Origin of the sequence: Thermatribacter velox (assembly GCF_038396615.1) — a bacterium.
Taxonomy (GTDB): Bacteria; Atribacterota; Atribacteria; order Atribacterales; family Thermatribacteraceae; genus Thermatribacter; species Thermatribacter velox.
In genome coordinates this window covers 1899934-1957604 of sequence record NZ_CP121689.1, presented here as the reverse complement: position 1 = coordinate 1957604, position 57671 = coordinate 1899934, and the positions used below count along the sequence as shown (strand labels likewise).

Sequence of the window (57671 nt, the reverse complement as noted above, 5' to 3'; positions counted from 1 at the left end):
CCGTTGCAAGCAGAGTGTTTCTTTTTCACGGTTTGGGGTATTTTTTTGCCATTCTGTTGGCTGGTTTCCTGGGAGACCTTTTGTCCAGGTTTCTGATTTTGCGGATCGGGCTTGCGATCATTATTTGGGGTCTTCTGGGGATATCTCTCCTTAGCTGGTTCGGGCTGGTGATTGCTTTTTTTGCAATCATGGGAGTGGGTCTGGGATTTCTGGACTGTATGCTTAATCCAGTGGCAGCGTCCATTTTTGTCCATAATCCGGGTACAGTCTTGAATTTCATGCACGCTTTTTTCGGTTTGGGCTCCCTTTCAGCTCCCCGCTTATACGCTTTTTTGGTTGAGCAAGGCGGCACCTGGCAGAGTTTTTATCTCGTGGTTTGTGGTTTTGCAGTGCTGGTTCTTGTGCTCTTTCTTTTGCCTCTTTTCCCCAGTAAGAAGGAATTGCCTGTCTCCTTTGGCAGAATTTTCTCACTTTTCCGGGAGCCAGTTTTCTGGTTGATGGGTTTCACCATGATTTTCTATGCAGGAGGGGTAAGCACCTTAAATGGTTGGCTGGTAGCTTATCTTAAAGAAAAGGGAATAGCGCTTTCCCAGGCTGCCTCTTTCCTTTCTTTTTTCTGGACTGGTCTTTTCACGGGGAGGCTTTTACTTTCTTTTTTATCGGAGCGCTGGGGTTACTTGAACATGGTACGCCTCAACTCCATAGCTGGTGCTCTAGCACTTTTGGTGGTGCTTACCATTACTCCTTCTTTTCCACTCACTCCGGTTTTGCTCTGCGGTGCAGGTTTTGCCCTGTCCACGATCATACCCACCACCTTAGCTTATGCGGTGTCCACGTACCCGGAAACGTCTTCCATGGCTTCAGGGTGGCTGCTTTTTAACAATGGTATTGGCAACTTCCTTTTTCCCTGGCTGGGAGGTGTGGTGGCTTCCTGGCTGGGTTTGCGATTTACCATGCTTTTTGTGCCGGTTTCGGTTTTGCTCATGCTGCTTTTTCAACAGCTTCTCTTTGTAAAAAGTAAGACAGTTTTTGAGGAGGGGGTAAGCAGTGGATGAAGCATTTCCTTACCTTGAGAGAACTCTTGAGAAGGTGAGGGTGGTTGGACCACGCCTGAGTGCTTCTCCTGTGGAGGCTGATTTTGCCCGCTGGCTTGGGGAAGAGCTGCGTAGGATGCAGCTTACCGTTGAGGAAGACGAGTTTCGAGCGCTTTCCACCTACAGCTTTTTTTACTGTGGAATCTGGAGTTTGTTTCTGGCTGCCTTTTGCCTTCTCTGGTTTTCAGGCTGGCTTGCTGTGCCGTTGGCGCTTTTTGCTCTGCTTTTGACCTATTGCAATCTCAACACGGTACCTCTTTTAGCCACTTTGTTTACTCGCAAAAAATCCCTGAATGTTCTGGCCAGAAACACCGATTCTCCCCGGGTCATCCTGTGTGCCCACCTGGATTCAGCAAGGACTTCTCTTTTTTTTGACCCTCGATTTGCCGTTTCTCCTCGTCTCAGCTTGTTGTTCACTATTCTTGCTTCAGCCTGGATGACGGTAGTGGTCTTGCTTTATACAGTGCTGGGATATCCCTGGTTGCGCTGGTTGGGAGTACCAGCTTTTCTGTATCTTGGATTTCTTTTTATTCTCCATGTGCACCGGGAATACTTTATGCCTCCTTCGCCTGGAGTTAACGATAATGGAAGTGGAGTGGCGGTGGCGTTAGAGCTTGCCTTTCGCTTGAAAAAGATGAACTTACCTTTCTGGGTGCTTTTTACCGGGGCGGAGGAGTCAGGTACTTTTGGAGCCCTCCGCTTCTGGAGACAACACAAAAACTTGCTTCAAAGCGGGATACCAGTGATTAACCTGGATAACCTGGGAGCAGGTAGACTGACTCTGGCCACTTTAGAGGGGATGTGGGAGGTAGTTGTTTCTCCGGAAGATTTGCGTCGAGAAATAAAGGCAGCAGCACTTGAGAAAGGAATAACCCTTCTGGAACGGCCTTATCTTGGTCTTTCCACTGATGCCACAGTTTTTCTCAAAAGAGGCGGCAGGGCGGTTACTATGATTGGTCTTGATGAGCGAGGCCTTCCACCCAACTGGCACTGGATAACTGATAGACTGGAAAATTTGCATCGGCCCAATCTGGAGCAGGCAGTGATTGTACTTGAGGAGTGGGCAAAAAGATATGTTTGATGTTACACCCCTTCTTTTTCTGCAGGGTTTGCGCAGCCCTTTCTGGAACAGTTTTTTTCGAGGTGTTTCGGTAGTGGGTTCTGACCTTTTTTACCTGGTCGTTCTGGTTATCTGGTACCTGGCATTTAGCAAAAGAGAAGGTATTTATTTGAGTCTGGTGCTTTTTACTTCTCTTTTTCTGAACTTTGCAGTAAAGAGTCTTGTGGCTGTGCCTCGCCCTTATTTGCATCCTATGCTTCAAGCCATCTCTGAAGCAGAGGGTTTTTCTTTTCCGAGTGGCCATGCTCAGTCTACGGCCACTTTCTTTTTTTCACTGGCCTTACTTTACAAAAAACGGCCAGTTTGGGTTCTGGCCTTTTTGATGGTTGGTCTGGTGAGCTTTTCGAGGCTTTACTTAGGTGTGCATTATGTGGAAGATGTGCTGGCTGGGGCTTTACTGGGTGCCGGATTTGCTTTTGCAGCATTTTATCTGAAGGGTAAGCTGGAAGGAAACGAGGTCAACATTGTTTTTTGGTGGAAGGTTGCCGTTGCTGCGGGAGTGGCGCTTTCCCTTTTTTTGTTTTGCTGGGATGACCTTTCGGCTCGAGTGGGAGGGGCTATCAGCGGAGCGCTGCTGGGCTGGTTTCTGGAAGGTAACGCTGAAAACCTGGCATGGAAAAGCCTATTTGACAGGATAGTGTTTCTGGGGCTCGCCCTGCTTAGTGTACTGGCCTGTTTTCTGGTCTTACGCGGGGTTTTTCCGGAGGGAAGGGAGTTTCTCTTCCTTCGTTATGCTATAGTAGTCTTCTGGGTGGTTTTTGGCATTCCGGTGCTCACGAGGCATTTAAGGAGGAAATTGGCTGGGGGGAGTTGAAATGCCTTATTTTCCAGAGGATTTCATTTTTGGTGTGGCTACTGCTTCCTATCAGATTGAGGGTGCGTGGAACGAGGATGGCAAGGGTGAGAGTATCTGGGATCGCTTTGCGCACACTCCAGGTAACATCCAGGATGGCACCACGGGGGATGTGGCTTGTGACCACTACCACCGCTTTGAAGAAGATGTAGCTCTTCTGAAGGAACTGGGTGTTGATGCCTATCGCTTTTCCATATCCTGGCCCCGGATATTCCCGGAGGGAAGGGGTCGAGTTAACGAGAAGGGGTTGGATTTTTATCGCTCGCTTACTGGGAAATTGCAAGAAGCGGGTATTAAACCTGTGGTAACCCTTTATCACTGGGACCTTCCCCAAAAGCTTCAGGATAAAGGAGGTTGGGAAAGCCAGGAGACGGTAGAAGCCTTTGCGGAATACGCGCGTTTCCTTTTCCAGAGCTTTGCCAAAGAAGTTTTCTTATGGATTACCCATAACGAACCTTGGGTGGTGTCTTTCGTAGGGCATTATGAGGGAAGACATGCACCGGGTAAGCGGGATTTCAAATCTGCGCTTCAGGTAAGCCGTAATCTGCTCCTTTCTCACGGTCTCGCTGTGCAGGCTTTTCGAGAGGAGAAAACCCTGGGTTCCATTGGCATTACCCTTAATCTCACTCCTGTGCATCCTTTTTCTGATAGCGAAGAGGATATTCTGGCAGCCAAACGCTGTGACGGTTATTTTAACCGCTGGTTTCTGGATCCTCTTTTCAAGGGTGAGTTTCCAGAAGATATGCTTCTCTGGTACGAGAAAAAGGGCTTTGCCCTTCCTCAGTTGAGCGAAGAGGAAAAGTCTCTGATCGCTCAGCCCATTGATTTTCTGGGGATTAACTATTACTTTCGGCGCGTAGTTGGCAAGGGAGAGGGAGCAATTTTTGAGGTAGAGTTTTTTAATCCACCCCAAAGCGAGTACACCGATATGGGCTGGGAAATATACCCTGAGGGTCTTTATGAGATTGTGAAGAGAGTCAGTGAAGAGTATCAACCGGAGGATATCTATATCACCGAAAACGGCATTGCGCTTCCTGACCAGCCCGATTCCAAAGGACGGATTAATGACCAGAAGCGTATCGATTATCTGCGTTCTCATCTTCTGGCCCTGCATCGTGCTGTGGATGAAGGGTGCCCGGTTTCGGGATATTTTGTGTGGAGTCTCATGGACAACTTTGAGTGGGGTTTCGGTCTTTCCAAGCGCTTTGGGCTGGTTTACGTGGATTATACCACCTTGCAAAGGATTAAAAAGGCCAGTTTTTACTGGTATCAGAAGGTGGTTAAGTCCAAAAGAGTGGATTGATAGCGTCCAGTATTTTTGAGGTTGGAGATGCGCTTTGTTCTGGAGGGATGAAATTTGCAGGCCAGAGAAATAACCAAGATGGGAGTATTGATAGCCATAGGGGTGGCTTTGCCCTACTTTTTCCACTTTACTGGTATTCCCGGGCAAGTGTTTCTACCCATGCATATACCAGTGCTTCTGGGAGGATTTTTGCTGCGTAGTGGAGGAGAGGTCTTTCTGGTTGGGCTGATTTTGCCTATCCTGAATTTTTTGATTTCTGGAAGGCCAGTTTTCCCATCGCTTGTGGCCATGATGTTTGAGCTCGGTGTGTATGGTCTGTCGGCTTTCTTGTTTTATCAGCGCTTGCGCTGGGGCATTCTTTCTTCGCTGGTTGTGGCCTTATTTTTGGGAAGGGGTGCTTTCATTTTAAGTAGCTGGATTCTCTTTTCGCTTTTGGGACGTTCGTTTGGCTTGCTTCCGCTCCTCCAGACCCTGTTTATTGTGGCATTGCCGGGTATTCTGATTCAGCTGGTTTTGATACCTCTTTTGGTTGCTGCTTTACTAAAAAGCCGGAAAGAAAGCCCGCGCTTTTTCTGAAGGGGATTCGACCTTCTTTACGGGGGCGCTCCTGCGCCCCCACAGGTTTTTATTTCCAGAACAGGCCGCAGTGACAACGACCGTTTTTTTCTACGCTTCCCTGGCGGGTTTCCAGGCAGGGACAAACGTTTTCCGGTATATTATCAATTTTGCAGGGGCAGTAAAAATCCCCAAAGCGTTCGTATTTTTTCAATAGGCCTTCGATTAGTGGTTTTTTCATTTCGTTGAAGTGATATCCTCTGAGGCGGGCAAAATTTTCTATACGCTGGGTGATTTCCTCTTCTGGGGAGAGGTCAGAAGGCCGCTGGGCTTTTATAGTGCCGTTTTCTTCCACAAGTTCCAGTACTGCACCGCAAACCGGACAGACTATTTTTTTTCCAGGTTGCTTTTCTTCTTTGTATAGGAAAGAAACCTGACATACTGGACAAAAAAGTTTTTCATTTGAGCTCATCTTTGAGTGCCTCCCTGATTTTTAGTTCATCATATCCCACGATTACCTCATCTTCGATCACGATCACTGGAAAGGCCCTTCTTCCTGATATAGCCTGGACTTTCTGGACGGTTTGCTCTTTTTCTGCTTCTGGCAAGAGATCAACATCCACAAAGTCAAAAGGGATGTTGTGTTTTTTGAAGAACTGCTTGGTCATCTGGCAAAAAGGACAGGTGCTCAGTGCATAAAGCATAACTTTTTTCATGATTTTTTCCTCCTGGTTTTGCTAATCTTTGTGAATATTAAACCAGATAGTTTCACTTTTATTCGGTTAGATAGCAGTTTTTCAGGGCTTACTCAAGAACATCCATCCACCGATCTATCTTCTGGGTTGACTTTCTTAATCACCTAACAAAAAACTGTTCCTTACCAAAAATCTGTACGGGTTCTAATAATTTTGCGGGTTCTGGAAGGGGGTTTAAATTCCGTTTAGTTCTATGTTAACGTCTTCCTTATTTCTACTGTTTTGGAATTGTATTTGTGAAAGAAATCTCCAGCTTTCTCAGTTGTTAGTTTTATTACTTTCATTTTAGTTTTTCAAAATTGAATTTTATCCGAAGAACAAAGAAGCAGAAGATTGATTTTAAAAAGCACGATAATTTTCATAAAATTTTTCTCCCTTCTTGAAATACCCCCTGCACTCTAAAATTTTCATCAAAGACCACGATATCAGCAATTTTATTCTTTTCAAGGCTTCCCAACCTATCATCGATTTTTAAGAGTTTTGCTGGTAACAAGCTGGCCATTCGTGCTAATTCTGGCAGAGGAAGATCAAACAGCTGTTTCAGATTATATAATGCCTGATCTAAAGTAAGAGTACTTCCTGCTAAGCTCCCGGTTGAAACCATTCTGGCAATGCCGTCTTTCATCTCCATCATTTCTCCACCCATTTCATACATTCCGTCCTGCAAACCAGTTGCTCTAATGGCGTCGCTAATCAAAATAAGTCGATTGCGCTTACACAAGAGAGCAATTTTCATTATTTCAGGTGATACATGTATCAGGTCAGCAATCATTTCCACACATATCCCCTCAAAACCCAAAGCAAAAGCAAGAAGATTGGGAGAACGGTGATGGAGAGGATCCATACCGTTGAAAAGATGGGTTACCAGGCGAGCTCCTTTCAGGAAGGCCTGGAAGCTTATTCGGTAATCGGCCGTACTATGACCAAGGGAGACCAGGATATCCTGAGAAGTCAGGTATTCAACTATATCAAGAGCATTATCAAGTTCTGGGGCGATGGTGACCCTCTTTATAAGGCCTTCGCCGAGTGCAATAAATTCCTTTATTTCATTCAAATCTGGTTTGCGCAAGAAGGAGGCATTCTGGGCACCCCTTCTTTCAGGGGATAGATAAGGGCCCTCAAGGTGGATGCCCAAAATAGAAGGGAAAAGTTTTTTGCAAGATACCATGGCTTCGATAGCCCTCTCAGTCCTCTCCTTGCTTTCTGTTAAAGTAGTTGCTAAAAAGCGAGTTACTCCATGCTGAAGGAGAAAGGTAGTTATCCTCTCAATTCCCTCGGGAGAACCATCCATAAAGTCTTCTCCCACTGCGCCATGAATATGAAGATCTATGAGCCCCGGGAAGAGGTAGAAATTATCAAAGTCGAAAACAGGTCCGTTTTCATTTAGTAAGTGAAGAGATATGCTTGTAGCTGGTGCAACCTCTTTGATAAAACCTTCCTCAACCAAAAGAAAACCTTTTTGGAGAACTTGGTAGGGTGTTACGACATTGCCTCGAATTATGAATAACCGGTTTTTCATTTTTCTAATGATTTTTCTTTCTTTTAGTTCACCTTCTAATTTAATTTTACCACCTTGGTTAGATTTTTAGGTTTATCTGGATTGAGTCCTTTGTTGCAGGCTCTGAAGTAGCCTAAAAGTTGAAGAAAAACTACGTCGAGAATGGGAGTAAAGAAATCGTTAAGGGAAGGATTTTCGAAAACTATCTCCACAATTTTTGATTTATCCAGGTTAAGGGGCTTCTTTCCAAGGTTTAATATAGTAGCCCCCAGACTTATCATTTCTGATAACACGACTTTTTCGAGATCAAAGGCCTTTTCCGAAGTGAGGGCGATTATCAAGGTTTTTTCGTCAACTATGGATTTTGGTCCATGACGAAACTCTAAGAAGTGAAAGGTTTCGGTAGGCGTAAGGCTCATTTCTTTAAGCTTTAGCGAGCCTTCCCAAGCAATGCCGTAAAAAGGTCCACTTCCGAGAAATATGAATTTTTCGAAAGAAAAATCGTTGGCCAAACTTTGGACTATCCTTTCTCCAGTGGGAAGCAATTCATTGAGCAAACTAGGCAGTTCGAACAGGGCTCTTGGCAGGTTTTCTTTCTTTTTTAAGGCGAGAAAGAGTAAGGACAAAAGCATGGTGGAGAAGGACTGGGTCATAACCACACTTTCTTCGTGGGCTTCAGATGTTATTACTTGGTATTTCGAATAATGGATAAGGGTAGAATTGTCTTCGCAAGTTATACCTACTGTATCTATAGTGGTATTTTCTTTTTCAGAAGTCTGCAAAGCCTTGATGGTTTCTGAAGTTTCTCCTGAACGAGAAATGCCAAAAAGTAGGTATTGTTGGTTCGGCAGAAATACTCCTTCAGGGAATAAGAATATCTCAGATGCGGGAACACCTCTTGTTCGTTCTTGGTTTATTGCTTGCCAAAGGTAAGAGGCTGTTAGAGAAAGGTTGTAGGAGCTTCCGCAACCTGTGAAAATTATCTCGTCGTATTTTTTGTTCAGAAACTGGTTTGTTTTTGCTTTTTGTTGAAGATGAGATAAAGTTTTCTCCCAGGTAATTGGCTGCTTATGAATTTCAAGATAGGTGTGGTTCACCTTTATTCCTCCTTTTTTCATGAAAATGAAACTTTTTGTCGAATTATTGACAACAATCATAACCAATGATATCTTATTTTCAGAATTAAGGCAAGTTTAAAGCTCAGAGGGGAGAAAAAAATGATCAAATTTGCAATAGTGGGAATGGGCATCAGGGGTAATTTGTTTGCTCGTTTGCTTACTCAGAATCCTTATGCTGAGTTGGTGGCTTTTTCTGAGATCAATTCTCAAGTTTCTGAAAAAGCCTCGAGAACCTGGAAGGTAAAAGCATACTCTAGATTTGAAGATATGTTAGAAAAAGAGGATCTGGATGCCGTAATTATCACTACACCTGATTTTGCTCATTACAAGCCGGTTATGAGATCCCTTGAGAGGGGTCTTCATATTATGGTTGAAAAACCTTTTACTCAAAGCTTGGAAGAAGCAGAAACGATGTTCAAAAAGTCCATAGAAGTAGGTAGTAAGTGTTTAGTTGCTTTCGAAAATAGGTGGAATCCAGCAGTAGTCCAGGCCAAAAATCAGATTGAACGAGGGGAGATTGGTAATATTTTAACCTTTAATGGTTTGTTGAGTAACCAAGTTTTTGTACCTACTCAGATGCTTTCCTGGGCCTCCAGAAGTACATGTGGTTGGTTTCTTTTAAGTCACCTTTTGGATTTAGTTTACTTTCTCTCCGGTAAGTTTCCGGAAAGTGTGTATGCCACAGGATCGAAGCGCTTCTTAAAAAGCTTGGGTGTGGATACCTACGATTACATACACGTGGTGGTTAAATATAAAGATGGTAGCGATGGTATTTTCGAAAGCGTTTGGTGCCTTCCTAATTCCTTTCCAAATGTTTTCGATTTTAAGCTGTCAATCTATGGAGACAAGGGCTTTTTGCATATTAATTCTGCTCATCAAATGTTAGATTTAGCGGCTGGAAGTTACCGCTATCCGTCTAGCTTAGTAGTTGACTATGGGCACAAGCTGATAGGTTTTCCTGGTTTTATGCTCGACGATTTTATAGATTCGATAAGACTCGATAGAGAGCCCTTGGCAAGCTTTAAGGACGGCTTGTTAAATACTAGGCTTTTAGCTGCTGTTCATCGTTCCTTAGAAAGTGGTAAAGAAGAAGTAATAATGGGAGGTGATAGCTAATCAGAGAATAGAGCCGTAGTTGCAACATAGCAGATGGGGTTGTTTATCTTATTTTTATGTTATGTAAGGAAAGGGGGGTTTGTGTCATGCGTAAGTGTGTTAGTTTTTTAGTGTTAATTTTAGGTGTTTTGTTTTTGATATCTTGTGTTGGAAGCTTGGGTGCTCAGGAATATTTTTATGGTAAATTTTTCGCAAGCGAAGAAGAAATTCTTAATTCCTTCAGGCAAGCTGCAATAGATTGGAGACAATTCCAAGGAACCGAGATTACTTTTATCGGTAATTCTGAACCTAACCAGGAGAGCATTGCTAAGTTGATTCCAGTGTTTGAAAAGCTTACTGGAATAAAAGTAACACATGAGCTGGTAAATGAGGAACAGTTGCGCCAAAAGATAACAGTAGACTTAGCGGCCAAGAGTGCTACTTACGATGTTATGCTTTTGGACCCCGGTTATATGGCACTTTACGTAAAAAGTGACGGTTTGTGCAATTTAGAAGATTTTCTCAACAATTCATCTCTTACTGACTTGGAATGGTATGCTTGGCCGGATGACTTTCCAGAAGGCTTTCGGCAAATGGGGCAGGTTAATGGCGTGCAATATGGAATACCATTACACCTTTCTGGTACCCTCTTTATGTACCGCAAAGATCTTTTTCAAGATAAGGGTCTTCCTGGAGCTCCTAAAACAATGGACGAACTCTGGAACTATGCTTCTAAGTTAAATAATCCTGGTGAAGTTTATGGCATTGCTATGAGGGGCATGGCCGGTTCGGGTTTGAATGTGTTTATTTGGTCTTGCTTCCTGAAATCTTTTGGGGGGGACTGGTTTGACGATAAGTGGAATCCTTTGCTTGATTCGCCGGAAGCCATAAAATCAGTAGAATTCTACGCGAATATTCTGCGTAATTTTGGCCCTCCAGGTGTTTCTAGTTGGGAATGGAGCAAGATTCTTTCTGCTATGCAAACCGGGAAAATTGCCATGACCATTGATACTCCTGCTTTTGGGATTTCAATCGAAAATCCTGAGAAATCCAGGACTGCTGGGAAATGGGGTTATGCTCCTCAACCTGCGGGGCCGGCGGGTATTACAATGGATCCCTACTCCTGGTATGTAGGCATTAATAAGAATACCTCAAAAAAAGAGGCTGCTTGGCTGTTTATTAGCTGGATGACCAGTAAAGAAGTTCAAAAGGCTATTGGTGGTCCTACAATTTATGTTAGCAGGATTTCGGTGAATAGTGATCCTCGGTGGAGAGAAGATTTCCCGTGGCTTGGAGAGTGGCAAGAGGCTTTGATGGAGAACGTGAAGTATGCAGATCCTGATTGTAGGCCACGTATACCTGAATATCCCGAGATTGGCAACTTAGTGGGAGTTGCAATAGAAGAAGTTATTTCCGGACAAAAAGAAGCTGAAAACGCAATGAAGGAAGTAAATCAGGAAATACGTAAGATCATGGAAAAAGCAGGTTACTATAAATAATTTAGGTTTCTGGTGATTTGCGAGTAGGAGAGCAACTCAAGTTGCTCTCCTACTCAAGGGGAGCAGAAGCTTAGTGATGATAAGGCGAAAAGAATTGTTGTTTTTTCTCATGCCAGCCCTTTCATATTTAGTTATCTTTAGTATTTATCCCACTGTTTATACCTGGTTCATAAGTTTTAGAAGTTATCGTATTTTTGAGAACAAATTTGTTGGATTTGAGAATTACATAGTCCTTTTTAGAGATAGTGTTTTTTATATATCTTTAGCTAATACACTTTTCTATGTAGTGGTAGCAGTAGGGATTGAATTTTTACTAGGCTTAGCAATAGCATTGCTTTTTAATCAAAATTTTAAAGGAAAATCAGTAGCAATTATATTTTTAATGTTGCCAATGATTATACCTCCAGTGGTTAGCGCTCTAACTTTTTTAATGTTATATGATCCAACTTTAGGTCTTGTTAATTACGTAATCAAGCTCCTTTTTGGCTTTTCTACTGTTTCTTGGCTAACTGAACCCTCGACAGCAAAATGGGCGGTTGTTTCTATCGATGTATGGCAATGGACACCTTTTGTGGCACTAGTTCTTTTAGCCGGACTTCAGTATTTGCCAAAGGAAACACTTGAAGCAGCACGTATTGATGGGGCCAATTCTTTTCAATTGTTTTATCGCATTACTTTGCCTCTTATAAAGAGAGTGGTCATTATAGCTTTGCTCTTCAGGTTAGTGGAGGCTTTTAAGGCTTTCGAGAGTATCTACATTACTACTAAAGGTGGTCCTGGATATGCGACTCGGACGCTGAACATATATTCTTACTTGAAAGCCTTTGAATTTTTAAAATTTGGCGAATCATCAGCAATGGCCATCATTATGCTTTTTGTGGCCAGTTTTTTGGTAATGATCCTTATTAAGGTTTTTAGAAGTGCTTGAACCCATGAGAAAAGAAGCCAGAATCGCTTTTAGACAACTTTTAATTTATGTTTTAGTGGTTTTCGTGATTCTAGTGTTTTTCTTGCCCGTTTATTGGGTTGTAATTACGGCTTTTAAACACGGATCGGAAGTTTTTGAGTATCGGTTTATTTTTAAGCCAACGGTAGACAATTTCAAAAGTGTACTGACAGAAGCAAGTTTCCGTCGTTATTACTATAATAGTTTAGTAGTGAGTAGTGTTTCTACTTTACTAGCGCTCCTCATTGGATTTCCCCTTTCCTATGCGTTGATACGCTTTGGTTTCAGGGGTAGAGAAAATCTTTCTTTTTGGATTCTTTCTTTGCGCATGATTCCACCTATTGTAGTGGCCATTCCTTTTTTTCTGATGTTCAAAAAAATAGGATTTTTTGATACTTTGACTGGTTTAATTTTGATTTATACAAACTTTAATCTCCCTTTTGTGGTTTGGATCCTAAGGGGTTTTATCGAAAATGTTCCAGTGGAACTTGAAGAAGCAGCAATGATCGATGGTTGTTCGAGATGGAGTGCTTTACGCTTTGTTACCGTGCCTATCTCTTTAGTCGGTATTGTGACAGTAGCTATCCTCTGTTTCATTTTCGTGTGGAATGAGTTTCTTTTTGCGCTGGTTTTAACGGGAGTGAAAAGCAGGACAGTCACTGTTGCAGTTTTTAGTTTTATGGGTTTTGCAGAGATTTCATGGGGACTTATGTGTGCTGCTTCGGTTTTGGCTAGTGCTCCTATAGTAGTTTTTGGGATTGTGGTGAGAAAACAATTGATTAGTGGGCTTACTTTTGGGGCTTTAAAGGAGTGAGAGAAATGTTAACTCCCCGTGAGCGTGTTTTAAAGGCTTTAAACTTTGAACTTCCTGATAGAGTTCCGGTTTTTAATTCGTTTACCCCTGAAGTAGAGCAAGCACTAGCTGAGTATTTAGGCTGTAGTAAAGACGAGGTCGGGGTTAAGATAGGTAACGATGTAGTCAGGGTGGCTTTTGACCCACCTGTTGGCTTTGAAACTTTGGTACTCGAGGATGGTAGCTTTTATGATGAATGGGGTATTCGCTACCAAAAGATAGGTTATTATTACGAAATTGTGGAACACCCCTTGGCCTCTCTAACAGAAGAGGCGGTTTTAAAATATTCTTTTCCTGATCCTTTGGCTTCAGGGAGGCTTGAGCGCGCTAAAGAGTTAATAAGGCGCTATAAGGAGACTCACGCTATCATGGGGTTTTTGGGTAGCACCAACTTCGAGCCTACTTGGTACTTGGTGGGCTTTGAGAAAACTTTGGTGGAGTTACAAAGAGATAACCCTCTAATTGATTACTTGTTGGATGGTATTCTGCAATTTTTTATGGCGATAGGCAAACAAATGGTTGCTCTCGGTGTTGATCTTATAATGTGCGGAGATGATGTGGGTACTCAGAGAGGAATGTTAATTTCGCCTTCTTTGTGGAGAAGGAAACTCAAACCTCGGTTGGAGAAGCTGGTAAGGTCTTTTAAAGAAGTAAATCCTCGAGTGAAAGTAGTTTATCATAGTGATGGTAATATTTTACCTATTATTCCGGATTTGATAGAAATAGAGATAGATGTTTTGAACCCTGTGCAGCCAAAGTGCATGGATCCAGCAGAAGTCAAGAAGCTTTATGGAGATAGGCTATCCTTTTTTGGTACTATAGATGAGCAAGAAACTTTACCTTTCGGTTCGGTTAATGAAGTCAGGAAGGAAGTAAGGGAAAGAATTGCTACCGTAGGCTATAATGGAGGGCTGATCTTGGGTGCTACTCATAATATTCAGCCAGATACTCCTTTGAGAAACATATTTGCACTCTATGATGAAGTCAGAAATAACACATTTTCAGGTCGAAGTGTGGATAGTTTTTCGAGAAGGTGAGCTGTGTTGAGTTTCTTTGTTGGTATTGACGTAGGTGGCACCAAGATTGCTGGGATTCTAATTGACAGAAATCTGAGAACATATTCTTTTTTGAAAGTTAGCATTGATGGCGAGAAAGATCCGAAAAAAGTAGTTGAAAAAATTGCTCTTTTAAAAGATTCGTTGGTTAGAGCGTTACCTAAAGCAAAAGAAGTTTCAGCAATAGGTATAGTGATACCAGGTGTTTTGGATATAAATGAAGGTGTGGTGGTAGAGTCTGCCAATTTAGGGTGGAAAAATGTTCGTATAAAAGAAATGATTGAGGAAAGATTGGGACTAAAGTCCTACTTAGAACATGATGTACGTGCTGGAGCAATAGCGGAATTGCATTTTGGCATGGGAGAGAAGTTTACAAGCTTTTTATATGTGAGTGTTGGTACTGGTATTGCTGCTACTTTTGTGCATGATAGGAAGGTCGTTAGAGGAGCAAATGGGATTTCTGGAGAAATTGGACACACTACTGTTCATCCTTGTGGTCCGGAGTGTCGCTGTGGACGGAAAGGTTGTCTTGAAGCTCTTTCTTCAGGGATAGCCATGGAACGGGATGTTTTTTATCTGGTAGGAAAGCGCATTAAGGGTGAAATAATAATGGAAGAAGCAAAAAAGGGTATGTATCCGTTTCTAAATGTAGTAAAGAGTGCAGCTTTCTATCTTGGAGTAGCGCTTGCTAATTTGACAAAAATTTTTGATCCGGAAGCAATAATACTTGGAGGAGGTGTTTCTGAGAGTGGGGAGTTTTGGTTAAAATTAGTGGAGGAAAGTTATTTAAGCAACTTGTTCGAGAGGAATAAGGCAACAAGGCTTTTTCTCGGTAAGTTTAAAAGTAGGGCTAGTGTAGTTGGTGCTGCTTTGTTGCCTTTGGTTGTTGGGAGCAAGGATGAGTAAAACGCAGGAAAAAGATTGGAAAATACTTAATCTGGTTTTTAAGAAAAGAGCGTTAAAGGTAAAAGATATTGCTGATCTTCTTGGTATTTCGGAATCTACTGTTCGTCGTGCGGTGGGTAGACTCGAACAATCGGAAAGGGTAGTTTTAAACCGTGGTTTTGTAAGTTTGCATCCTAATTTTGTTTCGAGAGAACTGACCTTTTATGAAAAATTATCCCAGAACATAGAGGCTAAAAGGAGAATTGGTAAAAAAGCAGCTGAATTAATAAATGATGGAGAAAGCGTTCTTTTGGAGACTGGTACCACGGTGCTTCAGATTGTGCCTCATTTGAAGACCAAAAGAGATGTAACAGTAATTACTAATTGCCTTAAAGTAGCTACAGAAGTGGCTAGTTTACCCAATTTGCGCTTGGTATTGATCGGCGGTGAAATGAGGAAGGAATCCACTGCTTTTGTCGGGCACTTGGCGGAAGAGACTTTGCGCAAGGTGTTTTCTGAAACTTTTATAAGCAAAGTTTTTTTGGGTGCTGATGGTATATCTCCCGAAGAGGGGGTTACTACGCACAATATCCAGGAAGCAATTATTGATCGAATGATGATAGAGCTGGCACGAGAAACAGTTTTGGTTGCTGACCATAGCAAGTTTGGAAAAGTTGGGCTTTATCGTATTGTGCCGCTTGAGAAGGTAGACGTCATAGTTACTGACCGAATAGATGGAAAGCAGGAAAGTTACCTGCGTGAAGCAGGAGTTGAAATAATTTTGGCTTGAAATTTTATAAGCTTATTATTACTGATGGTTATTTTTCAACTCTTTAGCGCTCCCAAGGTGAGGCCGCGAACTAGGTATTTTTGCACCAATAAGGCAAATAATAATACTGGTGCAGTAGCTACTACTCCAACCGCAGCCATTTCACCCCAAATTACGCCTAAAACTGAAAGGAAAAAGGTGACAGTTGTTGGTACCGTTCTTGCGTTGAAGCTTGTCAGGAAAAATGCCAGTGCGAACTCATTCCAGGACTGAATCACACAGAAGATTGCAGTAGCAGCTATACCTGGTAAGATTAGGGGAAAAACCACCCTAAACAGCCCCTGAATCCTTGAACATCCATCAATCCAGGCCGCTTCTTCAACTTCTTGAGGTATTTCTTCAATAAAGCCTCTCATCATCCATACTGTAAAGGGGATGTTGAAGCTAAGATAAACTATTATCAGTAGAATGTGCGTATCTAAAAGACCGATAAATCTTCCTAACAAGAAAAAAGGGATTACTACTGCCATTGGTGGTAACATGCGTAGGGAAAGAATCCAAAAAGCGATGTCCTCTCGGCGAGGGAATCGGAAGCGAGCTAAACCGTATGCAGCAAAGGTACCTAAAATCAGCGATATTAAAGTTGTGAGGGAAACCACGATAGTACTGTTTTTTATGTACATGAATAGATTCCTTTTTTGGAAAATAGACTGATAGTTTTCAAGCGTAGGATGAAATATCCATACCGAAGGGTCAATGGTTTGAACTCTGGTTTTTAAAGAGGTCATGACCATCCACGCGAAGGGGAAGATACAAGCAATAACCACTATTGCGATTAGGATGTCTAATATAATATTTTTGAAAATTCTTTTTCTTTTAATTTTATGCAAAGTCGCTTCCCCCCTTTTGGCTTTTTCTTAAACTTCTGAGTAATACCATAGTTAAAAAAGTGCTGATTAAGAGAAGGATTACCGCGTTAGCGGAGGAGCGGCCTATCCAGTTGGTATGCCTGAAACCTAAGCGGTAAATATGGAGGCTCATCAGCTCGGTGGCATTACCGGGTCCACCTTGAGTCAAGCCGTATACAACGTCAAAGATTTTTAGTGCATCGATTGAACGCAAGAGTAAAGCTACTATAATCATGGGTTTTAAGAGAGGAAGAGTTAGGAAGTAGAAAATTTGGGTGGAAGTGGCTCCATCTACAATCGCTGCTTCATAGGGTTCTTGGGGCAGCGATTGTAAACCAGCATATAATATTAGAGCCATGAAAGGGGTCCATTCCCATATGTCTACTATTATTAAGGACCAAAAGGCCTCTTTGTAACCAAGCCAGTTGACCTTACCGATGGAAAACAAGGATAACATGTAGTTTAAAACTCCGTATTCTGTATTTAGCATAAGTTTCCAAATTAGGGATATTATGGTTGGTGTTATCACCATGGGTATGATTAAAAAAGACATCCAAAGCCTTTTGCCCCATAACCTTCTATGAAATAGTAAAGCAATGCCTAACCCAAGCACGAATTCGCAAGCTACTGTTAACCCCATGAACAAAATGCTTATCTTTAAAGAATGCCAAAAGTCTTTGTCTTCGGTGAATAAGTAGACATAATTTTCTAGCCCTATGAAAGACTTTTTTTCCCATCCCATGGAAAGATCATAATTGGTGAAACTTACGTACCACAGAAAGATTGTTGGAAAAATGACGATAATAACCAGAGCTATCAAGGCTGGAAGTATAAAAGCGTAGTGTTCCTTTCTTTTGCCCATTTGCTTTGATCGTTCTCCTTTCTGAATGAAAGGTGGAGGCACCCACCTCCACCTTTCATAAAGGTTACTCTTCTGACATAATTTTTTCTACTTCAATTTGAGCTTTGTCTAGAGCTTCTTTTGCTGTCATTTGGCCGGCGAGCACCGCAGAACCGTAATCGCCAACTACTTCTAAGACTTTCATAAACTTGGGATGAGGGGGAATCCAGCTTATTCCAGCTTTTACTAAGTTATTAGCCCTTTCGAGAGATTCTAGCTGAATGGGGAATGTCCAGTTTTCTGCTACGAGTTCTGGATCTTCGTATACTGACTTGCGTACAGGAGTACCACCATTTTTGACATATTCTTTGGCTTTATAACGACTGGTCATCCAGACGATAAATGCCCAGGCGGCTCGTTTTTGCTTATCACTTATATCGCTTGATATACCAACATTCCAACCCGCAAGAGCTCCATATGCGCCGGCGGGTCCTTTGGGAGGAGGTACAAAATTTACTTTATCAGCGATTAGAGATTTTGTAGGATCGATAATCCAGGGAGTAAGGGCGGTGGAGTCAAACCACATGGCAGTTCTTCCAGAAGTAAACGCGGATACTGCTTCTTCATGAGTGTATACACCTATGTCAGGGGGACCTTGTTTTAGGAGATCAACGTAATATTCAAGAGAGGCAACTGTTTCTGGACTATTAACCAGAACTTTCCACGTTTTCTGATCTAAAAATTGACCACCGAGCTGGTACATGACCGTCATCCACCCGGAACCGAAATGTATACCCTTTTGCCCTCGCATGGCTATTCCATACAGATCTTCTTCTTTGCCTTTGAAGAATTTAGCAAGGTTCAACAAATCATCCATGGTTTCAGGTGGGCGTTGACCGTATTTTTCGAAAAGATCCTTGCGGTAACCAACGTATCGAGTTTCACCGGCTACCGGTATTCCGTATATTGTTCCTTTGTATTTACCAATACCATCGCGATAAGCGGGTAGTATGTCTTCATAGTCAAACCACTCAGGAGTAAGGTCTTGATTTTCTAAGAGAGGTTTTAAATCGATGGCTACGCCGCTTGGTGCATATTCAGCAAGATTGAAAGCATCAATTAAAAGCACATCGTATACTCCCGTCTTTCCTTGGTGTTCTATCAATAACTTTTGTCTTAGATAGCCTTCTTCGATAATATCCCATCTTACTTTAATACCAGTCAATTCGGTAAATTCTTTGACCATCTGCTGCATCGCATCGGTGGTGGGGTGAGGGCAAAAGGCACAAGTTATAGTTGTTCCTCCAAGGTCTTCTCTAACTGCATTTACCCATTTTTCGACTTCTGGTGGCAATTGGGCAAAGCAAAGAATGCTAATGGAAAATACTGCAACCAATATCATTAAAATGCCTACCAAAATATTCCGCACGAAAAACACCTCCTTAGGGATTTTCTTAAATTTTCTTAAAATTATGGGATGTTTCCCCGCTCTTTTTTTGTCTCCCTCCACCTCCTTTCTTAATCATACTTTACTTCTTTGGGTAATCTTTCTTCAGCTGAATCCATTAAGGCCAGTATTACTTTGCTGACGCGATAACCATCTTCAAAAGTGGCCAAAAATTCTCTTCCGTCGGCTAATCGTTCTATAAAATCGCGTATACTTTCGTGGGCGAAACCCATAGGTTTTCCATGAATCGTAGGCATTACTAAAATATCTGGGTGATCACTTTTACTTTCGAGATAACGTTCAAAAGCTTGGTTATTGGTAAGGTCCATGTTGATCATTCCCTTGCTGCCTAGTATGTTTAATTTGATATCGTTCCAATGAGGATTGGTGTTGGGGACAATCCAATTGTTCTCAATTGTAGCAATGGTACCATTTTCAAATTCTAGGATACTTTGATATATATCTGCTACAGGAATATTCTTTTTTATCAACACTTCCGACCTTGAGACGGAATAAACCCTTTGTACTTCACTATCAATTAGAAAACGGAGGGTGTCGATGGTATGACTTCCAAGAAACCAGAGTACGGAGGATTTACTCGTCCAGGAGAGCATTTGGGTCGGGACATAAATGATATCGTTTAATCGATAATACATGGAAATAACTTTTCCTAATTCACCTTTTTGAATGCTTTCTTTGGCTATGGCGAAAGGTGGACTGAAGCGAGCATGAAAATCAACCATGACACGGCAGTCTGAGTTATCATAAGCTTCTTTCATAGCTTGTAAGTCTTCGTTGGTGGTTGCCAGGGGTTTTTCTACTATAACATGTTTTCCAGCTTTTAAAGCGGCTATAAAGGGTTCGCGGTGTGCGAAATCAGGAGTAGTTATGGCTACTGCCTGTATTTCTGAATTTTCTAACATTTTTTCAAAATCGGTGTAGTAATTTTTAGCTCCGTACTTGAGGGCCAAACTGCGAGCTTTTTCTTCCACTGTATCACAGACTGCAATTAATTCCGATAGATGATGAGACGCATAAATCTTAGCATGTGTTTCTCCCCAAATCCCCGCTCCTATGATTCCAAAGCCTATTTTTCTCATTTGGTGTCCTCCTTTGTAAATTCATAGAGATTGAAAAGATGCTCCATCACTAAGGCAGCACCCCATAACACTTCTTTATCTCTTTGCAGAGGACTTATTGTTAATTTAACTTTTTTGGCCAAAGGTTCAAGAGCTCTTTCGTTTAATCTCTCTTTAACTTTTTCAAGTAATAATAGAGGGTCAACTTGGGTTAAGGCGCCAGTAAAAACCACTTTCTCGGGAGCCAATATGTTTACAACGACCGCCGCGAGATCGCCAAGACGCAGAAAAGCATCTTCTAACGATTTTTTAACCTTGGATTCCTTTCTTTTCTCAGTTAATATTTGAACAGCGGTTTCTGTGTCATAGTAATTTTTACCGTTTAGTTTTTCCATAATTTTGGGTAATGCTATAGAGGTTTCTAAGCAACCCTTTTTGCCGCAGAAACATGATTCTTGACTATTATCTAAAACGATGTGTCCAACTTCTCCTGCTCCGTCTTCTGCTCCTCTGTATACCCGCTCTTCGATAACGATGCCCATGCCTAGGGCCTCTCCACAGTTGATACAAACAAAATTTTTGTTCTCTTGGGCTAGACCGAACCACATTTCTCCCAAAGTGGCAGCAATGGTTCTATTATCTATGACAACGGGAACATTCTTTAGTAAATATTCCTTTACCATTTCTAGGAATGGAAGATTTTTCCAGCTAAAATGAGCAGAATACTCTATCGTGCCTTGTTTGTGATGTACTATACCCGGCACCCCTATTCCTATACCCAAAATGTTTTCTTGGGGAAAGTTTTGCAGTACTTTTTGGATTAAATGTACTACTTCACGAGCTACTTGATTGGGTGAAGCATCTCGAGCTGTACAGCTTTCTTTGTGAAGTATCGAACCATTCAAGCTTATAAGAGCTGCAGCAATTTCTCCTGAGTCTTTCACCAAGGAACCTATCAAGCGTGGTCCATCCGGGTTTATAGAAAGAAGGACAGGTTTTTTGCCAACAGAAGATTTTGCACGACCTGATTCTATCAATAGATTCTCTGCTATTAATTCTTTTACTATTTGTGAAACAGTAGATTTGCTAAATCCAAAAAAGGAGCCTATTTGGGTTCGGGATAAGCTCTTGTTTTTCCATACCAGACGGAAAACAAGTTTTTTATGCACTTCATTTATTCGAGAGGCGGTAAAGGTATACATTTTGTTTGTTCTAGAAACGAACTATCTCAGCTATAAACAAATGATAATTCTTTTTTTCTTCTTTGTCAACGGCATTGTGATTGTGGATAGCGTCAACTTATTATAGGTACATTTTCTGAAATCCTCTTCTTTTCCGATTGCACTTGGAACATGGTTTCTTCTTTCCTCTTAAACCTCGCATCCATCCAGAAGGTATGGCGTTGAGATGACTATCTCCTTTCCTCTATATCACAGAAACCCAGGAGATTTCTTGAGACAAAGCCTTAAGGGTTAAACGTAGAGAACTCATAGATCTACGATAAATTTACACTAACCGTTTTGTGTCCATTAAGTTGGGAAACTCGAGCTTGAATTTCCAAAAATGTCATCCTTTGTACTTGTTTCATGGTTTTCCAAATAAATTATTAGGTTATAATTGATGAAAAATAAATTATTATTAGGTTATAATTGATGAAAAAAGGAGGTGGGAGCACAAGTGTTCTCCTTTCTCGCGGTTTCAACCAATACTTATCACGGTTTTTCTCTTTCGGAGGCCCTTTCTGGTATTGCTCGTGCCGGCTTTAAATTTGTGGAATTGGCCTGTGTAAAAGGATGGACCAACCATTTTGATTTGGAATCGTACTCTAAGGAAGATCTGGAGGGCCTTAAAAAAGAACTCAACTCTTTTGGATTGCAGGTAATAAGCTTGAGTGCTCATTCTGACCTCGCCTCAAGTGATGGAGTTGCATATCTCCAGAAAACCCTTCACTTTGCACATTTGATGGGGGCAAAAGTAGTAAATACTGGAACGATAGAAAACGAGAAAGATACGGAAGCTTTTCTAAACAACATTCAGGTTTTAGCTAAGGATGCTGAGGCGGTGGGAGTTCAGATTGGGCTCGAGATTCACGGAGATTTTTTTAAAAGTGGCGAGGTAGCCCGGGAGATTGTTCGTGAGATAGGTTCTCCTTTTGTGGGGATCAACTACGATACTGGTAACGCAATTTTTTACGGCAATGTTCGTCCTGAGGAAGATATCGCTTTATGTTTTCCCTGGTTAGTTCATATTCATCTTAAGGACAAAAGAGGAGGTTATAAAGTGTGGGATTTCCCCGCTTTGGGGAGGGGAGAAGTAAATTTTGGCAAAATCCTTGGTTCACTTCCGCCTGAAAAGCACTCCATTCCTCTTAGTGTAGAAATTGAGTTTGATGGAAAATTTGACCACCCGAAGGAATTCGTTGACCAAGCAGTTCAGGAATCATTTACTTATCTAATGCGACTCCAGGAATTGTTTGGAAGTTCTTAACACCAAGAGAACAAATGGTAAAATACAATAATCATACATAACAAAGGAGGTGATAGAACTCTATAAGTCTGGCGTATTCTAAATGTTGCAGAAAAAACGATTGCACAAGGGAGGTTTTAAGATGGCAAAAAAAGGGGTAATTTTGATAGGGTTATTTTTGGTGATATCAATCCTTTTGGGGATAGGATTAGGAGTTGTGTCTGCCCAGGAAGGAAAAAAGCTGGTATTTGGTTACATTGCTTATAGCCGAAAAGATGTTTGGAATAACTATTCCATTCTCGCTTTTGAGTATGCTGCTAAGAAAAAGGGTATTGACACAATTGTCCTTGATCCAGAAGGCAATTTAGAAAAAGCTGTGGCGGCAATGGAAGATCTTATTGCCAGAAAAGTGGATGGCATTTCTGTTTTTACCATGACCCCGGAACTGGACGTAACTCTTTACGAAATGGCAAAAGGCGCTGGTATTCCTATAACCTTCGAAAATTCCCTTCCTGCTGACACCTCGTTGGATTATATTTCTTGTGTAGCCTGTCAGTATGATGATATTGGCTATGCAGCAGGGAAATTTATCAGTGAAAATTATCCGGGCAGTAAACTCTTTTATGTCATGGGTGCGCCGGGAATGGGCATTACTGAACTCTACGAGCAGGGTCTCCACAGGGCTCTCGAGGAGTATGGGACGGTAGAGTTGGTTGGTACGCAGCCCACCGACTGGGGTGCTGAACAAGCCATGAATGTTACTCAAAACGCTATTCAGTCTGGTTTAGAATTCGATGTAATTTTTGTCAATAACGAACAAATGGCCACAGGGGTTATTAATGCTCTAAAGGATGCAGGATTGTTTGGAAAAGTAAAAATTGTGGCTACTGGAGGTGGGCCACATGGTTTGGAAATGATTGCCAAAGGGGAAATTGACGCGACTATGAGTGCTCCTGTCTCTCTGCAGGGACTTCTGACTTTCAAAAATCTTTATCAGTACGTGGTTAAAGGCGTGAAACCACCGAAGTTTATTCCTTTACCTATCATTCCTATTACAAAGGAGAATCTGGCAGAAGCTATTCCTTGGGAAGTAACAGACGAAACCTATGAAAGAGCGGTAGCCTATATTGGTGGTTTAGATTAGCAAGATTGCCCCGGCTTAACGCCGGGGCAAAAAGGGAGGGAGAGCGACGCTGCAGACACTTATTGAGGCTCGGGATATTACCAAACATTTCCCCGGAGTTCAGGCATTAAAAGGGGTTTCTTTGGACCTCTATCCAGGGGAAATACATTGCCTTGTTGGTGAAAACGGAGCGGGTAAATCCACGCTTATTAAAATTCTCTCTGGGTTTTTGAAACCCGATAAGGGAGAGATTAATGTTCGTGGTCAACGGTTTCACTTTTTAACTCCTCATCTGGCCCAGTTGCTTGGCATTCAAACCATTTACCAAGAAAATATTCTGGTACCTCAAATAAGCGTGGCGGAAAATATTTTTGCTGGAAGAGAAATTGTTTCGAAGTGGGGTATTATTAACCACAGGGAAACCCTTGTTCGGGCACGATCTCTGGTTGCATCTTTGGGAGTGAATTTACCTGTTGAAGAAAGAGTAGAAAACCTTAGTGTTGCGGAACAACAGCTGGTAAAAATCGCTCGGGCCATTGCTCTGGAACCCCGGGTCTTGATTCTGGATGAGCCCACAGCAGTGTTCAATATTAACGAAACCCGGATGGTTTTGAATCTTGTAAAAAATCTTGCTCAGAAGGGCATTGGTATCATTTATATTTCTCATCGCCTGGAAGAGATTTTGGAGATAGCTCATCGCATTACGGTCCTGCGCGATGGGTTTAGAGTCGCCTGCCATAATCACCGAGAAGAAAGGGTAGATCTTGTTACCCTGACTCGGGAGATGGCGGGAAAGAGCGTGAATGTTTTTAAGAGGAAAAAGCATCGGCCCTCTGGCGATGTGGTGCTGGAGGTAAAGGATCTGCGACTTACTCCTGCTTCTCCACCGGTTTCTTTTTCCTTGCATCGAGGTGAAATTCTGGGAGTTGCTGGTCTTGTTGGTTCGGGAAGAACTGAACTTTTTCAGGCTCTCTTTGGTTTTAGAAAGCGTTACTCTGGAGAGATTTGGATTAAGGGTACTCGGGCAGAAATCCATTCTCCGCGGGATGCCGTTCGCTGTGGTCTTGGTTACATAACTGAGGATCGACAGAGAACCGGCCTTGCTCTTGGGTTGAGCGTGACTAAAAACGCCACCATTCCGTCGCTGGATGACCACTTTCGGGGATTTTTTATTTCTCTTCCTCGGGAAAGGGGAATTGTGGAAGAATATGTTCGGAGCCTTGAAGTTAAAACTCCTTCCTTGGAGCAAGAGGTTCGCTTTTTAAGTGGTGGCAATCAGCAAAAGGTAATTTTAGCTCGATGGCTTTTGAAGGACGTGGAAATTATCATTTTTGACGAACCCACCATTGGTATAGATGTTAATGCTAAGGGTGAAATTCACCGTTTGATTGCTGATCTTGCACAAAGGGGAAAATCGATTATCGTTATTTCTTCAGAAAATCCAGAACTCGTTGCCCTTTGCGACCGAATTCTGGTTATCCGTCAAGGAAAAATTGTTAGAGAACTTTCCGCTGAAGAAATGAATGAAGAGAATATTATTTCTTCCGCTTTTGGGGTGACTGCCAGTGAAAGAGCATGAATACCTGCATAATAAAAGCCAACCTGTGGAAGATGTGGTTTCTCCGAGTAAAAGAATTTCAGTATTCCGCAGCCAGACCTTTTTCTTGATGGTGGTTATTGTTATTCTTTCGGTACTTTTTGGAACCTTAAACCCTCGGTTTTTGAGCCAAGGAAATCTCTTAGCGGTCTTCCAACAGATCGCAGTTTTGGGTATAGCCACCATGTCTATGACTTTACTTCTTATTTCCGGGGGAATTGATCTTTCTATTGGTTCCATGATTGGCTTAAGCGGAGTGGTTATTTGCAAGATGGTTATGGCTGGGATATCTCCCTTTTGGGCGATTCTGGCAGGATTTTTGCTCCCCATAGGATGTGGGTTAATCAACGGGGTTATTGTTAGTAAAAGTAAATGTGTTCCTCTAATCGTCACGCTGGGCATGAGCTATGTTTATTACGGTCTGGCTTTAGTTATATCTGGTGGCCTTTTTCTTTCTCTCAGAGGGCATTTTACTTTTCTGGGGCGTGGAAGATTTTTGGGGATTCCTGTGTCAGTAATGGTCCTTTTCGTGGTGGTTTTAGTGGTTCATTTTATGCTGCGCAATACCAAGTTTGGCCGTCGGTTAGTAGTTATGGGTGGTAACGAGCAGGTTGCCTTCCTTTCTGGCATCAATGTAGACCGCTTGAAAATTGCCAGCTATACTTTGAGTGGTGTATTGATAGGGTTGGCTTCCCTGGTGCTGATTTCCCGCTTGGGAAATATCCTGGCTAATGCAGGAGAAGGTTATGAACTTCGAGCTCTGGCATCAGCCATCATCGGTGGTGTTACCTTTGAAGGAGGTAGAGGTTCGGTTCTGGGTGCTTTTCTGGGCGTTGTACTGCTTGGAATTGTCCAGAATGGTCTCAACATTCTCAACGTTTCTTCCTATTTTCAAACCTTTACTGTTGGTCTCATTATAGTCGTTGCGGTGGTGGTCAGTAATCTGGAAAAACTCAGGAGAAGGTAAGTAGTTTTTTCGTTAGGTTCCACAGCCAAAGAAGTGTTCGTGTAAAAAGTTGTAAAGGTATAGTTTTATTTTCTTGTGGGCTGCCTGAGTAGTGTAGGTGAAACCAATTTTTTTGTTGCTTTCTGTGCTTCATTTGTGCCTTCGTTTTTGGAGCAACAGAGAGATATTAGTTTTCTTTTTGGGGAAGTGTTTGAAATTATCCGTATCTGTTGACAATAGCTTTAGAAAAATGCTATCATTACTCAAACACTTTTTTCATTGAAAGAACAAAGTTGGTCAATTCCTAATGAATCTCACTTATCAGAAAAGGGTTCGAGAGGAAAATCTAAAAAGAGCTATCCGCTTTATCCATCGTCAGGGAACAACTAATCGTTCTACTCTCGCTAAGGTTTTAAATCTTAGTCTTTCCACGATAACCACCCTGATTGCTGAACTCAAAGATAAAGGCTTGATTCAGGAGGAAGGGTTGGGAGAATCCATTGGTGGTCGGAAGCCTGCCATGCTCCATTTCAACAAGGAGTGGGGCTGGGTGATTGGCGTTAAAATAGGGGTTCGTCGCTTACATCTGGGATTAGCTAACCTGAATGGAGAATTGAAGGCCAAGAAAATAGCTCCCCTGATTTCCACCAACCCCCTGCAGGTTGTTCATCAAATCGTGGAAGGCATTTCGGACCTCTTACGGGACTACAGCACTCACCGCATCATCGGCATGGGTGTTTGCTGTCCGGGAGTTATCGACCCCGAGGAGGGGGAAATCATAAGAGCTGTCAACCTGGGTTGGAAAGACGTACCGTTGCGCAAGATGCTTGCCTCTCACTTTCCCTGGCCGGTGTTTGTGGATAACAGTCTGGATACCGGTGCTCTCGGTGAGAAGTGGTTTGGGGTCGGCAAGGACGTCCAGGACCTGGTTTACATCAACGTAGGCAATGGTGTAGGAGGCAATGGTGTAGGAGCTGGTATCATTTCTAACGGTGAACTGGTGGAAGGATATCGGCACGGAGCTGGAGAGTTTGGGCATACCAGCATCGACTTCAATGGTCCTCCCTGTCCCTGTGGTAACCGAGGATGTGTCGAGCTTTACGCATCAGCTAAAGCGGTGGTGCAAAAGGCCCGGGCCTATATCGAAAAAGGTGGTAAAACCTCAATCCTTGAGCTCATGAGCGGTGACTCGGAAGGACTTACTTGCGAAGTGATTGATCAAGCAGCCCGTCTGGGTGATACTTTTGCACTCAACCTGTGGCAGGAAACTGGTGCTGTTCTGGGTAGAGCGATTGCTAACCTGGTTAACCTTCTGGATCCTGAGGTGGTGGTTATTGGAGGAGGCTTATCCCTGGCACACCCTATTTTCTTGGAAACCATTGCCTCAGTGGTTTGGGAAACCACAGCCTCTCTACACCGCAGAAAGGTGGAAGTTAGAAAGGCCTTTTTTGGGCGTGATTCAGGTCTGGTTGGTGCTGCTGCATTAACTGTGGAACGTATTTTTGCTTGATATTGCAAAACAAAAAATTCTGGAGCAAGGAGGGGAGCATTATGGAACCTCGAGAACGGATAAGAAAAGTCCTGAAAAGAGAAGGCAAAGTAGACCGTATCCCCTGGAGCCTGTTTTTTGGTGCTACGCCCTCCTTTACGCCTCCCTTTTTTGAGAAGTTTGTTGCTCAGACAGGAATTCGTGATGTGGCTGAACACTTTGACTTTGAAGTACGCATTGCCCACTCTGAGAAAAGCGACCCTCTTTATCACACTACCAGCGCGCATTATGGCTTGCGGATGCTCCCCAATGGTATTGGTAGAGAATTTTTTACTATAGAACTTCCTGAGGAAGTTGTTTTTTCTCCCTGGGGTGTAGGTGTTTTACCTTGGCCAGATGACCCGAGCTGTGAGCGCATTTTCTCTCCCCTCTCTGGAGAATGTACTCAGCGAGAAATTGAGAACTACCCTGTTCCCGGTATTGATGAGCAAAGCATTGGTATAGTGAGTAAACGGGCTTGGGAAATACGGAAAAGAGGCTATCTCTCTGCTGCTTACTGTGGAAGTATCTATGAGTGGTGTCACTGGCTGCGGGGCATGGAAGACTTCATGATTGACCTTGTTGCAAGGCCAGAATTGGCTGGTGCCCTTATTGAGAAAGTAGCCAGCTTTACCTTTTCCTTTGCCAGAAAGCACGCTGAATGCGGTGTGGATTTGCTCTGTTTTTATGATGACTACGGTATGCAGGATCGCCTGCAAATTCCCCCTGCTCTATGGCGTAAGTTTTTTAAACCCTGGTGGCAAAGGATTATTGCTTCTTTACGTCGTGATTTTCCAGAGTGTATTTTCTTCCTGCACTCCTGCGGTAGGATTGAAGAAATCCTTCCCGATCTGATCGAGGTGGGCTTTGATGTTTTGCATCCTCTACAACCAGAGTGTCATGACGTGTCAGGAATCATAAAGAAATTCGGCTCTCAAATATCTTTTTGGGGTACAGTGAGTTCACAGCATACACTTCCTTTTGGCAGAAGATCGGATATTGAAGCTGAGGTAAAAAATAGAGAACAAATTTTTAAGGATACCCCAGCTCTTGTCATTTCACCTTCTAATACGATTGGCGCAGAGGTGCCAGTTGATAGTGTTATTTGGTTTATTGAAGCTTGTCAAAAGCATAGTGTAGTATCATAATTTTAGATGTATATAGGAGGGAGATTATGAAAAAAGGTATTAATCAATGGTCTTTTCCGCAAGATATGCCTGTTTTGGAAGTGCTTCAACGTGCTTCGAAATATCGGTTTCAGGGTGTGGAATTATGCCCCGATGAAGACGGAATTTTTCCTATTAAAACTAATTCTGAAGAACTCAAAAGAATTGGGAATCTTGCTTCGGATTTGGGTATAGAAATTTGTAGTTTAGCCACAGGATTGCTTTGGAAGTATAATCTGGCTTCGAATGATCCTTCCAAGAGGGAAAAAGCCAAAGATGTGATCAAGTACCTTATTGAAATGGCTGCTCAACTTGGTGCTTCTTCTGTGTTGGTAATTCCGGGGTACGTAAACGTACCATGGGATCCTAGTTCGGAAATAGTTCACTATCAGGATGCATTAGAGAGGGTCTGGGAGAGCTTGGGAGCCATGATTCCATATGCACAGAGTGCAAATGTGGTTTTGGGTATCGAGAATGTGTGGAATAAATTTCTGCTTTCTCCTCTGGAATTTGCTTATTTTGTAGATCATTTTAATAGCCCTTTCGTAAAAGCGCATTTTGATACTGGTAACGTTCTCGTTTTTGGTTATCCAGAACAGTGGATAGAAATCTTGGGCAAACGGATTGTTAAAGTTCATATAAAGGATTTTAAGCTGAATGTAGGTAATATAAATGGGTTCTGTCTTCCGCTCGAGGGCGATGTTTCCTGGCCAAGCGTCATGAAATGTTTGCGAAATGTTGGTTATGACGGCTATTTGATAGCAGAATTTATTCCTCCCTATCGTTTTCACACGGAAGCCTTGCTGGCTAATATATCTTTTAATTTGGATTGTATTATTGGAATGGTTTGATTTTGAGTTGTAAGGGGAGGTGATGGAGAAAAGAATGAGTAATTTTATAGGATAGTTTTTCCCTCTACGTTTATTCTTGACAAGAAAGGAGGAAAATTCATGAAGAAACTTTTAGTTGTGAGTGTAGTGCTTGTGCTGTTCTTTGCTTTTTCCTCGGTGGCGTGGGCTCAGAATCAGTTGAGAGTAATGTGGGCGGAGTATGATGGTTTAACGCCTGAATATGCAGAAAATCTTGAAAAAGCTTTTGAAAAAGCTTATCCGGATATCGATCTGGTGATAATATCTACTCCCTGGAATGAATTCCATGACCGGTTAATAACTTATGTGGCAGGAGGACAACCCCCTGATCTTTCGGTTATCGGTACCAGGTGGTTGCTGGAGTTGCTAGATATGGGCGTTATCGAACCCATAGAAAAGTGGTTGAGTGAAGATCTGAAAAACAATATTGATCCAGCTTTGTTGGAAGGCAAAGTGAGGGGAGTTCTTTATGGCTTACCCGTAGCAGCGGGCACACGTCTTATGTATTACCGTTCTGACATTATTGACAAACCTCCTGAAACCTTTGAGGAGATGCTCCAGATTGCCCTAAAGATCAACGATCCCGAAAATAAATTTTATGCAGTGGGTATGATAGGTCAAAAGTATGTTGAGCTCACTGAATACGCGTATTATCTTTTTGGTAACGGAGGCTATTTCTTCGAAATTCTTCCTGATGGAAGTTACGGAAAATGTACCGTTAACGATGAAGCTGGTGTCGGGGCCTTAGCATTTATGAATGACCTTGTAAATAAGTATAAGGTTACACAACCAGGAGTTACGGCTTATAAGCGAGATGAAGTCCAGAACCTGTTCATTTCGGGTAACCTGGGTATCATTCTTTCAGGTGGCTTTACTGCAACGTTGCTTGAACAGCACAACGTTCCTTTCAAATGGGATGTAGCTCCTATGCCTCACTTTGAAGGCAAACCGCAAAGCACCCTCATTGTTACCGATTCAATCGTGATGTTCAAGGATTCTAAGGTCAAGGAAGCAGCTGGAAAGTTCCTCGATTTCTTCTATTCCGACGAATGGCGTTTAGAGTTTGACAAGCTGGTAGGATTCCCACCCGTGACCAAATCTCTGGCCAATCACCCGTATTTCCAGAAACCCGTTTATAAAGTTATGATTCAACAAATTCCCAATGCTAAAGGATGGCCACTTATGCCCGAATGGCCTGAATGTAATGACATTATTTGGAGCAACATAGAAGCCACTTTCTTGGGTCAAAAGACTCCGCAGCAAGCCATGGATGATGCTGCTGCAGAAATTGACGCTCTGCGAGGTTTCTAAGTGTTTTTTAAATATACATTTTGAGTGTAGGGAGGGTTTTCCCTCCCTACACCTTCTCAAAAGGGTGATAGCGGGAATGTTTCGTAAGATGATAGCGAGGGAGGCAAAAATAGCTTTTTGGTGTTTGTTACCGGCAGTTGCTTTTTTGATGGTATTTATGTTTTATCCCATCTTTTACGTGATTCTTATGTCTTTTTTCAAAACAAATCGTCTTGGAAACTTAGTTTCGTACACTGGTCTTGGAAATTATCGTTTTCTTTTTAGAAGACCTGAATTCTGGACAATTATTCTGCGCTCTTGTGTTTGGACAGCGCTTGCTGTAGCTGTAAAAACAGCGTTTGGTTTAGTAATTGCTCTTTCTTTAAACACCGATTTTTGGGGTCGAAAGGTTGCTCGATCTTTGGTGGTTATTCCGTGGGCAAGTTCTGTTCCTATAAGTGCCATGTTGTGGCAATGGACTTACAATAATGATTTTGGGCTTTTAAATCATACTCTTAAAACGCTGGGTATATGGAAAAACCCCCCAGTATGGTTGGCCTATCCTAAACCGGCCTTTTTTGCCAATCTTTGGGTAGATATATGGTGTGGCATACCATTTATGGCTTTAGTTTTTTTGGCTGGGCTTCAGGCTATTCCTACAGAACTTTACGAGGCTGCAGACATTGATGGAGCAAGTTCTTTTGCTAAATTTCGTTTTGTTACTCTTCCTCTTTTAAGTGGTGTTTTAACAGTTGCTACTTTGCTTTCTACTTTGTGGACTTTTAATGATTTTAACGTTATTTATATTCTTACCAAGGGCGGTCCGGCTAATTCAACAGACATCTTAATTACCTATATTTATAAATATGCTTTTCAATATTTGCGTTTTGGCCCGGCTGCTTCGATGGCGGTTATCACTTTTATTATCTTGCTCGCTGTAAGTATTATTTACGCGAGGGCGTATTTTAGAGAAAGGTCGTGAAAGCGGTGGTAAGCAGAGGGAAATACTTTATATACCCTATTGTGGTGTTTTTGTTGCTTATTTTGCTTTTCCCTTTTTTTGTCATGGTTTCAACTGCTTTTAAACCTCTTGAAGAAGTTTATGCGAATCCTCCACACTGGATTCCCCGTGAGGTAAGATTACAAAACTTTGTGGATATTTGGAGTAAATATCCTTTGGGTGCTTACTTTAGAAACAGTTTTATCATTGCTGCTGGAACGACCTTGTTAAATATGGCTTTATGTATACCAGCTGCTTACGCGGCTGCCAGAATTAACTTCCGGAGTAAAAGTCTCGTAATGTATCTATTTTTGGTAGTACAGATGTTTTCGCCTGTTATTGTGATTATTTCTCTCTTTAAGATTATTTCTTCGTTGGGTTTACTCGATAATCTTTTTGCTCTGGTTTTGACTAATGGAGTTTTTACTCTTGCATTTTCTATATGGTTATTGAGTGGTTATTTTAGAAGTATTCCCAAAGAAATTGAAGAAGCTTCTTTAATTGATGGCTGCTCTCGCTTACAGTCGGTTGTAAGGGTACTTTTGCCAGTAGCCATGCCTGGCTTGGTTACTACGATTATATATACTTTTATTACCGCTTGGAACGAATTTATGTTTGCTCTAACTTTCATAACTTCGATGGAGAAAAGACCACTTACATTGGGACTGTACAATTTTATTGGGCGCTGGACTGTACAGTGGCACTACCTTATGGCTGCTGCCTTACTGGCTCTGTTACCGGTAGTATTTTTGTTCTTGTTCATTGAGAAGGAGCTGGTTCAGGGGTTAGCAGGGGGAGCGATTAAAGGATAAAAAGGAGGTAGATATTGTGACCACTTTCCGTTACTCTTTAGCCAAGTTTATCCCCTTTCAGGATCGGGAAGAATGTGAGCGAGTTAGAAAAATAACCAAAGAAGAAATCACCAAACATCCCAACCCTGACTTCAAAATCCGCATCATCGAGAACAAAGAAGATTTCTATTTCCAGTTTGCTCTGGACATCGTCACTCGCATTGTGGAGGCTCGTGAAAAAAATCAAAAGCTGGTACTCATTCTACCAGTTGGCCCCATGCCCCAGTACCCCATTGCTGCAGAGATGATTAACAGGTTGCGCATTCCCATGGACCACGTGTACACCTTCAACATGGATGAATACGCTGACGAGGAAGGCAACACGGCTCCTCCCACCTGGCCGGGTTCTTTCCAGAAAGCCATGTGGGACGGTTTCTTTTCAAAGATTGACCCCAAGCTCCGTCCTCCCGAAAGAAACATTCACTTCCCAACCAAAGAAGTTCTGAATGATTACGCCAAAATGATTGCTGACCTGGGTGGCGCAGATTGCTGCTACGGTGGTGTGGGTTGGTGTGGTCACATTGCTTTTTGGGAAGCACATCTTGGTTTTGAGTTTGGCGATGATCTGGAAGCTTTCAAGCAGGCTGGACCCCGCATCGTGGAGCTGCATCCCATGACCATCATGCAGAATGCATTGCATTCTTTCAGTGGAGACTGGTCCTGGGTACCACCCAAAGCAGCCACCATTGGTCCTGCTCAGATTGTGCAGGCTAAAGACCGCAGCTTCTGGCTGGATGGCTATATCGGTGGAGGAGTGAGCTGGCAGCGCTTCATAGCCCGTCTTGCTGCTCACGGAAGGGTGAACACCCTGGTGCCTGCCTCTATCCTGCAGACTCTGCCAGGAACCTACACCATGCTTGGTGGGGTGGCTGATAACGTAGAGATACACATGTCCTGAGAGAATATATCAATAGAGTATTAGAGCTTTGTACAGAATTAATTGAAGGGAGGGGAAAGAAGTGGAAAAATTGGCAATCCATGGAGGAAAACCGGTTAATGAGAAAAGTTTCCCAATGTGGCCTTCTTTTTCTGAAAAAACCAAGAAAGAAGCATTGAAACCTTTGGAAACAGGATTAGTTAATTACTGGACGGGTACCAAAGGAATGGAGTTTGAAAGAAAGTGGGCTGAGTATTGTGGATGTCAGTTTGGTATTTCCACAACTAATGGGACATCAGCTTTGCATACTGCTTTAGCTGCTTGCGAAATTGGTCCAGGGGATGAAGTGATTGTTCCTTCATATTCTTTTATAGCTTCAGCATTTTGTGTTCTTCAAGCGGGTGCAATCCCGGTTTTTGCTGATGTGCGAAGAGAAACCCATACTATAGATCCAGAAGATGTGGAGCGAAAAATAACGTCCAGAACCAGAGGTATAATAGTGGTTCACCTGTACGGCATTCCATGTGATATGGAACCCATCATGGATATAGCTACCAGACATAATCTTTTTGTTATAGAGGATTGTGCGCAAGCCCATGGAAGTGAATATCAGGGAAAAAAAGTAGGAAGTATTGGCCATTTGGGTGCTTTTAGTTTTTGTCAATCTAAACATTTTACCACGGGAGGAGAAGGTGGATGTGTAGTGACTAACGATGAAGAACTTGCCTGGCGTGCTCGTTCCTTCCGGGATCATGGCTATGATGTTAGAGAACGCCTGCGTCTTTTAGAGTTGGAAAAGAAGCTCTTTTACATCCATGAGCGAGTAGGCTTTAATTATCGCATGACCGAAATTCAATCTATCATAGGTCTTTGCGAATTAGAAAGATTTGATAGCTGGAATAAACCACGCAGAATACGCATAGGAGAGAAGCTTCTGTCCTTTTTTGAGAACCACGAAGCGGTCCTTTACACGCCTCCACATCGAAAAGAAGATAAGCTCGTGTCTTTCTGGTTGTTTCCGGTGGTATTGGACATTCAAAAATTACGTTGTTCCATTAAGGAATTTTGGCAAGCAATAGAGGCTGAGGGGGTACCAGTTGCGCCAGTACTCTGGCCTCAGATGTACAAGGAGAAAGCTTTTATTGAGCACAATGGTTTTGGAAGAGTTAAATTCCCTTTCGAATCTAAAGAATATACCAATCCGAAGAGTGTTCGGTACGACCAGGTTGTTTGCGAAAATGCTGCTTGGCTTGAAGAAAGAACTTTTTGTTTTCCCTGTCATCCGGTTTATGAGGATAAGCATGTGACACTGATGATAAAAGCTTTTGAGAAAGTGTACGATTATTTCAAAAAATGACCTGGAGATGATTATATGAAAGTCAGATGGGGTGTAATCGGGGCCGGTGGTATTGCTCGGCGGAGGACTATTCCGGAAGTCTTTAATTATGCTCAAAAAAGCGAAATTGTAGCTATCATGGATGTTAATACTGAAGTTCTCAATGAGATGCAGCAAGAGTTAAGATCTGTTAAGGTTTTTTCTAATTTGGGGGAATTTTTGAAGGAAGAAATGGAAGCAGTGTATGTAGCTTCACCAGTGCATTTTCATTATAAACATGTTTTAAGTGCCTTGCAGAGTGGAAAGCACGTTCTTTGTGAGAAACCTTTAGCTCGTACTCTGAGTGAGGCTGAGAAGCTTGCTTCAATTGCAGAGCAGAGCGGCCTGCGATTTGGCGTGGCTTTTATGATGCGATATAACGCTTATCACAGACAGATTAGAGAATGGTTAAGCGAAGGAAAGTTGGGACAGATAGTGGCCTGTAGAGCTCAGCTTACCTGCTGGTATCCACCTATTGCCGGAGCTTGGAGACAAGAATTGAAAAAGAGTGGAGGAGGAGCTCTTTCGGATATGGGTTGTCATTGCATCGATTTGCTTGAATGGTTGGTTGGAGAGGTTAAAGAAGTTTTTGGTTTTGTAGATACGATTACTCATAACTATGAGGTAGAAGACGTTAGCTCGGTTCTCTTGAAATTCAAAAATGGAGCACAAGGTTTTGTGGATAATTATTTTAATGTTCCTGACCGGGCGAGTCATAATTTACTCGAAATATATGGTACGAGAGGTGCTGTTATGACTCGTCACAGTATTGGTCAGGACCCGGGTGGGGAACTGGAATACTACTTTGAGGTGTTAGACAGGGGTTACGATGCGAAACAGTCGAGGGATAAAGAGGGATGGCAGAGACTTTATCTAAAAGCACAGCCACTTTATGCGCAGGAAATAGACGACTTCAGTCGCTGGATAATTGAGGGAGGTTCTTTTCCGCTGAGCTACGAAGCTGGTTTGAGGAACATGAAGGTTATAGAGGCTATATACAGGTCTTGTTTGGAAAAGCGCGTAATACAGGTTTAAAAAACTATCTTTATTTATTTGTTAGCAGGGGAGGATTGACACCGTGAGGAGAGAAGATTTCACTTTTTACAATCTGACGAGTAAGGAACATAGTAAAGATATTAGTTTCTTTTTTCCCGGATGGCGTGGGGAAGAAGAGAGGGTGGTTGTGTTTGCTCCTCATGATGATGATGCCATTCTTGGTCCTGGGTACCTTCTTCAGGCGGTTCAAGTTTTCGGAGGTGAAGTACACGTTGTAATTTTCTGTAATGGCTCAGGAGGTTACAGCCTGATTGAGCACAAGCACTTGATTACTGCTCTGAGGTTTAGGGAGACTATTCGAGCTTATGCTAAGTTGGGTATACCTGAAGTGCGAATTCACCGTCTGGATTACGAAGATTATAGTGTGTGGCCTTTTATTGGCTGGCATCTGCCGGGCAAGGAGGAAGGTACCTTTAGAAAAGTATTGCCGCTTCTTCGTCGTATAGGTGCAACTCGTCTCCTCTTGCCTAACGGTTACAAAGAGCATCTTGACCATACAGCTACTTTTATGGTGGGGGCTTTTGATGGGCCACAGGCTGGGGATCCGGTAATGGCTGATTGGGGTGAAGCACGTTCCATTTCCACTTTTTTACAATATGCAGTATGGAGTGATTTTTCTCCGGAAGACGCTTTATTGCAGGGTAGGAATTCTGAGATACGTGCTAACCTGGCTATTAAGGCTCCTTATGAAGCTGAACAGGTTATTCGTGATGCCATGCAGGAATATGAAACGCAGGCAAAGATTGTTGCAGGTCTTTTGGAAAGCCGAAAAGAAAGGAAGATTAATGAGAGAGAAGTTATGGAAGTTTACCTGCGTTTTGAGCCTCGCCCCAAATGTGATTATCGAAAATATGTAGACTATCTCATTTCAATTGATAAGTGAGGTGTTAAAGATGAAAAAAATAGCTCTGCTAGGAGCAGGTTTTATCGCTTCGGTACATATGGAAGCCTGGAAGAACATAGAAGGAGCAAAAGTGGTTGCTTTTTTTGAGGTTAATAATGTTAAGGCCTCTGAATTTCAAAAAAAATATTCCTTACCTCATTACAACTCGTTATCACAGCTTTTTAGCGAGCAAGAAGTAGACGCAGTAGACATTTGTCTTCCCACTTTTTTGCATCGCGAGTATACAGAAATGGCGGCTTTGGAAAAAAAGCATGTTTTTTGTGAAAAGCCAATTGCTCTGAGCCTGGAAGATGCTTTTGCCATGCAAAAAGTGTGTGAGGATAATGGCGTATTTTTGATGATTGGTCATGTGTTGCGTTTTTGGGGTGAATACGTCAAAGCGAGAGAACTTGTTGCTAGTGGGGCAATTGGTCAGCCAATTTTAATAAATGCCTTTCGGCTTTCGGTAACTCCTGTTTGGTCGGTAAACAGCTGGATTTTAAAATCTCACTTGAGTGGGGGAGCATCTCTGGATCTTCACATCCATGACCTGGATTTTGTAAACTGGTTGGCGGGTAATCCTCAAGAGGTTTTTGCCAGGGGTCTTTTCCGGGAAGATTCTCTTGATCATGTGGTTACTACTGTTAAATACGGAAATGGAGTGGTTGCTTCTATAGAAGGCGGTTGGATGATGCAGGGGGATTTCCCTTTCACCTGTGGCTTTAGAATCCTGGGTAGCGAGGGTGTTCTGGAGTGGACCTTCAGAGCTGGCGTGAATATTGAAGAGCGTGCTCAAAGCAGCCCTCTTTTTCTCTATCGGCGAGGTGAGCAACGAAAACTGGTCGAAGTTGCAGCAGAAGATCCCTATCGCGAAGAACTCGCCTATTTCCTGAAATGTATTGAGAAGGATACACCTCCAGGATTAGGAACTCCAGAGCAGGCCATTGAAGCCCTTCGATTAGCTCTTGCTGCTAAAAGTTCAGTAATTGAAGGTGAAAGGGTTTTGCTGGAAGAGCTTTGATCATCGATGGGTTTGCGTAAGGTTTTAATCGTCAGTGAAGATCCTCTTTTGCAGGGGAAAATCGCGGATATTTTGAGAGACGAGGGCTACTATGTAGTGGTGGTGCGCGACCGGAACCTGGCTTTGAACTGCTTAGAGCGAGAGGAAATAAACATTGTGCTGGCTGAAGAAGAAATACTTGCTGAGGAAGGATTTCAGTTTTTGCGTTCTGTGCGGGAACGCTTTGGTGAAGTGGTGGTGCTCGCTGTGGGTGGTAGCGATAACCCCTTTTACGTGCGGAGTCTCCTTAACAAGGGGATTTATGATTATCTCTCCCGACCGCTCACCCCGCTGCGCCTTCTTTCCACCATAAAGAGAGCTGAAGAGCACCTCAATCTGCTCGCTGAGAACAAAGACCTGAAGAAAAGGATTGGCACTCGTTTCTCTTTTGCTGGAATCACAGGCGTTTCAGAAAAGATGCAGCGCATTTTCGACCTGGTGCTCCAGGTGGCTCAGGTGAGGAGACCGGTCCTGATTTTTGGAGAGCAGGGAACGGGTAAGGAACTGATAGCCAGAGCCATTCATCAGTATTCTTTTCCAGAAGGTCGTCCCTTTTTCAAGGTCTTGTGTCCTGGTTTGCCGTCTGGTTTTTTGAAAAGGGCTGAGTGGCTGAAGACCGAAGAGACTCATAAAAAGTTGCCCGATGAATTTCAGGGAACTCTCTTTTTTGAAGACGTGCATCTTTTGCCTTTCCCCGTTCAGGCTGAAGTGGTTGATTTTCTGGAAGAATACCGTTTTGGAGGCGGCTCAAAAGATTTTCGAATCATCGCTTCTTCGGAAACTTCCCTTGAAGAGGAAGTAGCCATAGGCCGTTTTCGTAGTGACCTTTACTATTTTTTGAGTGCGGTAAAGATAGAGATACCCCCTTTGAGGGAGCGCAAAGAAGATATTCCTTTTTTAATAGAGCGCTTTCTGCGTGAAATTGCACAGGAAACCGGGAAGGAAGTTATTGCTATTGACAAAGAAGCGCTGCAGGTGCTCATGGAGTACGATTGGCCGGGAAACGTCATTGAGCTCCGCAATGTTCTTGAAGGAATGGTTATACTTTCCCAGAACCAGGTTTTAACAGCCAAAGACGTTCCAGCTCAAATTCGCAAGGGCGCAGATTTTGGGAAAATTGTGCCGGTGCGGGTTGGTATGACTCTGGAAGAAGCGGAGAAAATCCTTATTCTGGAAACCCTGCGAGCCAACCGCTTCAACAAGAGCAAAACCGCCCAGATGCTGGGTATAGGCTTGCGCACTCTTTACCGCAAGATTGAGCAGTATGACCTTGCGGAAAACGAATTTTCCAAGAAATAGATTTGTCAATTTGGCAAGGTAAAGAACCCTCTTTTGTCATTTTGACAAAAACAATTCCCACTTTTTGCCATTATGACATAATTTTGACTTTGATTGATTTTGCTTTTAGCTTGCAAAAACCCCCCTTCCGAGTTAGAATAATGAGCGGTCTTAAGAAAAAATTAGGAAAGGGGTGACACCAAAGTGAAGATTAAACCACTGGGAGATCGAGTTCTGGTAAAACGTATGGAGGAAGAAGAGGTACGCAAGGGTGGTATCATAATTCCGGATACTGCCAAAGAGAAGCCCCAGCAGGGAACAGTAGTAGCCGTAGGTACGGGCAAGGTTGACGAAAATGGAAATCGCAAACCCCTGGAAGTCAAAGAAGGGGACAAGGTGCTTTTTGGCAAGTACGCTGGCACCGAAGTGAAGCTTGATGAAGAAGAATATCTCATCATGCGCGAGGACGATATACTGGGTATTATTGAAGAATAACCGACAAAGGAGAAAGGAGGTCAGCGGATAATGGCCAAACAGATAATTTTTGAGGAAGAAGCACGTCAAGCCATACTGCGGGGCGTTAAAACTCTGGCCGATGCTGTTAAGGTTACTCTGGGCCCCAAAGGGAGAAACGTGGTTATTGAAAAGAAATTTGGTTCACCCACTATCACTAAAGACGGGGTTACCGTTGCTAAGGAAATAGAGCTGGCTGATCCCAATGAAAACGTGGGTGCGCAGCTGGTTAAAGAAGTGGCTTCGAAAACCAGCGATGTTGCCGGTGACGGAACCACCACTGCTACCGTTTTGGCTGAGAGCATTTACAGGGAAGGTCTACGCAATGTTGCTGCGGGCTCTAACCCCATGCTGCTCAAACGTGGTATTGACAAAGCAGTGGAAGCAGTGGTTGAAGAGCTCAAGAAGATGAGCAAGGAAGTCAGCGATCGCAAAGAGATTGCACAGGTTGCATCCATTGCTGCCAACAACGATGAATCTATTGGTAGCATCATCGCTGATGCTATGGAAAAAGTAGGAAAAGATGGAGTAATCACTGTTGAAGAAGCCAAAGGGTTGGAGACCACTCTGGAGGTTGTGGAAGGTCTGCAGTTTGATCGGGGATATCTTTCTCCGTACTTCATTACTGACCCAGAAAGAATGGAAGCAGTTTTAGAGAATCCGTTGATTCTCATCTATGAGAAGAAGATTTCAGCAGTCAAAGACCTGCTGCCTTTGCTTGAAAAGGTAGTTCAGCTGGGCAGACCGCTTCTGATCATCGCTGAGGACGTGGAAGGCGAAGCGTTGGCCACTCTGGTTGTAAACAAACTAAAGGGCGTTTTGAACTGTGCTGCAGTGAAAGCTCCTGGTTTTGGAGACCGCAGGAAAGCAATGCTTGAGGATATTGCCATCGTGACTGGTGGTCGCTTCATCTCCGAAGACCTGGGCATTAAGCTTGAAAACGTTACGGTACAGGATCTGGGCCAGGCTCGCAAGGTGGTTATTGACAAGGAAAACACCACCATCGTCGAGGGTGCTGGCAAGAAAGAAGACATAGTAGCCAGAATGAACCAGATCAAGCGCCAAATCGAAGAAACCACTTCCGATTATGATCGTGAAAAACTGCAGGAGAGACTGGCCAAGATTGCTGGTGGTGTGGCAGTTATCCGGGTAGGTGCAGCCACTGAAGCTGAAATGAAAGAGAAGAAAGCCCGAGTTGAAGACGCACTCCATGCAACTCGCGCAGCAGTTGAGGAAGGCATTGTTCCTGGCGGTGGTGTGGCGCTCATTCGTGCAGCTAAGGCTATTGACGCACTGCAGCTTGACGGCGATGAAAAGATTGGAGCTCTGATTGTCAAGAAAGCTCTGGATGAACCCGCCAAGATGATTGCCGAAAACGCTGGAGAAGAGGGTTCGGTAATTGTCGAGCGCATCAAGTCGTTTGACAATCCCAACATGGGTTACAACGCACTCACTGGAGAGTTCGTGGACATGATTGAAGCAGGAATTATTGATCCTACCAAAGTGACCAGAACTGCACTTCAGAATGCAGCAAGTGTGGCTTCAGTAATGCTTACCACTGAGTCCGTGGTAACTGAAATACCGGAGAAAGAAAAACAGCAGACTCCGCCAATGCCTGAGTATTGATAGGGTATAATATAGAGGGAGAAGCCCGGTAGGGGATGTTCTCCTTTGCCGGGCTTTTGATTTTTGGAGGTGTTGGTCATGCCAATTTATGAGTATCAGTGCATAGATTGCGGCAAAACTTTTGAAGAGTTTCAATCATTCAGCGATAAACCGGTTCAGGAGTGTCCCTTTTGTAAGGGGAGAGTAAAACGCTTAATCAGTAAAAGCGTGGGTTTTGTTTTTAAAGGTAGCGGTTTTTATTGCACTGATTACCGTTCTTCGGGAAGCAGCTCTGACTCAAGCAGCAGCTCTTGCAGCTCCTGCACCTCCAGCAGTTGTTCGACCTGCGGTAGTAGTAGTTCTTCCGAGAGCAGCAACAACAAATCTTAGTGTAATTCCCATGAATGCCTTTGGGTACTTGTTGCTGATAGGGTTTTTGCTGCTGGGCGCTATCGTCTGGAGTGTAAAGCGCCGGGGCAAGGAAGTCAATGTAACCGAGTTCTGGGCGGAAAAAGAAAGAGAGTTTGGAGAAAAAAAAGTTCTTTCTTCGTTTGCACGCTATCTGGGAGGCCATCCTCGCTTTGAAACCAAAACGGAGGGCCTCCTTTATTTAATGTCCAGGAGCCTGTGGTTTGAAAATTTTGAAAAAGGCCCCAATATTTTTGGCATCGCCCCTCCTTTTGAAAAGGTGATTTTTCGAATCCCCCTCAGCTCTATTACTGCGGTTGAAGCGATTCCGGAAAAGGAACTGTTCCACAGAGACAGGAGCCTCCTGTTTCTTAACCGAAGACGCATTAATCAGAAACCAGAGTATCTCCTGGTGCGCTATCGGGACGAGTGGCAGCGGGAACGAGAAGTGTACTTCGACAGCATGGTGGAACTTGCTACCTGGCAAAAAACCATTGCTGAAACCCAGAAAAATATGCCTCCGGAGGCCCTGAAAGAAAAACCAGAAGCAGTAGGAGTCTGCCCCAACTGTGGCAAGAAGGTGTCTCCAGATTTCAAGCTTTGTCCTTATTGTGGGTGTAAACTTTCCTGAAGATGATCGAACTGGAAAGTGGTGTCAAAGTCGGCCATTATCAACATCAAAGCGCCCTGGTAGGGTGTACGGTTTTTCTTTTTTCGGAGCCCAACCGTGCGGTAGCCTCGGTTTTGGGAAAAGCTCCTGGTGAAAGAGAAGTTTCAGTGCTTCGGGCTGGTAATCTGGTGGAAAGTGTTGACGCGATATTTTTTTCCGGGGGCAGTGCTTTTGGTCTCTGTGTTGGAGAGGGAGTGGTCGCTTTCCTCAGAGAGCAGAGAAAAGGTTTTCCTACTCAAGCTGGCCCAGTTCCCATTGTGCCTGGGGCGGTTATTTATGACCTTGAAGTTTCAGGAGGGATTCTTCCTGCTCCGGAGTGGGGTTATCTGGCTGCTCAGCGAGCTTCTTTTCCGCCCCAAGAAGGCAGTGTAGGAGCTGGTGCGGGAGCTACAGTCGGCAAAGCTTTAGGTCTAGGTCGTGCCATGAAAGGCGGCTTTGGTTGGTCGAGGGTTGAAGTGAGTGGAGGCTACGTTGATAGCTTTGTGGTTTGTAATGCTCTTGGTGATGTGTATGACCCCTTTGAAGGAAAGCTTTTGGCTGGAGTGCGCGGCGCAGGTGGGAAGCCGGTGGGCTTTTTCGGTACGTCAGGTAATTTTTCAGGTTCACCGTTCAATACCACTTTGCTTTTGCTTTTTTTCTCTTTTGAGCTTTCCCGGGAGGAACTGGAAGCTCTCTCGGGAGTGGTGCATTCAGCCCTTGCCCTCTGTGTACGTCCTCTGGCGACTCTCTATGACGGTGACCTGGCCTTTCTGGTTGCTGGCAGAAAAAGAAAAAGGGCAGGTTACCTTGAAATTGTAAGGGCTGTTTATGAGGGAGTAGGAAAAGCCACTGTTAATGCAGCGCGTCGGGCTAAGGGGACTCCAGGTATACCTGCATGTAGTGATATAATGTTTTAAATTAAATAAAAGTAAAAACGCCGACCCTCAAGTGGCGGCGATGGAGGTGATTTTTCATGTCCCGTCCGGTATCTGGAAGAACTGGAGCGGGGGTTTATTCCCGATTGCCTCTGCGTAAAATCCTTCTGGCTGGTATTTTGGGAGCCATTTCAGCCATTTTGGGTCTAACCCCCCTGGGCTTGATCCCCGTTCCTAACCTTTCCGGTTACGCAACGGTAATGCACATTCCGGCCATAATCGGTGGTCTGTTGGGTGGTCCTTTGGTAGGAGCCCTGGTCGGGCTGGTTTTGGGGTTTTTTACCATGCACCTTTTTCTGGGTAATCTGGTGGCCTGTTTTGTCCCTCGTTTGTTGATTGGAGTGGTTGCCTACTACGTTTTTGCGTTGCTGGGCAAAAACAGATATGCTATTCTGGTAGCAGCCTTAGCTGGTACTTTCACCAACACGGTTGGTGTTTTAGGGTTGATGGTATTGATGAAGTACTTTACCTGGCAGCAGGTTTTGCCTGTTTTTGCGCTGAATGGTTCTTTAGAGCTTTTAATTTCGGCAGTCATTGTGTATCCGATAGTACGTGTTTTGCAAAAGGTGGTTTGAACTTGTATGCTCCTTTGCATTGATGTAGGTAACACGCACACTAACTTCGGTGTTTTTGAAGCAGGGAGACTTCTTTGTTCTTTTCGGGTTTCCACCTCTATCCGGAGGACAGAAGACGAGTGGTATCTTCTTTTTTGGAACCTTTTGGAAAATAGTGGAATAGAATTCAATGCAATCAGACGGGTGGCCATCTCCTGTGTGGTGCCACCGGTTCTGAACGTCCTAGACCTACTTTTCGTTAAGAAAAACGGACTCTCAGTCTTGAAAGTGAGTCCAGGAGTAAAAACGGGTTTGGCTATAAAGGCAGAGGCTCGGGAAGTGGGTGCAGACCGGGTAGTCAACGCTGTGGCTGCATCTCACCTTTATGGTGGTGACCTCATCGTGATTGATTTTGGAACGGCTACCACGTTCTGCGCTATTACCAGAAAAAGAGAGTATCTGGGCGGGGTTATAGCGCCGGGAATCGGCATGGCCCGTGAGGCTCTCTATGAGAAGACAGCCAAGCTTCCCAAGGTGGACATTGAAGTTCCCGAGCATTGCATTGGCAGGAACACCGTTGAAGCAATGCACGCAGGGATATTTTTTGGTTACATTGGTCTGAGCCGGGAAATCGTCAGACGCATGAAGGAGGAGTTTTCACAGGAAGCTCGGGTGATAGCTACTGGTGGCTGGGGTATTTTTCTGCATCGTTACTGCGACTTCGTGGATGTTTTTAACCCGGTTTTGACTCTTGAGGGGTTGAGGATTATCGATGAACTCAATACTTGAGCGCATAAATCCCCAAGAAATGCTGCTTTTGGGGGAGGGAAGCGTGGTCAGAGGCACCTTGAAAAACGAGGAGGCTGCTCTGATTCATGGCACAATGGATGGGGAGGTCAGCTGTGGGTCTTTGTTGATTGCCAGGGGCGGCCAGGTTAAGGGAAGGGTGGAGGCCAGGTATCTGGAACTCTGGGGAGAAATCGATGCAAATTCCAGGGTGGGGAAAGCCTATTTTCTCAGAGGTAGCGTTATGCGAGGTGTAGTGCTTGCAAAAAGCGCAGGAATTGTGCCAGGTGCAACACTGGAGGGTAGTCTGGTGTTTCAAGCTGTGGAGGATGAGAGGGATGAAGCCCAAGAGAGTGGTTAGTATTAGCCTGGGTTCTTCTCGCAGAAATCACCGGGCAGAAATCGAGCTCTTAGGCCAGAAAGTCATTATAGAAAGAATAGGCGTGGATGGTGATAAAGAGCGGTTTAAGGAGCTTTTAAGAGAACTGGATGGGAAAGTCGATGCCTTTGGACTGGGAGGAGCAGACCTCTATTTGCGGGCTGGGAAGTACCGCTACCTGGTGAAGGATGTTGCCCGGCTGGTGGAAGGAGCTCGCAAAACGCCTATCGTTGATGGTGGTGAACTGAAAGGTGTCTGGGAATGTGAAATTCCCCTTCTTTTGCAGCGCGAGGGATTGGTGGATTGGAAAGGAAAAATTGCCCTTATCATGAGTGGTATGGACCGCTATGGTCTGGCTGAAGGCCTCCACCGTGCCGGTTGTTCTCTGCTCATTGCCGATATGCCCTTCGCTTTGGGTATTCCTATTGCCTTGCGCAGGCTGTGGACGCTTCGTTTCCTTTCCGTTTTGATGATGCCGGTTTTAAGGCGCCTACCCATAGATGTTCTCTATCCCACGGGAAAGAAGCAGGAAGAACGCACCCCTCGCTTCCCTTTCTATTTTGAGCGCTCCGATGTTGTGGGGGGAGACTTTCTTTATATCCGGCGTTTTGCTCCCCCGAAATTACCTGGAAAAATTATCATCACTAATACAGTTACTGCGGAAGACCTTGAAGAACTGCGTGGTATGGGGGTGCACCTTTTGATAACCACCACGCCTGAAATCCAGGGCAGGTCTTTTGGTACCAACGTTTTGCAAGCAGTTTTTGTGGCTCTGCTGGAGCGAAAGCCCGAAGAGATTGCCCCTGAAGAGTATCTTTCTCTCATGCACAGGACAGGTTTCAGGCCTCGGGTGGTAGTACTCAACGAGGTGAAATGACGAGCCTTTTTGAGGAGGCGATTACAATGGACTGGATTGAGCAATGCAGCGAAGAAGACAAAAAGCGTTTTGTGGAGGAAACAGTCGAAAAATATGCTCGATTTATCAACCCTGGTTTGGTTCGCCTTTTTAAGTTTGCCAACTTTAACACTGTGGAGTGGAAGGGAAAGGGTGCCAAAGTATGGGATATTTTTGGCAACCAATATATTGACTGCATAGGCGGATTTGGAGTTTTCAACGTGGGTCGCAATCATCCCCGGGTGGTTGAAGCCGTGAAAAGGCAACTCGATTACCTTCCGCTGTCCACCCGCACCCTTTTTAATCGCCAGCAGGCCGACCTTGCTGAGATGCTCGCGCAAATCACTCCAGGAGAGCTCCAGTATTCCTTTTTCTGTAATAGCGGTGCTGAAGCAGTGGAGGGAGCAATCAAGCTGGCGCGCTTTTACACGGGGCGTAAAAAGCTGGTTTCAGCCCTGGGCGGTTTTCACGGCAAAACCATGGGAGCGTTGAGCGTTTCCGGCCGTGAAGTTTATAAAAAGCCTTTTGAACCGCTTTTGCCGGAAACTTATCAGGTTCCCTTTGGAGACGCAGAAGCTATGGCTCAGGCTGTTGATGAGCAGACTGCTGCGGTGATTCTTGAACCCATCCAGGGAGAAGGTGGCATCATCCTCCCTCCGCCTGATTACCTTTCTGAAGTACGCAAAATCTGTGATGCGAGAGGAGCATTGTTGATTCTGGATGAAGTGCAAACCGGCTTGGGTAGAACGGGCGCTATGTTTGCTTGCGAGCATTATGGAGTGGTGCCGGATATTCTGGCTCTGGCCAAAGGGCTGGGAGGCGGAGTGCTGCCGCTGGGGGCTTTCATGAGCACCCCCCAGATCTGGACGGTTTTCGAGGACAATCCTTTTATCCACAGTTCAACTTTGGGTGGCAACCCCCTGAGCTGTGCAGCGGGAATCGAGACGCTTAAGGTTTTGCAGGAAGAAGAAATTCCCCAACAAGCCGCTCGCAAGGGGGAATACCTGCTTTCTGCTCTTCAAGGCTTGGCTATCCAGTTTGCTCCCCTCATTAAGGAGGTACGCGGTAAGGGTTTGCTCGTCGGGGTTGAATTTTTTGACTCTGATGTAGCTTCGCTTCTCGCCATGGAGATGGCACAGCGCAGGGTGCTGGTTGCTTATACCCTGAACAATCCCAAGGTTATACGTCTGGAACCACCGCTGGTGATTACTAAAGAAGAGCTGGATCTGGTGCTTGAGGTTTTCGAGGCATCACTAAAAAGCGTTCAGGGAATTCTGGAGGAAATAGGAGGGTGAGAGCTCAATGGCCAGAGTACGTGGTGAAATAGTGATTGAAGGCAACCCGGATGACGTTTACCAGAAAGCCAAAGATATCGAACGGCTGGCAAGTTTTTTGCCAGATCTTAAAGAAGTTAAGATATTGAAACAGGAAGGAAGCGAGGTAGAGAGTTTCTGGAAAGGAGAGTTTCAGGGTCGGGAAGTCAAGTGGACTGAAAGAGATGTCTGGGATGACACAGCCCGGGAGTGCCGTTTTTACGCAACGGGTGGCGATTTCAAAAAGTACGAAGGAGTGTGGCGCTTTGTCGAGGCGGGAGAAGAAAAAACTCGGGTAGAGCTCGAAATCGAGTACGACCTGGGCCTTCCCCTGGTGGGAGGTCTGATAAGTGCTTTCCTCAAAAAGAAAATGCAGGAAAACTTGCAGGCCATGCTGGAGGCACTCCAGAAATCCTGTCAGGGATAAAAATTTTAAAGCTGGTGATGGAGGATGGATAAAGACCGTTTCGCATTTATAATCCACGCCATGTCTGCTCAGGATATCAAGGATCATTTCAAGCCCCTAAAAATTCTTCCTTCCAGAGCGGTGGAATTTCTGGCTTCCAGGGTGAAGCCTTTTATCTTATCCGAGGTTCACGGAGTTCGTTCTCGGGCTACTGGCAAGGAAATAGAAGGTTATTTCGTAGGGTTACCTATGACCCCCCGGGTGCTTCTTGAGTATCCCTTTCCTTTTGTGGCTCGTAAAATTCGCGAGTGTGGTTTTCTGGCCCAGGAGAAAAAGGCAAAAATCATTGGTTTGGGAGCTTTTACTTCCGTAGCCGGGGATGGAGGGATTACTGTTAAAAAAGGGCTGGATATTGCTGTCACTACCGGGAATAGCTATACGGTGGCTACGGCTATTGAGGCTCTGAAAATAGCGGCCTCAAAGATGGACCTTGATTTGAATGAGGAAGAAATCTCGGTTGTGGGTGCGACTGGGTCCATTGGTAAAGCTTGTGCACTCATTCTGGCTGAAGAAGGAAAAAAAATACGCCTGGTAGGGCGAGACCCTGATAAAGTACGTGCTGTCCAGAAAGAAATAGAAGATAAGCTGGGAATCAAGGTTCCCGGCTTTGTGGACGTAGAGGAAGGCATTAGGAATTCGCGAGCTATTCTCACCGTAACTTCGGCTATTGGAGGCATCATCCGTGCCGATTGGATTGCCCGGGGAGCTGTCATTTGCGATGTGGCCCGTCCCCGCAACGTGGCTCATGAAGTGGCGAAGCAACGGAAGGATGTGCTGGTTATCGAAGGTGGCGTGGTGGATGTTCCTGGAGATCCCGATTTCGGGATGGATTTTGGTTATCCACCTGGTAAAGCCTATGCCTGCATGGCGGAAACCATGATTTTAACCCTGGAGGGACGTTTTGAAGATTACACGCTGGGTAAGGAGGTGGAGGTCGAGAAGGTAAAAGAAATTACCCGTCTTGCTGAAAAACATGGTTTTAAAGTTTCAGGGCTGCGTAGTTTTGGTCGGGAAATCAGCGATCAAGAAATCATCTTGATCAAAGAAGAGGCTTTGAAAAAGAATTCCTAATTCTTGGGGAGGGTAAAGATGGGTACTTTTTTGAGAATCGTGGGTATCATTGTCATGATTTTTGGAATTGCAGTGGCGGTTTTTTCGGTACTGGGACTGGGAAGTTTTATGCATTTTTTCCAATCTTCTTCGGAGTTTGCTCCTTTTGAGGGAGAGGAGTTTCCTCCCATGCAGGAGATGAGACCCTGGATGTGGATGGGAGGGGTAGCAGGAGCTGTTTTGGCTGGTTTTGGCACGTTTGTTGGGGGGGCAGCGCTTTTTTGCTTGGGTAGCATATACAACGAAGTCAGAAAACTGCGTGGATAGAAAGGAGTGAAGCATATGTCGAAGAAAGTGGTCATTATAGGTGGCGTGGCGGCTGGCCCCAAAGTTGCTGCAAAACTGAAGCGACTGGACCCGGAGGCTGAGGTGGTCATTCTGGAAAAGGGGAAGTTCCTCTCTTATGCGGGTTGTGGACTTCCCTATTACATCGGCGGTGATATCAAAGAGCAGAAAGAGTTAATGGAAACCCCGGTTGGGGTGATGCGGGATCCCGAGTATTTTGAAAAGATGAAAGGCGTGAAAGTCTACAATCGTACCGAAGCGTTGCGCATAGACCGCAAAAAGAAAGAAGTGGAAGCCCGCCGTATCGATACCGGAGAGGTGTTTTCGCTTACTTACGATTACTTGGTTTTGGCTACCGGTGCTGAAGTGGCCATTCCTCCTATCAAGGCAGTGGATCTGGAAAATCCGAATACTGAACTGAAGCTCCTGGATCTTGGTCATGTTTACACTCTGCATGGCATTGAGGATGCTGAAGCAATTCGCTGGACCATTCGGGAGAAGCTGGCCAAAAAGGCGGTGATCATAGGCGGTGGACTTATTGGGATGGAGATGACTGAGAGCTTGGTGAAAAGCGGGCTGGAGGTTACCATTATTGAAGTTCTTCCCGAGATTTTACCCATCCTTGATGAGGATATGGGAATTCTGGTGCGCCGCTATTGCCAGAAGAAAGGCGTTACTGTGAAAGTGGGAGAACGAGTGGAAAGAGTGGAAGGAGAAGGTGGTACGGTAAAAAGGGTTATCACTGATAAAAGTTCCTATGAGGCTGACCTGGTCATTCTGGCTACAGGTTTTCGTCCCAACGCAGATTTGGCTCGCAAGGCGGGTCTTGAGATTGGCCCCAACGGAGGCATTAAAGTGGATCTTTTCCTGCGCACCAGCGATCCCTGCATTTTTGCCTGTGGAGACTGTGTAGAAGTTGAAAACCTGGTCTGTGGAAAAAGTGCGTACATGCCTATGGGTTCTTTGGCCAACAAGCAAGGAAGAGTGGTGGCAATTAATATTGCTGGAGGTTCGGAAGCCTTTCGAGGAGCCGTCAACTCGGTCATCTTTAAACTTTTTGATTACACCATTGCTCGCTGCGGTCTGGGTGTGCGTCAGGCAAAGGAGATGGGATATGAAGTCGAATATGCGCTGGTTCCAGCTCCAGACAGGGCGCACTATTTCCCGGGCGCAAAGAGAGTCATCACTAAACTGGTAGTTGATAAAAAGAGTGGAAAACTGCTTGGTGGACAGTTCCTGGGTGAAGGGGAAGTTACCAAGAGCGTTTATGCCGTAGCTACAGCGCTTCACTATGGGGCAACGATTGAAGAAATTTCCAACCTCGATGTTCCCTATGCTCCTCCTTATGCTTCAGCAATTGACAATATCTGTGTGGCAGCCAATGTGGTTCGTAATAAACTTGAAGGTAAAATGGTAGGCATTTCGCCCCTTGAGGTGGAGCGTAAAAGAAAGCGGGGCGAAGATTTTTTGCTTTTGGATGTTCGCACTCCAGCTGAGTACCAAAAAGTTCGTATTCCGGGTAGTACTCTGATTCCCCTTGGTGCACTGCGCAGCAAACTTGACACTTTACCCCGGGACAAAGAAATTGTTGTTTTCTGTGCAGTTAGCTTGAGAGGTTATGAAGCTTCTCTAATTCTTAAGGCAGCTGGTTTTGAGAATGTGAAAGTTATGGACGGCGGTTTAGCTTGCTGGCCTTACGAGGTGGAGACCTGAGGCTTGAAAGCGTTGTAAAAGTATGAAACGGTTTGCCCGGAGCAGACTGTTCAATGTACTGATTGTTGTGCTTTTTCTGGTGGCCACATCTTTAGTCCTGGTCTTTCTTTTGCGTTCTCCCGAGAGATTGGGGGAGGAATCAGAGACAGAGGCTGAAGCTGAAAAGACTGAAGAGGCAGCGGAGTTGGGAATCAAGCTCCAGGGGATGATAGTCAGAGGCTGGGACGGTGATTTGCTCAAATGGCTATTGGAAGCACCTCAGGCCCAGCTTGACAAGAGCATAACCCGGATGCGCTGTGAAGGAGGCGTTCTGGTTTCTGTATTTGATGAAACGGGTAGTTTGCGGAGTACAATTCGTGCTGGCGAGGCAGAGCTGGATCTGGTAGAGGATGTTTTTAGCTTCAAAGGTAGCGTTGAGGCCGAGTCTGCTTCCGGGGATCGTCTTTTTGGTGAAGAGTTGGTGTATTATCCGGATGAAGAAAAAGTGGTTGCCCAGTCCCTGGTCAGAGTTTTGTTTGATCACAACTCGATTGAGAGCAAAGGCCTGGTGAGCGATATCGACTTTGAGCGCCCGGAATTTTTGGAAGTTGTTTCCGGGCGCTTTCAGATTGGCAATTAATTCTTCCTCTCAAAGAATTGCTCAACCTTTTTAAGCCAGTCTCGTATAGGTATCTGCTGGGGGCATTTTTCTTCGCAAATGCCGCATTCAACACAGTTACCTGGTCGCTCTTCTTCTTTGAGGAACCCAAAGTAGGTTTTTTCTGCCTGTTCTCTTTTATCCTGGAACTGAAAAACTTGATTGTAAAGACCAAAGAGGAAGGGAATGTTTACTCCCTGAGGGCAGGGGACGCAGTAGTGGCAGGTGGTACAGGGAATCGGCGCTTCTTTTTTAAGGATTGCCCGCACTTCATCTATGGCTTCCAGCTCTTCTTGGGTGAGTATTCCTGGGTGGGCGTTTCGGGCGATTTCGATGTTTTCTTTGACCTGTTCCATGGTGCTCATACCACTCAGGACTGTGGTTACCTCTTCCTGGTTCCACAGCCAGAGCAAAGCCCAGGCGGCAGGACTGCGATGGGGGTTTGCCTCTCGAAAGCGCTGCAGGGCAAATTCGGAGAGATTGACCAGATTGCCTCCTTTCAAGGGTTCCATGATTACCACTGCCAGCCCTTTGGAGTGGGCGTAAAGGAGGCCTTCTCTTCCTGCCTGAAAGTCAACGTCCAGATAGTTATATTGAATCTGACAGAACACCCAGGGATATGCATCAACTATTTTTTTGAAGGTTGGGAGGTCATCATGAAAAGAGAAGCCAAGGTGGAGAATATCTCCTCTTTCCATCGCTTTTTCGGCCCACTCGAGAACCCGGTGTTTGAGAACTGTTTCCCAGCGGTTTTTGTCAAGTGCATGTATCAGATAGAAATCGATATAGTCAGTGCTGAGTTTTTTGAGTTGTTCGGCAAGGTATTTGTCCAGGTCTTTTTCAGATTGAATCAGCCAGGTAGGCAACTTGGTGGCGATTTTGGTTTTTTCACGATACCCTTCCTTTAATGCTTTACCTACCACGATTTCACTGTTTCCTTTGTGGTAAGGGTAGGCGGTATCCACATAGTTAACTCCTTGGTCAATAGCGTAGCGAATCATGGCGATTGCTTCTTTTTCATCAATTTTTGACTCATCGTTTTTATCAAAGAGAGGAAGCCGCATGGCTCCAAAGCCAAGTATGGATACCTCAAAATCCAGTTTTCCAAATTTACGGTATTGCATTTTCTGACCTCCTTTCGGTGAGTAAACTTTCTGCAGTCAGCGTGTAGTCTGGATAAAAGAAAAAGGGATGCTGATGCTCATCAAGGAGCGTTTTGAGCTGGTCGGTAAGTCTCCAGGCATTTTCGATGAACGAGGAGTCTGGAAACAGTGCCCGGTCACCGCTCAGTATATCCAGTATGATTTTCTGGTAAGCCTGAGAAGATGCGCCCTTAAAGTTACCTGCGTAACTAAAATTGAGACGGGTGTCCATCGCAGAGAGTGTGGTGCCTGGCCTTTTGAGCCTGAGATAGAGATCTATCCTTTCTTCGGGCTGAATTTCCATATAAAGGGCGTTGGTGTAGTCAAGATGTGAGGAAAAAATCACTTTTATAAAAGAACGCTTTTCAGCCATTTTTTTGCCCGAAATCAGGTAAAAGGGGACCCCCCTCCAGCGAGGCGTAGCGACGAAAAGGGGAACTACAAAAAGAGTTTCCGTGGTTGAGTTCAGGTATCCGGTTTCTTCGCGATAGCTTGTGTATTGTCCGAGTTTAATGTGTTCTGGTGGTGGGAGATGTATCTTGGAAAGCAACTTGCTTTTTTCATAAGCCAGCGCTTCCAGAAAGCTGGCACATTCTCTGGGATCAGTTTCGCATAAAGGAGGTGCATCCACAGCGATTAGGGCCAGAAGCTGCAGAAGATGATTTTGTAGAACGTCCTTAATGGCCCCGGTCTGCTCGTAAAATACTTTTCTCTCTGCCACTCCCTCTCGCTCGCAAAGGCCAATGTGAACTTCCTTCACGAATTCTCTGGAGAGAAGCCTTTCCAGGAACCAGTTTTCGGCTTTCAGGATTATCAGGTTGAGGACGATTTCTTTCCCCAGGTAATGGTCCACATAGAAGATGTTTCTTTCCAGAAATGTTTGCTGCAGGGTTTGTTTTAATTTTTGGAAGCTGGGCAGATTGTCACCGAAGGGCTTTTCCAAAGCTACTTTGGCGTTTTTGAGAAGCGTTTCTGGGAAAAAGCTTTTTATCTGTCTCAAGGCATTTTGGTAGAGGTTGGGCAGGGTAGAGAGGTAAAAGATTGCTTCAGTGCAACATGCTGCAAGGTGCTGGTTCAATTTAACGAAGGTTGAGTCGTCTTCAATGTCACCTTGGAGGTAGTGGAGACATTTCCAGAATTCTCTTATGGAGTCTTCAGACAAAAGAGCAGGGTCTTTTTCAGTTAATGTTTTGAGCAAAAAATTTTGATAGTCGTCCTGACTGCTGAATCGCCGTCCTATGGCTACTACCTGGACGTTCTCAAGATCACCCCTGGCATACATGGTGACCAGGGCGGGGAATATTTTGTTAACGAACAAATTGCCTGTTCCTCCAAAAAAGATGAGGGTTTTCATTTAGAACCTCCAGAGGAGCACCCTGGCTGGTGCTCCATCGCATCCTTTGATATTCAAAGGAAAGGCAGATAGGAAATATGTTCCACATTGCACCTCATCAAGCTTGAGCCCTTCAATGATCAGGATGCCTTTGGAAAGCAAAATCTTGTGGGTGGGATGGCCGGGCTGGCTGCGCTCAATACCCAGCGAATCAATCCCAACTCCCCTAATCTCTTTTTCTGCTAAGAAGTAAGCCCCTTCCTGGGTGAGGTAAACATAATCTTCGCGCGAAAGATCCTGAAACGAGTTGTCAGTTTTGATGAGTAGGAAATGATCTTTGAGGATACAGGGTTCCCAGGGGAGTAATTCTTCCTTTCCAATGGCCTCTTTACCTCTTATTTCAATTAGCAGTGCAGGGCCAAAAAAGTTTTGCAGGGGAATCTGGTCAATGCTTTTTCCATCTTTGAGCATGTGCAGAGGGGCATCAACGTGGGTTCCAGTATGGCTTTCGAAAGTGATACGGGTCTCATTGGCTCCTTCTTCTATGCTGCGCACCTTTTCAAGTCTTGCTTTTTTATTGACCTCTCCCTTGTAAGAGGGCATGGTGGACTCAAGGGGTAAAGAAATATCGATTATTTCCAAAGTAATTCCCTCCTTTTTACTCTGCATAAATCATCTTTACCGTCATACCGCCATCGACGACCAAGTTCACTCCGGTTATAAAGGAAGCTTCTTCGGAGGATAGGAATAGGCAGGCATAGGCTATATCTTCGGGTTTGCCTACTCTACCTGCAGGGTGCTGCAGGTGGTCGATGTCCCGGAGCAACGGTTCTTTCCTGATGCTCCGCTTTTTCCAATTGGAGGTTTCAATCCACCCCGGTGAGATAGCATTTACCCGGATTCCGCGCGGAGCAAGCGATATGGCCATAGCGTGAGTCAGGGCAAGGATTCCACCCTTTGAGGCGGAATAAGCTTCGGTGTTAGGTTCTGACATCAATGCCCGTGTGGAGGCGATGTTGATGATACTTGCTCCCCGGGGCATCAATGGTAGAAGATAGCGAGTTACAAGGTAAACGCTTTGCAGGTTGGTAGCAATTACCCGATTCCACTCCTCAGTGCTCAGTTCTTCAAGCGGTTTCACAATATTTATTCCTGCGTTGTTGATTAAAATATCGACCCGGTTCCACACCTTAGCGAGGTGCGTTGCGCTTTCTCTGACTTCCGTTTCGCTAGCTACATCACAGGGAAGAGGCAAAAATCGAGAAGCAAGTCCTGAATATTCATCTTGCAGGTCCTCGAGCGCTTCCTGGTCTATGTCCCAGGGAGAAACCAGGGCTCCCTGTTCAGCAAATATTTTGCTTATTGCTCGACCAATACCCTGGGCTCCACCAGTTACGACCACTTTCTTATTTGTGGGAGAAAACATTTTTGACCTCCCCATAAAGTGAAGTTTACAATTAAAGTATAGCGGAGTTAATGCCAATGGCCAAATCCTATTTTCCCTGTAGCTATCTTTTGTTGGTCAGGTTTGATAAAGATGTATGGGTAAAAGTTGGGGCACTGGGTGAGGTTTTCCTGCCTGAAGGGTGGTATGTTTATGCAGGCAGAGCTAAAAGGGGTATTTATCAGCGGATCAGAAGACATCTTGGACGAGAGAAAAAGCGTTTCTGGCACGTTGATTATTTACTTGAGGGAGGAAAGGTGCAGGGGGTTGCAGTGTTCAAAGGTGACGTTGAATGTAAGCTGGTTCGTACTTTGTGTGAAATTGGAGTTTGTTCGGTTTTTCACCCGGGTTTGGGGTCTTCTGATTGTCGATGCAGGGCGCATTTTTTGAGAGCAAAAGAGAAACTCGTTTTTTCCTGGTTGAACATAGGAAGTTTTCTAAAGAAGGAGGGCCTTCTGGTAGAGGAAGTGATTGTCTGTTTTTCGGAGAAGGGTTCTCTCAAAGATTCTGAAATAAAAGTTCTTGCATCATCTGGGCATTGCGTATCGCATAATCCCGAAAGCAATTGTTGAACATAACAAAGATTCTTTCAGGGTTTGCGCTTTTTGACTTTTCCTGAATGACTCTGCTCCAGGTGGATAGTTCTTCTCTGGTATAAAAGTAGTTAAACCGTTCCCATACCGTGGCGTTCTTCTTCTGCCAGGCAGCACTGTTTCGTCCGTGGAAGCGAATTACCATGGTTGGGGAAGTAACCTCGACCACCGGAGGTACTGTCCAGGGAAGCTGGGGTTCGTCTACTGCCACATAGCTCATCTGATTTTTGCGTAAGAAGGAAAAGGTATGTCGTGCTTCTTCCTTACTTTTAAGCCAGCTTCGGTTGCGAAACTCGATGGCTATGGGAAAGGGGGCAAAGCTTTCTCGCAACTTTGAAAGGTGTTCCAGGTTCTCACTGGTTTTGGAAAACCAGGGTGGAAGTTGAAAGAGCAAATATCCCAGCTTACCTGCTTCAAGCATAGGCAAAAGAAGTGAAGAAAAGTAGTGGACAACTTCTTTTTGAAATTCTGAGGAACATTCCTTCCAGAAGATAATATCTTTGCTTTTTAGCTTTTGAGGTAAAGCATCCTGCAGGGTAAGGGGAAGTGTTTTCCAGGGTGTCTGGTGCGCGGTGAAAAGAGAAAAGGCCTTAACACCAAATAGGAAATCTTGAGGGGTTCGCTCTATCCAGTTCAAAACATTGCGAAGCGAAGGTAGGGCATAGAAAATGGAATCTATTTCCACCGTGTTGAAACAAGTAGCGTAGTAGCGTAGACGCTGTTCGCTGCTTTTGACCTGTTTGGGATAAAAACCACTTTCAAGGAGTGTTTTATCCGTCCAGGAACAAGTGCCAATGAAGTACTGGTTTTGGGCAATCACATTTTTTATTCTAAAGCACTGAGGTTCGATGTCAAGATGGCGAGTGGTTTGAGAAAGGGAGGTTCGCTGGTTTTTTTAAGCATTTCAGGTGTTCGATTTATTTTCTGTTTTTCAGCGACCACCAGGTTACTCCACAGATAACCAGCGCTCCTCCAAGCAATGACCATTTGCCTGGGGATTCCCCGATAACCAGGAATACCCACAGCGGGTTAAGTATGGGTTCAATTATGGGAATAAGGCAGGCTGCCAGAGCAGTTACCATTTTCACTGCCTTCACGTACAGGATGTATGGAAAGCCAATTTGAAGCGTCCCAAGGAGAAGTAGTGAAGTTACGCTCTTGGGGTCGAGAGGAAAATCTCGGAGCATAAAAGGCAAGCCTATCAGTGCAGTGAGCAGGTTTCCAAGCAGGACGGATTCGAAAGGCGAGCCGTCTTTTTGGAGCCGTAAAAATATGGCCAGCAAAGCAAAGGCCCAGCCACTGGCGATGGCTAAAAGATTTCCCAGCAGGTTGCTCCCTTCCAGTTTATCCAAGAAAAAAAGGAGCATTCCTCCAAAGACCGTGAAAATCGCCCACCAGTCCCTGTGGGTGGTTTTCTCACTCAAAACAGGACCAGAAAGCAGGGCCACGTAAATGGGAGCACTGTACTGAAGTAGAATGGCAGCAGCGGCCGTGGTTAACTTGGTAGCAGCTACAAAAAGGGCTACCGTTCCTGCATAGCTCAAGGCTCCACCAAGCTGAGGGAGGCTCCAGGTAAAGCGGGGATGACGTAAATAAAGCAGAAACACCAAAGCAGCAATGGCACTTCGTGTGCCAGCTATGGCCAGAGGATGCCAGGGAACCGACTTGATGAGCATGCCCCCGGTACTCCACATAAAAGCAGTGATTAGTAATAGAAAAGTGCCCTGTTTTATTCTGATTAGCATCGTTTTCCTATTATAGCTTTTCGCTGACTTCACCGAAAGAAGGTTTCTAAAGGTTTTTCGAAGTGTTATAATCCTGAAAAAGGAGGGAAGTGCCATGTTAACCTACTTAAAGTTCATCATTTCTGTGG

Annotated in this window: 59 protein-coding genes and 1 pseudogene (2 of these 60 only partly in view); 45 read left to right on the top strand and 15 right to left on the bottom strand. The window is 44.3% G+C overall.

Features of this window, described 5'->3' with window-relative positions; genetic code table 11:
• The 5 genes in view from QBE54_RS09675 to QBE54_RS09655 are tightly spaced (at most 54 nt apart) and all read left to right on the top strand, a layout consistent with a single transcriptional unit that may run on beyond the window.
• On the top strand, window positions 1-1055 hold the 3' portion of the coding sequence (locus tag QBE54_RS09675) for a sugar MFS transporter (protein WP_369017983.1). It extends 118 nt beyond the left edge of the window; the window shows 1055 of its 1173 coding nt (coding positions 119-1173); the start codon falls outside the window, past its left edge; it ends in the stop codon at window positions 1053-1055.
• Entirely contained in the window at window positions 1048-2175 is a 1128-nt protein-coding gene (locus tag QBE54_RS09670) for a M28 family metallopeptidase (protein WP_369017982.1), read from the top strand. The genes QBE54_RS09675 and QBE54_RS09670 overlap by 8 nt, the downstream gene beginning before the upstream one ends.
• Complete coding sequence (locus tag QBE54_RS09665) at window positions 2168-3028, top strand: phosphatase PAP2 family protein (RefSeq protein WP_369017981.1); 861 nt, start codon at window positions 2168-2170, stop codon at window positions 3026-3028. The genes QBE54_RS09670 and QBE54_RS09665 overlap by 8 nt, the downstream gene beginning before the upstream one ends.
• Before the next feature lies 1 nt (window position 3029).
• Window positions 3030-4370, top strand: a complete 1341-nt coding sequence (locus tag QBE54_RS09660; protein ID WP_369017980.1) for a GH1 family beta-glucosidase — start codon at window positions 3030-3032, stop codon at window positions 4368-4370.
• A 54-nt stretch (window positions 4371-4424) separates the two neighbouring features.
• Window positions 4425-4946: an ECF transporter S component gene (locus QBE54_RS09655; RefSeq protein WP_369017979.1), complete on the top strand. Its 522-nt coding sequence runs from the start codon at window positions 4425-4427 to the stop codon at window positions 4944-4946.
• A 49-nt stretch (window positions 4947-4995) separates the two neighbouring features.
• On the opposite strand, the gene QBE54_RS09650 is transcribed toward QBE54_RS09655, so the two are convergent.
• The 4 genes from QBE54_RS09650 to QBE54_RS09635 all read right to left on the bottom strand — a co-directional run bounded on the left by QBE54_RS09650 (window position 4996) and on the right by QBE54_RS09635 (window position 8275).
• The gene (locus QBE54_RS09650) at window positions 4996-5397 is read right to left on the bottom strand and encodes a ferredoxin-thioredoxin reductase catalytic domain-containing protein (RefSeq protein ID WP_369017978.1); all 402 of its coding nucleotides are present in this window, start codon (window positions 5395-5397) and stop codon (window positions 4996-4998) included.
• On the bottom strand, window positions 5384-5641 hold the full coding sequence (locus tag QBE54_RS09645) for a glutaredoxin family protein (RefSeq protein WP_369017977.1): 258 nt from the start codon (window positions 5639-5641) through the stop codon (window positions 5384-5386). The genes QBE54_RS09650 and QBE54_RS09645 overlap by 14 nt, the downstream gene beginning before the upstream one ends.
• Window positions 5642-6038: 397 nt before the next feature.
• Window positions 6039-7199, bottom strand: coding sequence for an N-acetylglucosamine-6-phosphate deacetylase (gene nagA, locus QBE54_RS09640; protein WP_369017976.1), 1161 nt, complete (start codon window positions 7197-7199; stop codon window positions 6039-6041).
• A gap of 35 nt (window positions 7200-7234) precedes the next feature.
• Window positions 7235-8275 carry an SIS domain-containing protein gene (locus QBE54_RS09635; protein ID WP_369017975.1) on the bottom strand — a complete coding sequence of 347 codons (1041 nt, stop codon included), beginning with the start codon at window positions 8273-8275 and terminating at the stop codon, window positions 7235-7237.
• A gap of 144 nt (window positions 8276-8419) precedes the next feature.
• On the opposite strand from QBE54_RS09635, the gene QBE54_RS09630 reads away from it, so the two are divergent.
• The 7 genes from QBE54_RS09630 to QBE54_RS09600 all read left to right on the top strand — a co-directional run bounded on the left by QBE54_RS09630 (window position 8420) and on the right by QBE54_RS09600 (window position 15419).
• A complete protein-coding gene (locus QBE54_RS09630) occupies window positions 8420-9412 on the top strand; it encodes a Gfo/Idh/MocA family protein (RefSeq protein ID WP_369019435.1) in 993 nt (330 codons plus the stop codon).
• Between the two features lie 86 nt (window positions 9413-9498).
• The gene (locus QBE54_RS09625; RefSeq protein WP_369017974.1) at window positions 9499-10890 is read left to right on the top strand and encodes a sugar ABC transporter substrate-binding protein; all 1392 of its coding nucleotides are present in this window, start codon (window positions 9499-9501) and stop codon (window positions 10888-10890) included.
• 76 nt (window positions 10891-10966) lie between these two features.
• The gene (locus tag QBE54_RS09620) at window positions 10967-11818 is read left to right on the top strand and encodes a carbohydrate ABC transporter permease (RefSeq protein WP_369019434.1); all 852 of its coding nucleotides are present in this window, start codon (window positions 10967-10969) and stop codon (window positions 11816-11818) included.
• Complete coding sequence (locus QBE54_RS09615; protein ID WP_369017973.1) at window positions 11811-12650, top strand: carbohydrate ABC transporter permease; 840 nt, start codon at window positions 11811-11813, stop codon at window positions 12648-12650. Before QBE54_RS09620 ends, QBE54_RS09615 begins: the two co-directional genes overlap by 8 nt.
• A 5-nt stretch (window positions 12651-12655) precedes the next feature.
• Entirely contained in the window at window positions 12656-13726 is a 1071-nt protein-coding gene (locus QBE54_RS09610; RefSeq protein ID WP_369017972.1) for a uroporphyrinogen decarboxylase family protein, read from the top strand.
• Between the two features lie 6 nt (window positions 13727-13732).
• On the top strand, window positions 13733-14650 hold the full coding sequence (locus QBE54_RS09605) for an ROK family protein (RefSeq protein ID WP_369017971.1): 918 nt from the start codon (window positions 13733-13735) through the stop codon (window positions 14648-14650).
• Window positions 14643-15419 carry a DeoR/GlpR family DNA-binding transcription regulator gene (locus QBE54_RS09600; protein WP_369017970.1) on the top strand — a complete coding sequence of 259 codons (777 nt, stop codon included), beginning with the start codon at window positions 14643-14645 and terminating at the stop codon, window positions 15417-15419. Before QBE54_RS09605 ends, QBE54_RS09600 begins: the two co-directional genes overlap by 8 nt.
• Before the next feature lie 35 nt (window positions 15420-15454).
• On the opposite strand, the gene QBE54_RS09595 is transcribed toward QBE54_RS09600, so the two are convergent.
• The 5 genes from QBE54_RS09595 to QBE54_RS09575 all read right to left on the bottom strand — a co-directional run bounded on the left by QBE54_RS09595 (window position 15455) and on the right by QBE54_RS09575 (window position 20875).
• Window positions 15455-16288, bottom strand: coding sequence for a carbohydrate ABC transporter permease (locus QBE54_RS09595; RefSeq protein WP_369017969.1), 834 nt, complete (start codon window positions 16286-16288; stop codon window positions 15455-15457).
• The gene (locus QBE54_RS09590; protein WP_369017968.1) at window positions 16281-17168 is read right to left on the bottom strand and encodes a carbohydrate ABC transporter permease; all 888 of its coding nucleotides are present in this window, start codon (window positions 17166-17168) and stop codon (window positions 16281-16283) included. Before QBE54_RS09590 ends, QBE54_RS09595 begins: the two co-directional genes overlap by 8 nt.
• Window positions 17169-17232: 64 nt before the next feature.
• Entirely contained in the window at window positions 17233-18576 is a 1344-nt protein-coding gene (locus QBE54_RS09585) for a sugar ABC transporter substrate-binding protein (protein WP_369017967.1), read from the bottom strand.
• An 89-nt stretch (window positions 18577-18665) separates the two neighbouring features.
• Complete coding sequence (locus QBE54_RS09580; RefSeq protein ID WP_369017966.1) at window positions 18666-19694, bottom strand: Gfo/Idh/MocA family protein; 1029 nt, start codon at window positions 19692-19694, stop codon at window positions 18666-18668.
• Entirely contained in the window at window positions 19691-20875 is a 1185-nt protein-coding gene (locus tag QBE54_RS09575; RefSeq protein WP_369017965.1) for an ROK family transcriptional regulator, read from the bottom strand. Before QBE54_RS09575 ends, QBE54_RS09580 begins: the two co-directional genes overlap by 4 nt.
• Window positions 20876-21350: 475 nt before the next feature.
• On the opposite strand from QBE54_RS09575, the gene QBE54_RS09570 reads away from it, so the two are divergent.
• From QBE54_RS09570 to QBE54_RS09420, 31 genes and pseudogenes are all read left to right on the top strand, one after another.
• The gene (locus tag QBE54_RS09570; protein ID WP_369017964.1) at window positions 21351-22160 is read left to right on the top strand and encodes a sugar phosphate isomerase/epimerase family protein; all 810 of its coding nucleotides are present in this window, start codon (window positions 21351-21353) and stop codon (window positions 22158-22160) included.
• Between the two features lie 121 nt (window positions 22161-22281).
• Window positions 22282-23283 (top strand): sugar ABC transporter substrate-binding protein, encoded by a 1002-nt coding sequence (locus QBE54_RS09565; RefSeq protein ID WP_369017963.1) that lies wholly within the window; start codon window positions 22282-22284, stop codon window positions 23281-23283.
• Window positions 23284-23404: 121 nt separating this feature from the next.
• The gene (locus tag QBE54_RS09560; RefSeq protein ID WP_369017962.1) at window positions 23405-24841 is read left to right on the top strand and encodes a sugar ABC transporter ATP-binding protein; all 1437 of its coding nucleotides are present in this window, start codon (window positions 23405-23407) and stop codon (window positions 24839-24841) included.
• The gene (locus tag QBE54_RS09555) at window positions 24828-25826 is read left to right on the top strand and encodes an ABC transporter permease (protein ID WP_369017961.1); all 999 of its coding nucleotides are present in this window, start codon (window positions 24828-24830) and stop codon (window positions 25824-25826) included. Before QBE54_RS09560 ends, QBE54_RS09555 begins: the two co-directional genes overlap by 14 nt.
• Window positions 25827-26112: 286 nt before the next feature.
• The gene (locus QBE54_RS09550; RefSeq protein ID WP_369017960.1) at window positions 26113-27315 is read left to right on the top strand and encodes an ROK family protein; all 1203 of its coding nucleotides are present in this window, start codon (window positions 26113-26115) and stop codon (window positions 27313-27315) included.
• Between the two features lie 41 nt (window positions 27316-27356).
• On the top strand, window positions 27357-28481 hold the full coding sequence (locus QBE54_RS09545) for a uroporphyrinogen decarboxylase family protein (protein ID WP_369017959.1): 1125 nt from the start codon (window positions 27357-27359) through the stop codon (window positions 28479-28481).
• 26 nt (window positions 28482-28507) lie between these two features.
• On the top strand, window positions 28508-29350 hold the full coding sequence (locus QBE54_RS09540) for a sugar phosphate isomerase/epimerase family protein (protein WP_369017958.1): 843 nt from the start codon (window positions 28508-28510) through the stop codon (window positions 29348-29350).
• 99 nt (window positions 29351-29449) lie between these two features.
• Window positions 29450-30679, top strand: a complete 1230-nt coding sequence (locus tag QBE54_RS09535; protein WP_369017957.1) for a sugar ABC transporter substrate-binding protein — start codon at window positions 29450-29452, stop codon at window positions 30677-30679.
• Between the two features lie 76 nt (window positions 30680-30755).
• Entirely contained in the window at window positions 30756-31640 is an 885-nt protein-coding gene (locus QBE54_RS09530; protein WP_369017956.1) for a carbohydrate ABC transporter permease, read from the top strand.
• Complete coding sequence (locus QBE54_RS09525; RefSeq protein ID WP_369017955.1) at window positions 31637-32470, top strand: carbohydrate ABC transporter permease; 834 nt, start codon at window positions 31637-31639, stop codon at window positions 32468-32470. The genes QBE54_RS09530 and QBE54_RS09525 overlap by 4 nt, the downstream gene beginning before the upstream one ends.
• A gap of 16 nt (window positions 32471-32486) precedes the next feature.
• Window positions 32487-33407, top strand: a complete 921-nt coding sequence (locus QBE54_RS09520) for a 6-phosphogluconolactonase (protein ID WP_369017954.1) — start codon at window positions 32487-32489, stop codon at window positions 33405-33407.
• Window positions 33408-33468: 61 nt separating this feature from the next.
• Complete coding sequence (locus QBE54_RS09515; RefSeq protein WP_369017953.1) at window positions 33469-34743, top strand: DegT/DnrJ/EryC1/StrS family aminotransferase; 1275 nt, start codon at window positions 33469-33471, stop codon at window positions 34741-34743.
• Between the two features lie 15 nt (window positions 34744-34758).
• Window positions 34759-35796 (top strand): Gfo/Idh/MocA family protein, encoded by a 1038-nt coding sequence (locus QBE54_RS09510; protein ID WP_369017952.1) that lies wholly within the window; start codon window positions 34759-34761, stop codon window positions 35794-35796.
• A 43-nt stretch (window positions 35797-35839) separates the two neighbouring features.
• Window positions 35840-36700 carry a PIG-L deacetylase family protein gene (locus QBE54_RS09505; protein ID WP_369017951.1) on the top strand — a complete coding sequence of 287 codons (861 nt, stop codon included), beginning with the start codon at window positions 35840-35842 and terminating at the stop codon, window positions 36698-36700.
• Between the two features lie 10 nt (window positions 36701-36710).
• A complete protein-coding gene (locus QBE54_RS09500) occupies window positions 36711-37721 on the top strand; it encodes a Gfo/Idh/MocA family protein (RefSeq protein WP_369017950.1) in 1011 nt (336 codons plus the stop codon).
• A gap of 6 nt (window positions 37722-37727) precedes the next feature.
• A complete protein-coding gene (locus tag QBE54_RS09495; RefSeq protein ID WP_369017949.1) occupies window positions 37728-39059 on the top strand; it encodes a sigma-54-dependent transcriptional regulator in 1332 nt (443 codons plus the stop codon).
• Between the two features lie 183 nt (window positions 39060-39242).
• On the top strand, window positions 39243-39533 hold the full coding sequence (gene groES / locus QBE54_RS09490; RefSeq protein WP_369017948.1) for a co-chaperone GroES: 291 nt from the start codon (window positions 39243-39245) through the stop codon (window positions 39531-39533).
• Between the two features lie 27 nt (window positions 39534-39560).
• Entirely contained in the window at window positions 39561-41177 is a 1617-nt protein-coding gene (gene groL / locus QBE54_RS09485) for a chaperonin GroEL (protein WP_369019433.1), read from the top strand.
• 78 nt (window positions 41178-41255) lie between these two features.
• Window positions 41256-41351, top strand: a pseudogene (locus tag QBE54_RS09480) (FmdB family zinc ribbon protein); the annotation flags it as partial.
• Between the two features lie 40 nt (window positions 41352-41391).
• The gene (locus QBE54_RS09475; RefSeq protein ID WP_369017947.1) at window positions 41392-42195 is read left to right on the top strand and encodes a zinc ribbon domain-containing protein; all 804 of its coding nucleotides are present in this window, start codon (window positions 41392-41394) and stop codon (window positions 42193-42195) included.
• A gap of 2 nt (window positions 42196-42197) precedes the next feature.
• Window positions 42198-43130: a P1 family peptidase gene (locus QBE54_RS09470; protein WP_369017946.1), complete on the top strand. Its 933-nt coding sequence runs from the start codon at window positions 42198-42200 to the stop codon at window positions 43128-43130.
• A 56-nt stretch (window positions 43131-43186) separates the two neighbouring features.
• Window positions 43187-43723, top strand: a complete 537-nt coding sequence (locus QBE54_RS09465; protein ID WP_369017945.1) for an ECF transporter S component — start codon at window positions 43187-43189, stop codon at window positions 43721-43723.
• Window positions 43724-43729: 6 nt separating this feature from the next.
• Entirely contained in the window at window positions 43730-44491 is a 762-nt protein-coding gene (locus QBE54_RS09460; RefSeq protein ID WP_369017944.1) for a type III pantothenate kinase, read from the top strand.
• Window positions 44475-44849, top strand: a complete 375-nt coding sequence (locus tag QBE54_RS09455; RefSeq protein WP_369017943.1) for a polymer-forming cytoskeletal protein — start codon at window positions 44475-44477, stop codon at window positions 44847-44849. Before QBE54_RS09460 ends, QBE54_RS09455 begins: the two co-directional genes overlap by 17 nt.
• Window positions 44827-45744 (top strand): quinate 5-dehydrogenase, encoded by a 918-nt coding sequence (locus tag QBE54_RS09450; protein ID WP_369017942.1) that lies wholly within the window; start codon window positions 44827-44829, stop codon window positions 45742-45744. Before QBE54_RS09455 ends, QBE54_RS09450 begins: the two co-directional genes overlap by 23 nt.
• A 35-nt stretch (window positions 45745-45779) precedes the next feature.
• Window positions 45780-47057: an aminotransferase class III-fold pyridoxal phosphate-dependent enzyme gene (locus QBE54_RS09445; protein WP_369019432.1), complete on the top strand. Its 1278-nt coding sequence runs from the start codon at window positions 45780-45782 to the stop codon at window positions 47055-47057.
• A 7-nt stretch (window positions 47058-47064) separates the two neighbouring features.
• Entirely contained in the window at window positions 47065-47502 is a 438-nt protein-coding gene (locus QBE54_RS09440) for a type II toxin-antitoxin system RatA family toxin (protein WP_369017941.1), read from the top strand.
• A 24-nt stretch (window positions 47503-47526) separates the two neighbouring features.
• Complete coding sequence (locus tag QBE54_RS09435; protein WP_369017940.1) at window positions 47527-48612, top strand: shikimate dehydrogenase; 1086 nt, start codon at window positions 47527-47529, stop codon at window positions 48610-48612.
• Window positions 48613-48630: 18 nt separating this feature from the next.
• A complete protein-coding gene (locus QBE54_RS09430; RefSeq protein ID WP_369017939.1) occupies window positions 48631-48918 on the top strand; it encodes a hypothetical protein in 288 nt (95 codons plus the stop codon).
• 15 nt (window positions 48919-48933) lie between these two features.
• A complete protein-coding gene (locus tag QBE54_RS09425) occupies window positions 48934-50649 on the top strand; it encodes an FAD-dependent oxidoreductase (RefSeq protein ID WP_369017938.1) in 1716 nt (571 codons plus the stop codon).
• Window positions 50650-50671: 22 nt separating this feature from the next.
• Complete coding sequence (locus tag QBE54_RS09420; protein ID WP_369017937.1) at window positions 50672-51268, top strand: hypothetical protein; 597 nt, start codon at window positions 50672-50674, stop codon at window positions 51266-51268.
• Here QBE54_RS09420 and QBE54_RS09415 read toward each other — a convergent pair.
• Genes QBE54_RS09415 through QBE54_RS09400 form a run of 4 tightly spaced genes read right to left on the bottom strand, consistent with a single transcriptional unit; the run spans window position 51265 to window position 55187 of the window.
• Entirely contained in the window at window positions 51265-52410 is a 1146-nt protein-coding gene (locus QBE54_RS09415; RefSeq protein WP_369017936.1) for an aldo/keto reductase, read from the bottom strand. The genes QBE54_RS09420 and QBE54_RS09415 overlap by 4 nt on opposite strands.
• On the bottom strand, window positions 52397-53782 hold the full coding sequence (locus QBE54_RS09410; RefSeq protein WP_369017935.1) for a hypothetical protein: 1386 nt from the start codon (window positions 53780-53782) through the stop codon (window positions 52397-52399). The genes QBE54_RS09415 and QBE54_RS09410 overlap by 14 nt, the downstream gene beginning before the upstream one ends.
• Window positions 53783-54403: a cyclase family protein gene (locus QBE54_RS09405; protein ID WP_369017934.1), complete on the bottom strand. Its 621-nt coding sequence runs from the start codon at window positions 54401-54403 to the stop codon at window positions 53783-53785. It lies immediately after the preceding gene.
• 16 nt (window positions 54404-54419) lie between these two features.
• A complete protein-coding gene (locus QBE54_RS09400; RefSeq protein WP_369017933.1) occupies window positions 54420-55187 on the bottom strand; it encodes an SDR family oxidoreductase in 768 nt (255 codons plus the stop codon).
• Between the two features lie 56 nt (window positions 55188-55243).
• Here QBE54_RS09400 and QBE54_RS09395 point away from each other — a divergent pair, with 56 nt between their 5' ends.
• Entirely contained in the window at window positions 55244-55777 is a 534-nt protein-coding gene (locus QBE54_RS09395) for a DUF123 domain-containing protein (protein WP_369017932.1), read from the top strand.
• Here QBE54_RS09395 and QBE54_RS09390 read toward each other — a convergent pair.
• A complete protein-coding gene (locus QBE54_RS09390; RefSeq protein WP_369017931.1) occupies window positions 55704-56618 on the bottom strand; it encodes a DUF72 domain-containing protein in 915 nt (304 codons plus the stop codon). The two genes, QBE54_RS09395 and QBE54_RS09390, sit on opposite strands and share 74 nt — an antisense overlap.
• Window positions 56619-56715: 97 nt before the next feature.
• Window positions 56716-57576: a DMT family transporter gene (locus QBE54_RS09385; RefSeq protein ID WP_369017930.1), complete on the bottom strand. Its 861-nt coding sequence runs from the start codon at window positions 57574-57576 to the stop codon at window positions 56716-56718.
• A gap of 61 nt (window positions 57577-57637) precedes the next feature.
• Here QBE54_RS09385 and QBE54_RS09380 point away from each other — a divergent pair, with 61 nt between their 5' ends.
• A protein-coding gene (locus tag QBE54_RS09380) for a TspO/MBR family protein (RefSeq protein ID WP_369017929.1) crosses the window boundary here: on the top strand, window positions 57638-57671 show its 5' portion. It continues 431 nt past the right edge of the window; the window shows 34 of its 465 coding nt (coding positions 1-34); its start codon is at window positions 57638-57640; its stop codon lies off the right edge, out of view.

Excerpts from the sequence above, each read along its gene's own strand:
- QBE54_RS09665 (WP_369017981.1), top strand. The coding sequence starts at position 2,168 with ATGTTTGATGTTACACCCCTTCTTTTTCTGCAGGGTTTGCGCAGCCCT.
- QBE54_RS09660 (WP_369017980.1), top strand. The coding sequence starts at position 3,030 with ATGCCTTATTTTCCAGAGGATTTCATTTTTGGTGTGGCTACTGCTTCC.
- QBE54_RS09650 (WP_369017978.1), bottom strand. The coding sequence starts at position 5,397 with ATGAGCTCAAATGAAAAACTTTTTTGTCCAGTATGTCAGGTTTCTTTC.
- QBE54_RS09645 (WP_369017977.1), bottom strand. The coding sequence starts at position 5,641 with ATGAAAAAAGTTATGCTTTATGCACTGAGCACCTGTCCTTTTTGCCAG.
- nagA (WP_369017976.1), bottom strand. The coding sequence starts at position 7,199 with ATGAAAAACCGGTTATTCATAATTCGAGGCAATGTCGTAACACCCTAC.
- QBE54_RS09630 (WP_369019435.1), top strand. The coding sequence starts at position 8,420 with ATGGGCATCAGGGGTAATTTGTTTGCTCGTTTGCTTACTCAGAATCCT.
- QBE54_RS09625 (WP_369017974.1), top strand. The coding sequence starts at position 9,499 with ATGCGTAAGTGTGTTAGTTTTTTAGTGTTAATTTTAGGTGTTTTGTTT.
- QBE54_RS09620 (WP_369019434.1), top strand. The coding sequence starts at position 10,967 with ATGATAAGGCGAAAAGAATTGTTGTTTTTTCTCATGCCAGCCCTTTCA.
- QBE54_RS09610 (WP_369017972.1), top strand. The coding sequence starts at position 12,656 with ATGTTAACTCCCCGTGAGCGTGTTTTAAAGGCTTTAAACTTTGAACTT.
- QBE54_RS09600 (WP_369017970.1), top strand. The coding sequence starts at position 14,643 with ATGAGTAAAACGCAGGAAAAAGATTGGAAAATACTTAATCTGGTTTTT.
- QBE54_RS09590 (WP_369017968.1), bottom strand. The coding sequence starts at position 17,168 with ATGGGCAAAAGAAAGGAACACTACGCTTTTATACTTCCAGCCTTGATA.
- QBE54_RS09580 (WP_369017966.1), bottom strand. The coding sequence starts at position 19,694 with ATGAGAAAAATAGGCTTTGGAATCATAGGAGCGGGGATTTGGGGAGAA.
- QBE54_RS09575 (WP_369017965.1), bottom strand. The coding sequence starts at position 20,875 with ATGTATACCTTTACCGCCTCTCGAATAAATGAAGTGCATAAAAAACTT.
- QBE54_RS09565 (WP_369017963.1), top strand. The coding sequence starts at position 22,282 with ATGGCAAAAAAAGGGGTAATTTTGATAGGGTTATTTTTGGTGATATCA.
- QBE54_RS09550 (WP_369017960.1), top strand. The coding sequence starts at position 26,113 with ATGAATCTCACTTATCAGAAAAGGGTTCGAGAGGAAAATCTAAAAAGA.
- QBE54_RS09545 (WP_369017959.1), top strand. The coding sequence starts at position 27,357 with ATGGAACCTCGAGAACGGATAAGAAAAGTCCTGAAAAGAGAAGGCAAA.
- QBE54_RS09540 (WP_369017958.1), top strand. The coding sequence starts at position 28,508 with ATGAAAAAAGGTATTAATCAATGGTCTTTTCCGCAAGATATGCCTGTT.
- QBE54_RS09535 (WP_369017957.1), top strand. The coding sequence starts at position 29,450 with ATGAAGAAACTTTTAGTTGTGAGTGTAGTGCTTGTGCTGTTCTTTGCT.
- QBE54_RS09530 (WP_369017956.1), top strand. The coding sequence starts at position 30,756 with ATGTTTCGTAAGATGATAGCGAGGGAGGCAAAAATAGCTTTTTGGTGT.
- QBE54_RS09510 (WP_369017952.1), top strand. The coding sequence starts at position 34,759 with ATGAAAGTCAGATGGGGTGTAATCGGGGCCGGTGGTATTGCTCGGCGG.
- QBE54_RS09500 (WP_369017950.1), top strand. The coding sequence starts at position 36,711 with ATGAAAAAAATAGCTCTGCTAGGAGCAGGTTTTATCGCTTCGGTACAT.
- QBE54_RS09495 (WP_369017949.1), top strand. The coding sequence starts at position 37,728 with ATGGGTTTGCGTAAGGTTTTAATCGTCAGTGAAGATCCTCTTTTGCAG.
- QBE54_RS09470 (WP_369017946.1), top strand. The coding sequence starts at position 42,198 with ATGATCGAACTGGAAAGTGGTGTCAAAGTCGGCCATTATCAACATCAA.
- QBE54_RS09465 (WP_369017945.1), top strand. The coding sequence starts at position 43,187 with ATGTCCCGTCCGGTATCTGGAAGAACTGGAGCGGGGGTTTATTCCCGA.
- QBE54_RS09460 (WP_369017944.1), top strand. The coding sequence starts at position 43,730 with ATGCTCCTTTGCATTGATGTAGGTAACACGCACACTAACTTCGGTGTT.
- QBE54_RS09455 (WP_369017943.1), top strand. The coding sequence starts at position 44,475 with ATGAACTCAATACTTGAGCGCATAAATCCCCAAGAAATGCTGCTTTTG.
- QBE54_RS09450 (WP_369017942.1), top strand. The coding sequence starts at position 44,827 with ATGAAGCCCAAGAGAGTGGTTAGTATTAGCCTGGGTTCTTCTCGCAGA.
- QBE54_RS09440 (WP_369017941.1), top strand. The coding sequence starts at position 47,065 with ATGGCCAGAGTACGTGGTGAAATAGTGATTGAAGGCAACCCGGATGAC.
- QBE54_RS09435 (WP_369017940.1), top strand. The coding sequence starts at position 47,527 with ATGGATAAAGACCGTTTCGCATTTATAATCCACGCCATGTCTGCTCAG.
- QBE54_RS09430 (WP_369017939.1), top strand. The coding sequence starts at position 48,631 with ATGGGTACTTTTTTGAGAATCGTGGGTATCATTGTCATGATTTTTGGA.
- QBE54_RS09425 (WP_369017938.1), top strand. The coding sequence starts at position 48,934 with ATGTCGAAGAAAGTGGTCATTATAGGTGGCGTGGCGGCTGGCCCCAAA.
- QBE54_RS09420 (WP_369017937.1), top strand. The coding sequence starts at position 50,672 with ATGAAACGGTTTGCCCGGAGCAGACTGTTCAATGTACTGATTGTTGTG.
- QBE54_RS09415 (WP_369017936.1), bottom strand. The coding sequence starts at position 52,410 with ATGCAATACCGTAAATTTGGAAAACTGGATTTTGAGGTATCCATACTT.
- QBE54_RS09410 (WP_369017935.1), bottom strand. The coding sequence starts at position 53,782 with ATGAAAACCCTCATCTTTTTTGGAGGAACAGGCAATTTGTTCGTTAAC.
- QBE54_RS09400 (WP_369017933.1), bottom strand. The coding sequence starts at position 55,187 with ATGTTTTCTCCCACAAATAAGAAAGTGGTCGTAACTGGTGGAGCCCAG.
- QBE54_RS09395 (WP_369017932.1), top strand. The coding sequence starts at position 55,244 with ATGGCCAAATCCTATTTTCCCTGTAGCTATCTTTTGTTGGTCAGGTTT.